Raw genomic sequence first — 57,671 nt, 5'->3', positions numbered from 1 at the left:
CCCTCCTGTCCCTTCGTCACGGCACCGATGATCTTCACGTGGACTTTGGCCACATCTTCGGCGCGCTTTTCGAGGCTGCGCACCATGGCGGCATCATCTACTGCTGGTTTCGTGTTCGGCATGGTGCAGACCGTCGTGAACCCGCCAGCAGCAGCAGCATTGGCACCGGACTCGAAGTCTTCTTTTGCCTCCTGGCCCGGCTCGCGGAAGTGCACATGCAGGTCGATAAGGCCCGGCGTTACGACTTTCCCAGCAGCATCGTAGACCTCTGCCCCATCGGCTGCGAGGTTTTCGCCGATTGCCTTTATCTTGCCATCCTCGACGAGCACATCGGCGATTTTATCGAATTTCTCGGCCGGATTGATGACGCGGCCGCCTTTGATCAAAAGTTTCATTCCTGTTTTCCTCCCGTCAATACCAAGGTAAAGAGTGCCATGCGGACTGCGACACCATTCTGGACCTGTTCCTGAATGGCGGAGTTATCGCCATAGGCAGTGAACGGAGAGATTTCCCAGCCCTTGTTCATGGGGCCTGGATGCAGGATGAGCACATCGTCTTTGGCAAGCTTCAGGCGCATGTCGTTGAGGCCAAAGATGCGGGCGTACTCCCGGGTCGTCGGGAACAGGCCGCCCTTCATGCGCTCGAGCTGGATGCGCAGCACCTCGATAACATCGGCGTTAGCGATGGCATCTTCGATGCGCTCGTGGACAACGACGCCGGGCTCCTGATAGAGGAAACGCGGGATCAGCGTCTTTGGGCCGGCGATATGGACTTCCATGCCCATCTTGCGCATGCCGTAGATATCCGAGCGGGCTACGCGGCTGTGCAGTACATCGCCGATGATGGCGACCTTGAGGCCCTCGAGATGGCCCTTGTGCTCCTGAATCGTGAAGAGGTTCAAAAGGCCCTGGGACGGATGGGCATGAGCTCCATCGCCAGCGTTCAAGATGACGGGGCTTACGACCCGGGAGGCGTACTCAGCGGCACCCTCGGCCTTATGGCGCATGACAATGGCATCGACGCCCATGGCCTCCACCGTGTAGAGGGTATCGCGCAGGCTCTCGCCCTTGACGATGGAGCTGGTGCCAGCCGTGATGTTTACCACATCGGCCCCCAGGTATTTACCAGCCAGCTCGAAAGAGGTGCGGGTACGGGTGCTGGGCTCATAAAACAGCGTGACAATGGATTTTCCGCGCAATGTCGGAACCTTCTTGATATCACGATGGATGATGTTCTTCATTTCCTTCGCGGTCTCAAGTACGAGACGAATTTCCTCTGGGCTGAAATCCTCCAGGCCCAGGACGTTCTTACCTCGCAAGGATACATTAGTTTTTCCCAAGTCAATCACTCCTTAACATGTTGACAGTCATAATTATACATTACTTATGTATAAAGTTTCAAGGAGAAATCCATTGCCTTTTGCTATTTATTCATCAAAAAAGGGCTTTCCTATGCGTATGCATAAGAAAGCCCAAGCTTTACGATAAACTTATAGCGTTGTAAGTTGCTTCCCTTATGCGCATCGCAGTACGCATTTTAAAAGGTAATGTATTTATATGTCCTTGAGCAGCTCTCGTCTGCTTTGCACTTATTATACCCTCACCGCGGACAAAATGCAAGAGAGTATTTTATCTTTTTCAAGGACATATGACATCTTTTTCTTTTCAGCACGAAAAAAGGGAACGCAACGTCTTACTGGCTGCATTCCCCATCGTTTTAAACGGCCGACGGAACAAATTCTTCCTCGGCATACCCATACCTCGCCGTAACACGGTATATCAGGCGGTCATCCTCGGCACTGCGAATCGTGATATGATCAAGATCCCTCAGCATCGCCTTAATATCCATGACAGCTGCCATACTGCTAATGTAATCAATAGCCCTGGCCATACTGATTCTATGCCGCTCTGGTTCCACGGCTCCTTCATGATAGACATCCATATTGACCTTGGCCTCTCGGTTCACCGGATAACGGCATAGTTCCGGTTCCCAAGCGTTTGTTATCTTCTTGATACGCTCGATTTGTTCCATTCCCCTGCTTCTCCCCATCACTTACATCCTTATTTGCATTGTTTAACATACATCATAATAGCAGGATGGGCGGTGAGCGTCAAGGCCTAAAGTCCTATTAATTGAAATTTAATCTCACATCAAATATTAAAGGGCGCGAAAAGTTTTTTCATGTAATTAAAGCCTTTGGTAATCGCCTTGATAAGTGGTTCCATTGTCTTAGGCTGACGAATGGCCAGCTGCATGACTTTGTGGCGCAGATTCCGATATTCGGCGTCGAACTCACGCAGCTGCTCCTCCATTTCCATTTCCACCGATACTTCGGGAATATTGGAGAGCTGGATTTCCGATGCGCGGCCGCTGATTTTTACCGCATCGCCGCGAAACGGAATGTAGACCTCTTCCCCACACTCCTTTTGGATGCGGCTTTTTAACGCTTCCTGTCCCTGGGCTTCGCCATGAACGATAAACACCTTGGCAGGTTTTGGGTCTTGGAACTTACTTATCCAATCCATCAGCTGATTGGCATCGGCATGGGCCGAAAAACCATCGAGCATTTGAATCTGTGCCTTTACGGCCACCTCTTCACCTAAGACACGGACGCGTTTGATACCATCAATCAAGCGGCGGCCTAAGCTGCCTTCCGCTTGATACCCCACAAAGAGAATCGTAGATTCCGGGCGCCAAAGGTTGTGTTTTAAGTGATGGAGAATGCGGCCCGCATCCGCCATTCCGGAGGCGGACAAAATGATTTGGGAACTTTCCGAGCTATTGAGGGCCCGGGATTCCTCTGGCGTTTCGCAAATGCGTACCTGGGGAAAATCAATCATTTTCCCACTTTGTCCAAACATCTGAATGGTTTCTTCATCAAAATCCTGGAAATTTCGCATAAAGATACGAGTAGCATTGATGGCCAGCGGACTGTCAATGACAATGGGAATATCCCCATCAAGTCTTCCCGCCTTCCAAAGGTTGTAGAGGTAATAGAGCAGTGTCTGGGTACGGCCCACGGCAAAGGAGGGGATGATTACATTACCCCCGCGATCCATGGTGTCATTGATGATTTCCAGCAGAGCCGTCTCTTTGTCGTAAATCTGGTGAAGCCTATCGCCATAGGTGGATTCAACGATGAGAAAATCGGCGCCCGTTACCACGGTTGGATCCTTGACAATGGGCTGGCTGGGCTGTCCTAGGTCACCGGAAAAGACCAGTTTGGTGGTCTTCGTATCTTCGGTAACGAGAATCTCTACAATTGCCGAGCCTAAGATATGTCCCGCATCATGGAAGGTAACCTCAACGTTATCCCCTAGCAGAAATTTCGTTTCGTAGGGCATGGGTACAAAATGTTCCAGTGCATCCGTTGCATCCTGCAGGGTATAAATTGGTTCGATTGGTTCCTCACCACGGCGCCGATTCTTGCGATTGGATAGTTCTGCATCCGCTTCCTGAATGTGGGCGGAATCAGGAAGCATGATTTGTGCCAAATCGCAAGTTGCCTTAGTGGCATACACCGTGCCCTGGAATCCATCCCGGACGAGTTTTGGAATCAGCCCACAATGATCTACATGGGCATGGGTTAGGATAACGCTGTCGATATTAGCCGGATTAAAGGGGAATTCGTCGTAATTATGTTCCCGAATCCGGCGGGAACCCTGAAACATTCCACAATCAATTAGATAATACCGTTCAAGAGTTTCTAACAAATAGCACGAGCCTGTAACCGTATGTGCTGCTCCTAAGAATTCCAACCGCATAAGAATCCACTCCTTTGCTATTTCTTTGTTGATAATATTCGCAAAATAGCCAGAGTTTTCCTGCCGAAGCTAAGAAAAAACTACTGTCCCGGCAAGCATTGCCAAGACAGTAGCCCTTGTTTCGATATTCCGTTTAAAGATTGCGGACAATCCCCCATAGAAGAAGAGTTATCACGCAGAACCAGGTCAATACCGTTGCTGGCACAAAGGACCAGGTTTGGGGATTATGCTGATGCAGCATCAGCAGCAGTATAAAAGGCGACAACAACATTACCACCGGATTGGCCGCATAGGCACCAGCGAAATCGCCATAGGACAATCGTACAAACATGGTGGTGATTCCGCAGCCAGGACAAAGCAATCCCGTTAGTGTCCGAAAGGGACAATGCAGGGTGAAGAGCTGATACCGGGCACTTAACAAATACAACAGCCCCAGTATTAGCCAACACCATAGTGTCAGCCCACTATGCTTTTTAAGCATTGGGATACATCTGCTGCGGCAGCTGACTGCCATTTTGCGCATCAAAATCGAGAACATCATTGATGCTGCTCTGAATTAAGGCATAAGAAACAATTCCCAGAGCAAAAATAGCCAATACAATGTACAGCAGTCCGCTGTTGTTATCGGCATGCATTCCGCGCATGGTCTTAGCTTCCGTCATGGTCTCACCCATTTTATAAAGCCAATAGAAGCTATAAATCCCGCAAGTCACCAAGGTATAGAGAATTACCATTCCTCCCGAAGCCGTAGTCTGCCGGCCTACCAGGCAATGAGACTCTTCGGTCATCTTGTACATCCAATAAATACCATAAATACCGCAAGTGATTAACGTGAATACAATAGCGAGTCCAATACTTCTTTTTTCCATAAGAATCTCCTCTTTTACTATAAATTTGATAAATTCCTACATAAGTATACGACGCTATAATTAAGAAATCCTTTAACTTTTTATAAAAGATTACTAAATTCTATATATTTGTCTGGGCACAATTGCTTTCTTATTCCGGCTGAAGTTCCGAAGAGTCTTTCCAATCGCCTTCTTCTTGGGCTTCCGGTGCTTTCTTGGGTTCGTTTAGTTGGAAGCGGCGAGCAATGCTGGCGGCCATACCTTTGTAATAGCCAGCGGCCTCAGCTTCACTTCGCACCGTGTCCCCCACAATGTTGGCAATCGCCAGCGAAACTAAGATGCCGATAATCGCTCCCAGGACGCCGCCAAAATAGTCGGCAACAGCGATGAGAATCAAGCTGGAGATGAGCAGCAGCATTCCATCTCCAGCGGCATTGGCAACGCCGAAACTGCCGGTATATTTTTTCCGTGCTTGGAAGGACAGCTGATTATAGTAATGCTGGAAACACCAGGGCAAGGCATAATTGTTTAGCTCATCAAGGGTTGCCGGATGAAGTTCCTGATGTACCCGACCATTTTCGCGAAGCTGTACGAGAAACGCATTGTGCAGATAATCGCAGCGAATGATAATCTCCCAGCCTTTCGCAATAGAAAAAGCGCAAACTGGAATCTCGCCATCGCTATCATATTTGGGGGCGCTATCTCCATTAGCCCGCTTTATAAAGATACCTTTATCGTCTTGATAGACTTTTGTTTCAATATCATAATACAATTCACAATCACTCCTAGGGGACTATTATATCATACCTTTTGTGGGGAATCTATGACGGATTCTATTTATTTCCATTTATTTATACCACACTTACTATTTTTTTTGTATAAAAAAAAGCGACTGCAGATTTTGCAATCGCTTAAGATTTTTTATTCCTCGCCAATCATGCGAACCTCTGGCTGTAACTCCACGCCGTGCTTTTCTTTTACCCGGCGCTGGACTTCGTGGATGAGGTTTACCACATCCGCAGCTGTAGCTCCACCGGTATTAACCACAAAGCCCGCATGCTTTGTGGATACCTGTGCACCGCCAACGGAAAATCCCTTTAGTCCCGTCTGGTCAATGAGCGTACCAGCAAAATAACCTTCCGGCCGTTTGAAAGTGCTGCCAGCACTGGGCATTTCCAAGGGCTGTTTGCTTTCCCGGCGATCCGTGTAATCGGCAATCTTGGCCCGGATTTCTTTTTCATCGCCAGGCTGCAACTGCAGCTCTACTTCGCAGATCGCTTCCCCATTGCTCTGGAATACGCTATGACGATAGCCAAGTTCCATTTCCTCATGGGAAAAGGTATGCAGGTTGCCCTGCTGGTCAACAGCCCGAACTACATCGGCAACATTTTTCGTTTCCCCATCGTAAGCACCAGCGTTCATGAAAATGGCACCGCCAATGCTGCCCGGAATGCCGCAGGCATACTCAAGTCCTGTTAGGCCGTTGGCAGCAGCACACTCGGACACATCTTTGAGAAGGGCACCGGCACCGGCAATGATTCGCGTTCCCTCGCAGCGAATCGAAGACATGGGTTCCGCAAATTTTATTACGACGCCGCGGATGCCCTTGTCGCGAACCAGCATATTCGAACCATTTCCCAGCATGGTCAAGGGCAGCTCGTATTCTTTTACCAGCGTCAAGACCTTTTGTACTTCTTCTAAGGAAGCTGGGAAAATCAGACAGTCAGCCGGGCCGCCGATTTCAAAGGTGGTATGTTTACTCATGGGCTCATCCAGCAACAATTGCTCCGGTTTCAAAAAAGCCTGACAAGCCTTGACAAAGTTTTCATTGATTTTCATGCTATCATCCTATCTGTTATTTCGACCACATGCGAAGTCCCGGACCGGCTTCGGCAAGATTTGCATAATCCATCTGCCGCATTGCTTCATAGGCGACAATGGCCACGGAATTGGAAAGGTTCAACGAACGCGCTTCGGCAATCATCGGAATCCGCACGGTGCTGTCCCAATTGGCATTGAGGATTTCCTCGGGAATACCGGCAGACTCCTTGCCAAAGACCAGCATATCCTCATTGGTATAAGTCACTTCCGTATGGGCACGTGGCGCCTTGGTGGACAGATAATAGAAATTGTGTCCGTGGTACATGGCAAGAACCTCGTCGAAATTCTCATGGTAATGCACCTTCACCAGATGCCAATAGTCAAGGCCTGCCCGCTTCAAGTATTTATCGTCGGTGGAAAAGCCCAGAGGCTTGACTAAGTGCAGCTCGATACCCGTGGCCGCACAAAGACGGGCAATGTTGCCTGTGTTGCCGGGAATCTCCGGCTCTATTAAAACTATATGCAAAATCTACACCTCAAATCGTATTTCAACGTTCCTTATTATAGCGAATTCCCCAAATAAATACAAGCCTTCCCCACGGGAGAAGGCTTGCACACCGTTGACAAGTCAAATTTGACTTGTCAATTATTTGAGTACCGCACCGGTGCTGGCCGATGTGGTAAGTTTTGCATAGCGGGACAAATAGCCGTGCTTGATTTTTGGCTCAGGCTGTTTCCAGGCCGCTTTCCGCTTAGCCAGTTCTTCATCGCTGACTTTGAGCTCTAGCTTGCGGCTAGGAATATCGATGAGGATGGTATCGCCATCTTCAATCAGAGCAATGGGGCCGCCCTCCATGGCTTCCGGTGACACATGGCCCACGCAGGCTCCCTGGCTGGCACCGCTGAAACGGCCATCGGTAATGAGGCCCACCTTAAGGCCGCGCCCCGTGATAACTGCGGTTGGATTTAACATCTCCTGCATGCCCGGGCCGCCCTTCGGGCCCTCGTAGCGAATGACCACCACATCGCCATCGACGATGTCCCCCGCCATGATGGCATCACAGGCAGCCGTTTCCGAATCGTAACATTTGGCCGTGCCCTCGTAGGTCAACATATCGTCTTTAACCGCCGACGCCTTGACCACGGCATAGTCCGGAGCCAGATTACCCTTGAGGATAGCAATGCCGCCCTCTTTACGATAGGGTTCTTCGACACTGTGGATGACGCTTCTATCTAAGACCTTCGCGTTTTTGATGCGTTCCCCCATGGGGCCAGTAACGGTCAGCGCATCGAGGTGAATGAGGTCTTTCTTAGAAAGTTCATTCATTACTGCCGAAATGCCGCCGGCTTCCTCCAGGTCAACCATGTGATGGGTTCCACCCGGGCTGAGTTTTGTAATATACGGCGTGCGGCGGGAGATTTCATCAAAGAGTGGCGCTGGAATCTCAATGCCGGCTTCATGGGCGATAGCGGTCAAATGAAGCACCGTATTGGAAGAACCGCCGATTCCCATATCCACCGTGATGGCGTTTTCAAAGGCCTTGCGGGTCAAAATATCACGGGGTTTGATGTCGTTTTTGACCAAATCCATGATAACGGCACCAGCCCGTTTGGCCAGCAGCCGGCGGGCTCCTGTATAAGCTGCCGGAATTGTGCCATTGCCCGGCAGAGCCATGCCGAGAACTTCCGATAAGGAGTTCATGGTGTTGGCGGTAAACAAACCAGCACAGGAACCGCAGCCTGGGCAGCATTTTTCCTCAAGCTCTGCCATTTCCTCAGCAGACATTTCGCCAGCCGCGTATTTCCCTGCCGCTTCAAAGGCCTGGCTGACGCTGACATCCCGGCCTTTGAACCTTCCCGGAAGCATCGGGCCACCCGATACCACCACGCAGGGAATGTTAAGCCGGGCGGCGGCCATGAGCATACCCGGTACGACTTTATCGCAGTTCGGAATCAGCACGAGGCCATCAAACCCTGAAGCCATAGCAACGGATTCTACGGAATCGGCAATAAGTTCACGGCTGGCCAGGGAATACTTCATACCCTGATGGCCCATGGCGATGCCGTCACAAACACCGATAGCCGGAAATTCCACAGGCGTTCCACCGGCGGCTGCCACCCCCAGTTTTGCCGCATCCGCAATCTCACGAAGATGAATATGACCAGGAATGATTTCATTGAAGGAATTGCAAATACCAATCAACGGCTTTTTCAAATCCTCTGGCCCATAGCCATTGGCATGGAATAAGGAACGATGAGCGCAGCGGGTAGCGCCCTGCTTAACGATGTCACTTCTCATTTTTCAACTCTCCTAATCCTGAGACATAAACTTCATCGCAAGGAAATGTCTATCTCATTTAGACATTTGATGATAAAATCTCATTACATAGTTACAATTCTACTTCATTCGTTGGTGAAAAACAAGTAATAACCGGAAAAATATTTACACTGTTACAGCGTTTTCTAAAATTCAATTCCCATCTGGGCTTTGATGCCCTGCTCATACGGGTGCTTGATTTGCTTCATTTCCGTGACCAAATCCGCCTTTTCGATGAGTTCCGGCTTGGCATCACGTCCCGTCAGAACCAGATGCAGATCTTTCGGGCGGCAGGCAAGCAGTGCCAAAACATCGTCTACCGTTATGAGTCCAAACTTTACCGCATAGTTGATTTCATCGAGAATGACCAAATCCCAGTCACCGCTGGTAATGGCCTCCCGGGCCATGGCCAGTGCCTTGGAAGCAGCCTCTTTATGCTCCTGCTCCTCGTGTTCTTCCGTATTGGTAAATCCCAAACCGCACTGCTTGATTTCGATGCGGCCATCCGCAGCCGCCAAGGTCTCAAGCGTCTTGAGCTCCCCATACTTCCAGCCACCCTTAATGAATTGCAGGATGCAGACCCGCAGGCCATCTCCCCAAGCCCTGACGGCCTGCCCTAAGGCTGCTGTCGTCTTTCCTTTACCATTTCCTGTGTGAACAATAACCAAACCGTACTTTTCCAATACCTCTCACCTCTAAAATATGTTATACTTAGTGTTATACAATATTTTAAATAAAATTCCTGCAATTTGGTGTTATATATGAAGAAATTTTTACTTTTTACCTTTGTAATCGCATGTTTTACGATATTTTTTGCCTATATCGCGGAAAAAACCGATATTCTTGGTCTGCAGGGGATAACGCTTCAGACTTCCTTTGACGAGCGGGATGGTCATATGGTTCTATCCTGGGATCCCCTTCCCTATCCCTGCTTCTACAAGGTCGAAACCTACTCCCATACCACAGGGCTGGTGGAAGGCGAACCAGAATACCATTTCTTTACGAGTGGTTTTACCCATAACGCCTCCTATGAAGTGCCCCGCAGCGGTATCCCCACCTGCTACCGCGTTACGGCTTACGGCCTTTTTGGTCCCTTGACGCCGCCATCGGATCCCATTGAAAATCCGATTTACAACAAAAATATTCTGTCACCGGTATCCATTTATCATTATACCGAAGATAATCCCGCCAGCTTGATGCCATTTTTGGTCTGGCATGCCGTTCCCAACGCTGTCTGCTATGAGGTGGAGCTTTTAGCAGGCAAACCGGCCCAGGAAGGCGGCACCGCTCTGGATAAGACCAACCATTTGGAAAGCACCAAAATGATTTTCACCAACGGTTGGCAGGCTGACCTGCGAAAATACGCCCACCGCAAATTCATTTACTGGCGGGTTCGGGCCCTGGATCTGCATCACAATCCCATCGGCGAATTTTCTAAAGCCGAGGAACTTCACATCAATCCAGACATGCCGCAGCCCAATCATCCACTGCTTAATACCTTTGACCAGATGCCGAATTTCCAGATGCCAGTCTATCCGGTCTACCAGTGGATACCACTGAACAATGCCACGCGCTACGAGGTGGAGCTTATGATACATCCACCAGCAGAAGAAAACGGCACGACAACGGAAGCCGACGCCGTCTGGCGCAAAACCGTCGATGTGGCTACAGCTTGCTACGATGAATATCCCCGCCCCTATGCCGGCGATTATTATTGGCGGGTCCGGGCGGTGGACCAGCAGGGACAGACCATTGGCAGCTGGTCGGATACGGCTCACTTCACCATGCCGGAGTTGCCTGAGCGCGTGCCGGTGGCTGTCCTTGGCGACAGCATCACCCATGGCGGCGGCGCCGTTTCCAATTCCCCGGCAGCCTTGGAGTACAGCTACACTACTTACTTTGATTTCCCCTGTTTAAATCTCGGACGAAGCGGAGATACCTCCAAGACATCCCTGGAGCGCTTTGACCAGGATGTGCTGCCCCTTCGGCCAATTAATCTATTGATTCTCACGGGAACCAACAGCTTGCGGGCCCCCAACACCTCCCCGGAAAGCGTTGTAAACGATTTGAAAATTATTCGGGATAAATGCCTGGCCAACGACATCCGCCCCATCTTTTTAACGCTGATGCCGGTTAATCCCCCCAATATTCTCTTTGCGTTCCAAGCTCCCACTGACCCGAAGTGGAAAACGAAACTTAGAATCATCAACAGCTGGATTCGCCAGCAGGATTACTATATCGATTTGGAACCATACTTCTACGACCCCACTCATAAATTCATGGACAACAAATTCTCAGTAGATGGCCTTCACCCCGATGTCTATGGCAAGATGCTCATGGGGGAAATCATCAATATGAACCAGGACAAACTGCTCCGCTAAAAAAGGGCTGGATTCGAAAACGGATCCAGCTCTTTTTGCTTATTAAATGCAATTGATTGGAATTTATTCACAAATATCATTGACACTACGCAAAAACTTGCGTATACTTAGTGCCATGTTTTGAAAATCGAAATAAAGGGATTTCGATTTTACAAACATATTGGGATAAAAAAGATGTTAAGGATTTTTGGATTGGGATTTGTGGTAAAATCCCCAAGGAGGATATTATGAAGAATCTTGAATGGTGTGAACTGGCAAACAAATTCTATGAATTCAAAAGCATTGCAGATCAGCTCGGCTTTTATGTTCCGGAGCTGCAGGGCATGGAGCACAGCCTGGAGCTTTGCCGTCCCTTTGGTCACGATGCTGCTGTTGAAAGCAAAGTTCGCAACTTGTCCGAAACGCAGCTTCTGAAAATCGACTTTTCGAAGCTGGCCGTGGCACATCCGCCGGTTTACGACGAAAACGACGAATTGGCTCAGGCCTAACATAAAAATAACGCACTTCTCTTTTGAGAGGTGCGTTATTTTTTTGCCTCAATCTAGATATTCGTGGAGCTTTTGGAAAAGACTTGGCAGGTCGATGGGCTTTAGGATGTAGTCATTCATCCCACTCTCCTTGGCCGCCTTCCGGTCTTCATCAAAGGCATTGGCCGTCATGGCGACAATGGGCACCTTCTTGGTCCATTCGGTTTTCATGGAACGAATCATTTTCGTAGCTTCCAGCCCATTCATAACCGGCATTTGCAAATCCATCAGAATCAAGCCATAGCCATAATCGCCGGCATTGGTCACCATGTCAACAGCCTCAGCGCCATTGGTGGCCAGTTCCAGCTCAATGCCAGTTCCCTCTAGCAAGGCAAAGACAATCTCAGCATTGATTTCGTTGTCTTCCACCAGCAGCACCCGCCCTTGAATCTTCTCCCGATTCAAGACTTCGCTGCTGTTATCGAGCTTGTTGCCCCCTAGGGTGGGCATTTCGATATAAGCCTCATTGATTTTGCTGCCCACCGGTACGATGATTTCATCTTCATCCCCCGCCGTACTGGGTGGCGCTTGGGAATCATCCACCAGCTTGAAGAGGAAATTCATGGTGATTTCCGTTCCTGTCCCCAGCTCGCTCCAAACGGAAATATCTCCCCCCATCATATCGACAATATTCTTGACGATGGCCATCCCCAGCCCCGTTCCTTCGGTCTTACTGACGGTGCTGGTACGCTCCCGGGTAAAGGGTTCAAAGAGGTGAGAAAGGAATTTTGGATCCATGCCGATTCCCGTATCGCGAACGGAAAAGGTAAAGCTGGCATAGCCTGCCGGTGCCTGAGCATGTTGGGAAATTTCCAGGGCAACCTTACCGCCGGACTTGGTGAATTTAACCGAGTTGGATAAACAATTCAGCAGCACCTGTTTGAGGCGCAAGTAATCGCACATAATCTTGGTGTTCTTTATGCCGTCCATGTCCACAGTGAACTCCAACTGATGGGCTTGTACGTCTAGTTGCAGGATGTTATGAATCTCCTTTACCACATCCTGTAAATCCGTCTCCGATTCCCCGAGATTCATGCGCCCACTTTCGATGCGGCTCATATCGAGTACATCGTTAATCAGCGACAGCAGATGATTGCTGGCCGTCGCAATCTTATCCAGATATTCCCGCACGCGGCCAACCTCTTCGATATGGGCCGCTGCTAAAGCCGTATAGCCCATAATGGCATTCATCGGCGTCCGGATATCGTGGGACATATTGGTCAAGAAATCCGTCTTGGCCTGATTGGCAGAATTGGCCTGCTGCAGAGCCAGTTCCAATTGTTCATGCTGCAGCGCCAACTCGTGATTCTGTTCATTGATGAGCTTGGTCATCTCCAGCTCTTTGGCCTGATTGTAATCAATTCCGATAAAGGACAGGATAATGCGGGTGGCTTTGCCGTCCTCCCCCCGGTCATGAACCTGGAACAGTGCCCGTCGCCAAATGCTTTTCTTCCCGGCTAGTTCGTAGATATACTCACGGCGCTGACTGCCGCCGATAAAATCTTTGACAAACAGCGGGTTGGCAAGATTCTTCCAGACTTCCTGATATTTTGGTTTAACCCGGGTAACAATCTTATCCATAACTAGCTGATACGGAACCGTGGTGCTATTTTTGTCTTCAAAGCCCTCGGGAGCCCGGAAAATGCGGATATTGCCCGCATTTAAATCGCAGAAATAGACCGCATCGTATTCCTTAATCAATTGCTTGTTTACAATCGTAGTGGCAATATCCTGGTCCCGGAGCCTTATTCCTAAGACCACGGCACCAGCTTCCCCTTTGACCGGGTCCACCCCTACAAATTTCATTTCCCCGAAGCGCACCTGCCCCTCTAAGAGTAAGGTAAAACGAAAGGTATAGGAGTGCTCCGCTTTCAGTTTTTTCCGAACAACGCTTAGGGAGGCCATGGCCCGGACGCGCAATTGCTCTAAGGGGTGAACTTTCGCCTCCACATACTCCTTCATGGCTGATTCATAATCGGCGTCCCCTTGGGCCTTCTTGGCCGTGCATTCCCCCAGAACATTGGCAGTGGACAGGCATTCCATGGTTCCATCCGCCAGATTGATACGATAAGTAGCTGCATATTCTTCCGCTAGGGCCAGCAGGGCATCTAAGTATTCACGCTTCATTGCTGGTGCAATTTCATTTCCCTTATTTGTATCGTTCATTTTTAAGCTCCTTATGACATCCGCACAATATCAGCCGGCATTGCGGCAGATAGCTTCAATCTTTGCGGCAATCTTCTCTAACGGTACTTGTTCTTCGACGGCGCCCAATTCGTAGGCAGCCCGTGGCATTCCGTATACCACCGAGGACTGTTGGTCCTGTCCAATGGTTCGGGCGCCACAACGAAGCATATCGAGCATTCCCTCAGCTCCATCACAGCCCATGCCGGTCAGGATAACCCCTAGGGCGATATCGCCCGCCGCCTGAGCCACGGAATGGAACAGCACGTCAGCCGAAGGACAAACGCCGTGAACCGGTCGGCCGGCACGGCATTCGATTTTAAACCGCCCCTCCGCTCGGTGTATCGTCATGTGTTTGTGTCCAGGAGCAATATAAACGGTATTGGGCTTTACGATGTCGCCATCTTCGGCCTCCTTGACCGTGAGCGTACATTCGCGGTCAAGCCGTTCGGCTAGCCTGGTAGAAAAAATTGGCGGAATATGCTGGGCAATCATAATGGCGGGCAGCGGTGGCTTCAGCAGCGGCAAAATATCCGACAATGCCTTGGTCCCGCCTGTGGAGGAACCAATGGCGATAATCTGGATGCTGGTTCCCTCCCGAGACGCCACCGGTTTGATAACCGGGGCTTGTACGCGAAAGGGCCTAGCGGCAGCCGGCTCGCCCAAGGGTGCCTTAATCGGCACAGGCTTTGTCTTGCTGGTTTCCTGCCAAATATCTCGCGTTATCAGTGTGCTTTGGCCGATGGTTTTATTCCCCTGTTTGCTCTCGTGGAATCCATCTATGACGGCTTTGGCCAAATCCGCATAGAATATCATCTTATCGGTTCCTGGCTTTGGTTTCACAAGATACTCGAACACCCCCATGGCCTGTGCCCGGCTCCGGGTGCGTTCCAACATTCCATAAGCGATGATAGGTGCCTGGGTAGTACGAGAAAGTACATCCAGGAAATGCTGACTTTCGATTTCCTGAATTCCCATAAAGAAATTTAATACGACGACATTTGGATTAAATATACGGATTTTCTGTACTGCCTCGTCTGCTTCGGTAGCACTTTCCAGCTGCACTCCATCGATACGCGATCTCAATCCACCAAATAGCGTGTCCCGATAAAATGATGATGATTCAATCACCAGAACACGTATCGTATCCATGTCTTTACTCCTTTATCTTATACCGTCATGCCTTTTCGGGTTACTCTGCCGTTATTCCCTGGTACCAGTCCCGAACTTTCTCGGCGGCCACCGTGGTGGCCCCGGAATGCCCGCTTAAAAGTGCCGTAGAATCCGGCAGGGAAAAAATCTCCCTTACGATGCTCTTTAGCAATGTTTCGGTATCTCCACCGGGCATATCCGTCCGGCCGTAGCTTCCGGCAAAGATGGAATCTCCCACAAAAGCCACGTGATCCCGCAGGTTATAATACATACAACCATCCGTCGTATGTCCGGGAACTGGAATCATATGCAAGCGAAAATCTGGATTTGCCTCCAATACGATATCGGTATTATCCGCAAGATACGTGACATCCTCAAGCGTTATTGGTTCATCGGTTTGAGCGGATAGATTCCAAACCGGATTTTCCGCATAGCTGCGTCCGTTTTTTTGCATAAGCACGGGAATCTTTAGAGCTTGCTGCAAGTCATTTACTGCGCCAATGTGGTCGAAATGACCATGGGTCAAAAGGATCTTCTCCAATTGAAAGCCGCGCTCTTTGACTATTTCCAGCAGCTTATCCGGCTCAGCGCCGGGGTCGATAAGGAAACCGTGCTTCGTATCTTCATCAATATAAAAATAGGCGTTGGTTGGAATATAACGCGCCACGGGAACTTGTAGTATCATATAGTCTCCTTTTACCTGTACAAACAGGTCAATCCTTTTGATATCGTTTCATAGAAAATTATTCGCGAGCATTCCATAAAAATCCTGCTTTATGCTATTTAGAAACCAAAAGAAACTATTCCCTGACATTATCAAGAATAACAGGAAATAGTTTCTTTGCTTTTTCATATAAAGGCCTTAATTCGTTACGGCTGAAAAATCAAATGCTTTTCAAAGGGGACCCGGACATTAACCCCTTGATAGTAAATAGGCGCAAAACGCATGGACCATAACGCCTCCTGGGCGGCTTCACGGAATCCAAGATTGGGCGGATTGTTTAAGATGGTAACACTTTCGACACTGCCGTCTAGCCCCACCATAATCTGCGCCACAACTTCCACTGCATTGCTGTAGCCGATACTTGTGGCTTCATCGGGATAAATCGCCTCAGCATCCCGCAGGAGCTGGTAGCTGATTCCGGCGGAACTTGCGGCAGTATAAGTGCCATCGCCATTGGGAGTAAAGCCTGCCCCCAGACCTTGGGAAGTTCCCGTACCATTCCCGCCGGTTCCGCCAGTCCCCTCCGAAGTTGTGCCACTTGCCCCACTGGCACCAGCGCCAGCATCAGCATCTGCCCCGGCACAGCCAGTAGCAGGGCCGGGACTATCCAGTGCCGCCACGGCTTTTTCTATCGCTTCGGCACTATCTGCTGCCGGCGGCTTAACGGCAGCTTCTGACTTGTCAGCTGGCGTATGTCCACGCAAGTTTTGCAGTTCTTCCACCGCCGCCACCGATACCGTCTTGATATCAGGCCCCAGGGCTGCTTGCTTTCCGCTGTTTCCGGCGCTTCCACCAGCCAGACCAGCCGCCGCTGCATCGCCTACAAAGCCAATCTCAATGGAGGGCTGCTCTTCCGGCTCCTCCTTTAGCCAATCCAGTCCTAGCAGCATGGCAAGCCCTATCAGCAAGATATGAAAGCCAGCTGCCAGCGTAAAATAATAATTCCAGCTTCGTTTTCTCATTCAATCATCTCATTATCCTTTGGCATCCGTAGCGATATAAACTTTTTGGATGCCCATATTTTTAATCATATCCATCACCTGGATTACCTTGCCATAATCCACCGAAGCATCCCCGCGCAAGATAATGGATACGTCTCCTTGCTGCTTTTTTTCCCATAGACGATTTTCCAAAGCCGATAGGGAAAGTTTTTCCTTCTCGTAGTAAACACTGCCATCTGCCGTCACCGTAACGGGAATATTTTCCACCATACTGGTTTGGGCCGAAGAAGCCTGAGGAAGGGTCAGCGGCATGCTTTTTTGCACCACCATGGTGAGCATGCTCATCATAAAGAAGACCAACAGGAAAAAGATAATGTCAATCATGGGGATAATCATCAACCGGGGCCGATCTTCCTGAGGCGTTAAATCAATTCGCATCATCTTTGCCCCCTGCCGCTACATACATAATGGACACATATTCCACATCGGCAATGATGGCATTGGCCCGATGGGAAAGATAGGAATACAAGCAAAGTGCCAGAATGGCAACCAGCAGACCCGTAGCGGTAGCAATCAACGCTTCCCCCACACCACCCGTAATGGCAAAGGGCTCTCCATCGGCAACATTTAGCACCGAAAAAGACTGAATCATGCCCGTAACCGTACCCAAAAGCCCCAACAGCGGTGCCATGGTCACAATGACACTGAGGTATTCCAAATACTGGCGCAGCTCAATGGCCTTGCGTTTTGCCGCCGCCATCACTACTTCTTCCCGATTGCCATATTGTTCCTCTGCTAAGGCTGTCAGCAGCACCTCACCAGGAGCCCCAGCCTTACGGCATAAGTTTTCAGCCTGCTCTTGCTTGCCCTTTTGCAGATACCCATTGAATTTAACGGAAAAATCCGCCAGCTTCAAGCGTTCCTTGCGGTAATAGGCAAAGCGTTCCAGCCCGATGGTAAGGGCAATGACAGAGGCAAGCAGTATGGGATACATGACCATTCCGCCCTTATGAAACAATGTAAAAATTTCCATGTTGAATCTCCTCACAATCCTACGGTAATTATTGACCAGTCAAATGGGTTATCGTTTAGAATTTATAATGAGCACCGACAAAATAAGTCCGCTCTGCTCCTGGAACCAACGTTGCCGTAGCCCCACCAGCAGAATCGTATTCATAGTAATCTTTTCCCAGCAAATTGGTTATGCCGCCATACCATTCCAAATCCTTGTTTTGCTTAAACTTAAAACCAATATCCAGCAGGCCATAGGAATGTACGATATTTTTGTCATCGTGGCGGTCACGCTCGCGGATGAAATTGTTGTATTTGCCAAATAAAGTGTATTTCGCATTGACACTCCATTTTTTATCAAATTTATAATCAGCCGCCAGCAAAAGTTTATGTTGCGGCACCGCCTTTAGGCCACTGTTGGTAAAATCGATTTCGTTTTCGCCATGAGCGGCCATCAAGGCACGGCCAGCTGCGGTATAGTCCCGCTTACCATGAAGATAGGTATACCCCTCTTTTACCTGTAATTTCCCCATCCGTTGGGAAAAGCTGGTTTCAATGCCCTGGCGTTTGGTGTTGTACATGTTGTAGGTCTTGTACTCCCAGCCATAAGCCCCTTTGAAATAAGGCCGTTCCAACTCGTTATTGGTTTCCGAAGCGAACAGGGTCAAGCTTGCCGTGGAAATCCCCCATTTATCCCGCAGGCCAAGCTCCCATAAATTGTAGGTCTCCTCTTGAGCGCTGGTAGCGGCATAAACCTTTTTCGTTGCGTCAGAATAAACCTCATCACATATCTGCAATCCATCGGGGCTGGTATAACCGCGTTCATAACGCAGGAACACTTTGCCCAGTTTGCTATAGTTGTATCCCACGGACAACTCGCCAGCCGTATTCCAGCGATTCGACGAATCTTTGCCGCCAATGGGGCGGGCTGCACTGCCGCCATCTTTATCAAATTCCCAAATGAGTTTTTCCCGGCGAAGGCCCTGGGTATAGGTGAAGCGTCCACGTTTCATCTTATTGAGCAAATACAGCGCCTCGGTAGTTTTGTCGTAATTGAAATCCATCAACTTGCTTTTAGCTGAGGTCTTATAACGAAGATGGGATTCCTGTTCGAATAAGTCAAGCCCCACCAGCAAGGAATCATGAGGGGCATAAGACCAATCCATTCGCATGCGGGACCCATAAGATTTCGTTTTCATCTTCCCATCAAAGAATTTCGTATTGGTATAAAAGCCATCGGTGAAGAAAAAATCGCCACTGTACTTTAACTTTTTCCCGATATCCTGGTTATAGGACAGGTTGTAGGTATTTAGTAAACGGTCGCCATTTAAATAATCGCTTTCTTTATTCGGACGATAATTATGGCCATAGGCATCAATTTTCTTGCGGCTCACGTTCTGCAAAAATTTGCTGTCTTCATCCAAATGGCTGTAACGGAAGGTAACACTGTGCTCCTTGTCCGCATCATAGCGAAAGCCACCATAGGCATAATTGCTCTTGCGATAGGTGTTGACAAAAAACAAGTCGCGATCCAGCCGGGAATAACCGGCTTGTACGGCCAATTTCTCCGCAGCCTTGGTGCCGTAATTGACACTTGACCGATAGCCATCGGAATTCCATTCCGTCGTCAGACTGCTCTGTGGTTTCTTTAGGGACCGCAGATTCGTGGTGATGTTGATAATTCCGCCCGCGGCGCCGCTGCCGTAAATAACCGAACCACCACCGGGAATAATTTCGATTTTTTCAATCTGTTCCACTGGCACATAATCGTAGTTGTTGGGCAGCGGATGATTGACCATGGTGGTAATCGGTGCACCGTCCACTAGGACTTGAATGTTACGGGTGGCCTGCTCACTTCCCTGTCCACGGATATCCACCTGCCCCCAGCCAGTTGCCCCCACATTGATGCTGGTCTGGTCCTTCAAGACATCGGAAATACTTTTATATCCCTTTTCTTCCATGTCCTTTTTGGTGATAACCAGAATTTGTTTGGTGTCACGAAGCTTTTCCACCTCGATATAATCCGGGCGCACATAACTATCCTGCAGACGAATGCGGTCAGCCACAACATCCTTAGCTGCTTCAGCCTGTGGCCCCCAGGCGATGGTCCAAACATTGCTGCTGGCTAAAATCCCCAAGGCAACCAAGCCGGCTAAATTTCCTTTTGCTTCCATTCACGAATCATCCTCCATAAATATGAATGTTTTTCATATTTGAATATTATTCATAATCGATAATTATTATCAATTACACGATGATTATAATATCAGCAGTGATTATCATTGTCAATACCATTGTGAAAAAAATACCTCAGATATTCATAAAAAACACCTGAGGTATTTCCATTCAACGAACTTTTAAATCCAAGCCGACTTTGTCGGTCTCCCATGGCGAAATGACCGTATAGGGAATGTTCCACTTTTCCAGCATGGCCACAACCTGTGCATCTTTTTCCTTCGCTTGTTCCAGATTGGTTTCCTTCCGGTCATCAATCGTAATAAACTCGTCGTTGCGACGCAGCAGATAATTATAATTCTCATAGCGATTAAATTCCTGCATGACCAAAGCATCAAAGGCATCACTTGACTCACGGTTATAAATGATGTTAAGGGGCAGCGGCGAATCACAGACGGCAAATTCCACGCCGTATTTTTCCAAGGTTCGCGTACGATGTGCCTGCTCGGCAAATAGATACAATTGGTCTTCCACGATATCGGTGGCATTTTGGTACCACAGCCATTTTGCATATTCGCCCACCAGTTCCGTTTTGTAGCCCTTGCGCTTCAATTTGGAAAAAACATCCGCAGCAATCGTGCTTTTCCCAATGCCTGCACCGCCATAGAAATTAATTACCTTCAAATCGTCATCTCCAAATTTTTGATAGTTACCCTCCTATTCTACCACAAATCCTTCCATCTGTCCGATTATCGATGGAGCCTTGGAACCAGAAGGGCCACAAAGATATCTACCCCTAATAGGGCGGCCAAGGCAAGAAAAGCCCCCGAAAAACCCAAGCTGTCATGCAAAAAGCCAAAGGAAGCAGAAATAATCGTGGCACCAACTCCCGTTGCCACCGTTATCGCAGCCGTAACTGTCGCGGTTCTCCCGCTGGCAAAATCCGCCACATAGGTCAACACGTTGGGATAAACGCCACCGCAGAAAAAGCCCAGCACAAAAACGATGACAAAAGCCAGCGATTCACTGCGAATAAGGGTTAAGATTGCCAGCATAATGGTTGCGCCCAAAGGGGCTAAGACAATCAAACGGCTTCGATATTTTGCCAAAAAGCCACACAGGAATCGCGAGGGAATCATGGCCAGCCAGAATAACGATAAGGCCAAATACCCCCGGGTGGAGTTCATGGTATCCAAGAGGAAGTTATTGAGGAAAAAGCAAACGCCGTTTTCCACGCCCACATAAATAAACATGATAAAGCACAACAAGGCAACCCCTTTGACATAAATGCCGGTTCCCCCGCCCACCGTTTCCGCAGCTGGTGCCGTCTCGCGTGGTTCAAAACCAGTCCGCCATAAGAGTACTGTAAGGAAGAAGAATACAATACCACTTACTAGGAAGAATCCCTGCCAGCCCCAGGATGTAGTCAAACAAAAGCCCACTAGTAACGGTGCCACCACGGCTCCTAAGGCAAACATCGCCGTAATAAATCCCATCCGACGGTTTCGGGTTATGGGATAGGCATCCTGCATTCCCGCAATCGCTACATATTGCACAATACTACAGGAAAATCCTAATACAAAAATCCCCACCGCAAAGGTCAACGAATCTGTCGCCAATAGAATAATAGCCGCCGATAGCACGCGAATGGCGGTAAATACCACCAGCATAATCTTCTTGCCGATGCGGTCGGCTAACGCTCCTAATAACAAAGGCGCAATCATCGTGGCAAACAACTGAACAGAAGCTAAAATCCCCTGTTGTCCGATAGATAAGTCGTACTCCTGCCCCACATACAACAGCGCGGCCTGATATCCTCCCGTCTCAAAGCCGTTCATGAATATCGAAGCCAGCAGCAAGGCGGATAAATCGTTTCGCCGCCAAAAGGATAACGAGTCCATACGCTCACCTCCTATTTAGTTTTTAGCAACCACTCTTTTCCCTATTTATTTGACAATATTTATGATTCTCCTTTTTTCCACCAAAAAAGACCGCCTCTCGGCGGTCTTTTGTTTCTTCTTTAGTTTTCGGCAACAATATGACCATCATCCGCGATAGTCACTACACCGCGATTCAATTGGCTGTCCACATAAGCTACAGCAAAATTATGACCAACCGGTTCTGCCTCGCAGACAATAGCATCCGGATGGGCGGCGATAACTGCCTCCTCGGCAATGGTTGCATCAATTGCCGGTGTCCCCTGCAGCGTGAGCAATGCGCCCCAAACTGCAAGACTCAGAGTGATTCCCAAAATTTTTTTCATACGAATCAGTCCTTTCTCTTAACCTATGAGTAGTATACAACATTACACTGCTTATGTTTATAGGTTTGGGAGAAGTATTCTGTATTCATACTACATTTGTGAAATCAATCCGAGGCATCAATCATTAGCATCTTCCTGACTGTTTTCCTTTAACAGTTCCTGAATCTTGACCTTAATGACATCAAAGGCAATGTTGTTAAGGCCGCTGTTAATGACGATATCCGCCACATTTTTCGTCGGTGCCACATAGAGATAATGCATGGGCTTAACCGTCTCAAGATACTGCTCGATGATGTTTTCCAAATCCCGGCCGCGCTCGTTGATATCGCGAAGCACCCGGCGAAGGATGCGCTCATCGGCATCGGCTTCGACGAAAATCTTGATATCGAATAAATCCCGCAGGCGTTCATCCTGAAGAATCAAAATACCCTCGACGATGATAACACGGCTCGGCTTAATAATGGTCGTAGCCGAGGAGCGGGTGTGATGGGCAAAATCATAAACCGGGCACTCCACGCTCTTACCTTCCTTGAGCTGCTGAAGCTGTTCAATCAAGAGATCCGTTTCGAGGGATTTGGGGTGGTCGTAATTGATGTGCTGGCGTTCCTGGAACGACAGGTCATCATGGGGACGATAGTAATTGTCGTGATAAATTACCGTAACATCGTCACCGAAATATTTCTTGAGCCGGTTCGTAAAGGTCGATTTACCGGAACCCGTACCACCAGCAATACCAATAATGGTAGTTTTCATAGTAATGGAGCATCTCCTTGCAGAAATTTGTCCTTACTATAGTATCATAAAAGCCCGCGTTTGTCTGCTCCCTGCAGGCAAAACATCGAAAATCTGGGAAAAAGGATTATGCTGGCCCGTAACGAATTAGTAAAACAGTATATAGCAGAAAGGAAGTGCAGCCATGCCAAAGGTTACCCGCGATGATATCCCCAACTGGTTCCAACGGAAAACCGGCTTTGATGTGGATGTGGAAGAACTCAAAAAAGCCGTGGAATTAGACCGGATTGCCTGTGCGGATGAACCCATGAAGCTCATGCGGGAATTATGGGGCATTACCCCTCGGGATTGTGAACGGTTATTAGGGGCACCGAGCCGCACCGTTGAACAGTGGTTCCACACGAAATCCACCCGCCCGGCCTCTTGGGTAGTACGCCTCATCGTCGAAAAATGTGCCCAGTTGCATGAAGAACGTTTGCGAAAATAACCGAAGATATTTCTTAAGATTCTGTCATAGCAAGACGATATATAGATAAGAAATATTTTTTGCCGAAAGGGATTTCAAAGGCTGATCAGAGGAGGATAAAGCCATGGCAAACAGCATCAACCACACCCATTACACTCCCCCGCTAAAAAACGCGGACCACACTGGAAAGAAGCACTGGAGCGGCGCTGGGAAACTTGACAACGCGCATAAGAATCTCGAGAAACTCAATCAGGCCAGCAAGGATTTTGACTTGTCAATTTCTGGTAGCGGCATAAATCTGTCCACGAAAGCCAGCGCCGACAAACAAGTCCAAGGGGCCGAAGCTTGGAACACCACCCCCGAAGAACAAAAACTTTCGGAGAAAGCAAAAAAATATTTGGCCAGCCTTCGTGAGCAATATGGGGACTATGATTTTCTCATCGCTGACGATGTCCAAAATCCACTGGATATCGCCGGCCCAAGCCATAAAAAGTACTTCGTCATGCTGTCCACACAAGAGATAGAACGAATGGCTAATGACGATGCGTATGCCAAAGAAGTTATGGCCAAGGTGGAAGAATCCACCAACACCCTGAATCAAATTGAACAGCAGGGCCTGCTGGGCGAAGGGGTTCGCTTCAAGCGCTTAGCGATTTCCTTTGACGACGACGGCAACACTAAACTCTTTGCTGAGCTGGAACGCATGACGGAAGAACAGCAGCAACGCTTGGAGGAAGCCATAAAGAAACGCGCGGAAACAAAACGCGAACAAGCCAAGGACCCGCCAACGAAGAGACCTGCCGTTCCCACCTATCAGGAACTCACCTTGGCGATAAAAGCCAGCATCCAGCAGTATTCCTTTACTACCGAAAAGGTAATGAATCTCCTTTATGCAGGACTTGATAATGGCAACAACCACAACATTAGCGGTCATGCCGTAAATACGCAATCTGGTACCTCGGTCAATGTCGAAATCGAAGCAAAACTAACCACTACTACAATGCTGCAGGAGACTCCTAGAGCAGCCAGATGGCCTCAGGAACACCAGAGACATCACAACCATCCCGTACATCCGGTTCACCGTAAAATTGCTGAATCGTCACATAGTGCCGCATCATCCAGCACGGTACGGATTGAGGCTGCTTCAGCCGAGGAATTGTTGGAAAAAGCCAAAAACATAAACTGGGATAACGAATAAAAAACGCCCTTGCGTTATCTTCCCGATAACGCAAGGGCACTTTTATTTGCAAGGAATCACTCATTTTCCCATCGATTTAGCCAGCTCAATCTCAAGCTGGGAATGCGGGCGGCTGCAAATGCGACGGACATCGCTGATGAATTTGCCAAAGGTCTTCTGCAGCTCGGCTTCATCGAACTCAATCTCACCATTTACATTTTCGGTGAAATGACTTGTGAAATCCTGCCAGCCCTCGCCAGCAATCATTCCAGCCTCGGCTGCCTTTTCGGCGAAAAGTTCTGCCCGGATGGCATTCCCCTCTGCGGCCAGCTTTTCATTGAAGCGAATGAATTCCGCGAAATGGTGAAGTCTTGACTCGGCTTCATCAGAAATATATCCTTCCTCCGTTGGATCATAAGCCGGTGATTTTTTCGGATGCAGGGTCAAATAAAGATGCATGAACCCATAGCCTGATTTCGTATCAAATTTCATGAGAATCCTCTCCATTTTCCATAGTTCCAGCCTGCAATACATCAAGCCGGCGCACCTTTACGCTATTCGGTGCTGTTATTCCGAGCTTTATTTTGCCAGCTGCAACTTTAACGACTGTCACGATGACTTTTTCGCCAATCATGATTTCCTGTTGTTCTTTCCTGGATAATACCAGCAAAATACAGTCCCCCTCTGTTTTATAGCACCATATTATCTTATCAAAAAAGGGGCGTCAATTCAAACCTTCTTTTTCTTCTTCATACTTTTCCATATCCGCGTCCGCCTGCTTTTTGACTTCGTCCCAGGAGCTGTTTACCTTTGCCCCCATAAGTTTTTTGCCGGAGACATCGGGGTGAAGTCCATCCATGGCAAATGATGTGGGCAGGACCCCATCAGGACGCGGAAAAGCAGCAGCCGTATCAATATGAACCTGCGTACGGATATAAGCATTCACTTCCTGAAAACGCTCCGTCCAATCATCAGCCGTTGGCTCATGGAATACATGAGCAATGTTATCAGGATTCACATCGGGAAGTGTCAAAAGAATCGGCCGGATATTGTTTTCCCGGCAACGCTGCTGAATTTCTTTTAACCCTTCGATAACAACCTTCGGATCCTCCCCACCTCGCAGACTGTTCGTACCAGTAAGAATCAGCAGATACTTGGGCTGGAAGGGCAGCACATCCCGGTTAAAACGCTTCACCGTCATCTGAATGGTATCGCCACTTTCCGACAAATTGATGGCGGGAAAATTCAAATACCGAAGCCAACTGAACTCAAAATCCTCTGGCCCATAAGAGTAATGGCCACCGCCATGGGAAATACTATCGCCCAGAACCCCAACTTCCCAACGGTCAGTGGGAGCCGTCCGGAATCGTTTTGGCAGAGACCAGCGGCTGGTCGGTACATCTTTTTCATCAGTAGCCCTTACGCGCCAGTAAAAATCGCGATTGCTGTAACGAGGATTGGCATCATAGAGTTCTGCTACATCGGTATGAAGCGTATCGATAAGTTTTGCATCCTTATCCGTCAACGGATTCCCCTCATAGATTTGAAGTTCATACCGAACCATTCCTGTCATGGGAATCCAATGGTAGACCGGATAGAGCAGCACGGAACCATTGCCATTATTGTAATCCGTCAGCGGCTCTGGCGCCCCCATCCCTTCCTTATCGCTGCTAGTCCAAAGAGCTGCCAGTTCACTAAAGGGCGTATAGGGCTTGCCGTCTAAATCCATGCCGCGAACACGCCAATAAAGAGGCTGCTTGCCTAACAAATCCCCGGCAAAAGACTGAAGCGGTGCATTATAATGATTCTGGAAAATCGCATAGCTGCGGAAAATCGCCTTATCGGATTCTGCCGTTGCCGACAAAAACATAGGCTTTTCGGCAAAAAACTCAATCTCATAATACACCGACTCGCTGTCCTTATCCCAGGCCAAAATCGGCGAATAGGAAAGGGGCTCCGTGGCCGTCGTCTCCGTAAGGCCTGCTGGTGCCGGCGCTAAGGCAAAGTAATCTTGCCGGGCCTTGATGTAAAGTCCCAGGCAGGTACAGAGCCCCACCAAGAGCACCACCATTCCCCAGTATTTAATATGTTTCCAATGGCTGCGCATAAACATGGCATACCTCACTTTCTTTTCCCAGAACACTATCTACTATTATATACGATAAGATTAAAATTACCACAGGGATTCCCAGATGACGTAAAACAAATTTTCGTATATAATGACAGAGAAGAAACAACCATAACATAAGAAAGATAGATGATTGGGATGAAACCAAAAGATAACTTCATGCTGGTAAAAAATCAGCGAATTGAAAACAATCGGCGTCTCTCCGCTAAAGCCAAACGCCGTCTCGAAAAATCCAAGGCCGACAATACCTTAAAAGCTTACTCCTCCGATTGGAGCGATTTTTCCGACTGGTGCCGGCATCATGGCGAAAGGGACCTTCCTACTGCGCCGGAAACCATCGTCAACTACATAAACGACCTGGCCGATGATGCCAAAGCCAACACCGTATCGCGCCGCATCACGGCCATCTCCGAAAACCACATTGCCGCCGGTTACGGTGGCAAAAACAACCCAGCCAAAGACGGCATCGTCCGGGCTGCCATGGCCGCCATCCGTCGCGAAAAAGGAACCTTCCAACGGGGCAAATCCCCCATACTCATGGAAACCCTCTATCTGTTGGCAGACTGCTTCGAAGACAGCGACCTGGTTTCCCTGCGGGATAAAGCCCTGATTTTCCTAGGCTTTGCCGGTGCCTTTCGCCGCTCAGAACTCGTGCGCATCCAGTTTGAAGAACTGACCTTCACGCCCCAGGGTCTTATGATTTTCGTCCCCCAGTCTAAAGGTGACCAGTTCGGCCGCGGCTCCACCATCGCCATTCCCTATGCCCCCGACGAAGAAATCTGCGCCGTGCGGGCACTAAAAGCCTGGCTTGATGCCTCACAAATTCATGCGGGCCCCATATTCCGCCCCTTCACCAAAGCTCATAGCCTGCGCGCAACGCAGCTATCCGATAAATCCGTGGCCCTGGTCGTCAAAAAATACGCCAAAATGGCCGGCCTCGACGAAAAGCAATTTGCCGGCCACAGCCTGCGCCGTGGCTTCGCCACCAGCGCCGCCCAACACGATGTCGACGCACTCTCCATCATGCGCCAAACTCGACACAAATCTGAAAAGATGGTTCATCGCTACATCGAACAAGGCAACATCTTCAAAGAGAACCCGCTCAACCGCATGTATGGGAAATAACAAACAAGCAACTTAAAATAAACTCACCAGCAAGAAGCCCTCGTTCTCATTTTTTCGAGAACGAGGGCTTCTTGCTGGTGCATGCCACGGGCCGCTCGTACCCATTGCATATATCTCGCAGGTTCCGTCCTACCTTCATTTCCCCTGCTTCGTATCCGAATGCGTCCCGCTTTCCATATCCCCCAGCGCATACTCACAACACTGCTGCACCAAGTTGTTAACCGATACATCCTGAGATTTTGCAACTTCCGTGAGCCGCTCCACCAAATCTACCGGCAAACGAAACGTCTTATTGATCATTTCGGAATTTTTCTTTACTACAAACATCCAATCACCTCACGATATGAATAAGCTCCAGCTGACATGTCATTTTTGACAAATCAAAAAATTGACAGGTCAATTCCCCTGAAAATAAGCCATCGTCCGCCGCAAACCATCTGTTAACGAAACTTGCGGCTCCCAGCCAAGACCTTCTTTTGCTTTCTGATTCGAAAGCATTGAACGATAAATATCTCCCTCACGCACCGAACCAAATTTCGGCACAATGTCACATCCCGAAACCTTACCCATGATTTTCACCAAATCAAGCAAACTTGTCTCGGTCTGTGTGCTAAGGTTATACACGGTATTTACGTTTTCTGTCGTCATCGCTTTGCAAATGCCGCTCGCTATATCGCCGGCATACACGAAATCACGCGTCTGAGTACCGTCTCCATAGATAGTAATGTCCTTACCCGCAGCAATTCGCTTCGCAAAGATGCTGATTACACCACCTTCGCCGGTATCTCCTTGACGTTCGCCATAAACATTAGCAAACCGGCAAATCACATAATCAAGACCATAGTGCCGATGATAGAGCTCCAAATATTTCTCAACACCGACTTTCGTCAATCCATAAAACGACTGCGGGGAAAGCTCCTGTGACTCTACCACTGGCAAATCATCTTCAAGCACATCGCCATAAGCAGCTGCCGTTGAAGCAAAAACGACTCGTGCTCCACACTGGCGTGCAGCCTCTAGTACATTAAGTGTCCCCATAATATTTTCAGATGCATCAAAAACCGGATCTTTTATGGATGAATCTACCATTGTTTGAGCTGCTAAGTGAACAATAACATTTGGCTTTTCATCGACTATTTGTTTTACTATTTTCTGATCACAAACATCTTTCTTGATGAGATTAACATCACAGATTTTCATACGTATAATATCGCCAGTAGAACCATCATCTACTACGGTTACCCTGTGCTTTTTTTCTTCTAATTTTTCAATTAGATGCGAACCAATAAACCCAGCACCTCCAGTAACTAGAACATTCATATCTACGCCTCCTAATCCATCCCTAAAACACAAAATATATTTTAAAATTTACTTAGCCTCATGGATTATAAAACATTCATAGGACTATTTTCATTTATATGTTGTCATTGAATATACCTTATCGCACATTTACTAGAGCTGTTTCTTTTTTAACATATCAATAATATAATCCGTGTGAATTCTCTTCCCTTCATCATTAAGATGATAGTTAGTGTCATAGAACATATTAATATCATAGAGGCAGTCAGTATAGCTTCCAAGAACTTCAACGCCTTGTGAATAATAGAATTCTTCAATAGAACGTATACCTGCCAAATCCGTTTCTGAGAATTCGCTTTTATTCCACAAATAATTTGGCCAAGAAGCATAAACCATTATGTTGTTATTGTGACAATATGTTATAAATTGTTTAAGTTTCTGCTGTGCATCATTTGATAACGGTGTATCATCAAAAACCATTTTATTAATTTTGCTACGCAGTGCGCTATTAGACAATCTATTCATCTTATAGTTGTTAGTCATATCACCATTTTTATTAAGATACTGACTAGAGTAAGCCCCTTCAACACGTGCGGGCGGCCGTATGCGCTGATAAGTAAATTTTAATAAATCTTTGGTATTAAGCTGGCTTATAAATTTTAATTTATCATAAAACGAAAGTGCTTGAATTTTTGATGGATCATACCCCAAATAATAAAAAGCCTCTTCCGGTTCAAAAACGTCATGATGCCAAGTATAGTAAGGGAATTCAAGTGGAAGAATAACAATATCGTTTGATTTTAAATGCTTTTTTGCTCTTTCCAACGTATAAAAACGCATTGTAGCATTAGCACTATAATTCACGGTTGGAATTCCTAATTCTTGTTCAATTCGCTCTGTATCTACACCAAACAACGTATTTGAACCAGAAATAAATACTATCTTTTTTCCTTGTATAGAACTTGCATATACATCTTTTTGGGCCAGCCACTCATGCATATAGCGTTCTTGTTCCATAGGAACTCCAAAATTCACCCAAAATAACAGCCCATGAAATAACAATCCTGCAAGAACAGACACAGTAAAAATGAGCAAATATTTACGATAAAACGTCACAATCTATCTCCTTAAAATTGAAAGTAGAGAAATTCAGATTCTACATGCCCGATAGATAGTATGGTAAAGGCAAAAACCAGCCCCAACACTCCAGCCAATACTTGCAGGCGACGAGGATGCGTTTGTAGATGACTAAGCATAATTGGCGGATTAGGGCAAACTGCTAGAATAAATCCTATCACTAACAGTTTCACACAAATATTTGACAAAGAACCAGCTAAAGCAAGCTTCCCAAAACAGATTCCTAAGTCTGATAAAATCGCAAAACAATCAATAGCAATCCATTCACTGGGAAGAACAACATTATGTATATCCGTCATAGCTGCCAGGATAGCTATAGCACTACTGAAATTATCTGCCCGGAAAAACACCCAACATGTTAAGACACACAAGAAAGTCAATGGCCAACTAACAAATGCAGGCAACGTAATCTTTAGCCGTCGCCACTGATGGTTAATCATTAACAGCAGCCCATGAATTCCCCCCCATAGGATAAATGTCCATCCAGCACCATGCCACAAACCAATGATCAACATACTGACAAAGAGATTACGCATTTTCTTAAGTTCGCCTTGTCGATTTCCTCCCATAGGTATGTACAGATAATCTTTTACCCATACTCCCAAAGTCATGTGCCAGCGACGCCAAAAGTCGATGATACTTTTCGATTGATAAGGAGAATTAAAATTAACAGGCAATTTTAAATTAAACATCAATCCTAATCCGATAGCCATTTCGCTGTAGCCAGAAAAGTCAAAATAAAGCTGGAAAGTATAGGCTAGTGCCCCCACCCAACTTTCTAGAAAAGTTAGGCTGTCTGCCCGAGAAAAAATGTTATTAGCAATGGAAGATAAATTATCTGCAATCAACACTTTTTTGACCAATCCCATAGCAAATAGTGTTAAACCTATTGCTACATTTTCGATATTTAAATGAAAAGTTTTCTCTGCTATGAATTGAGGCAGCATTTTTTTATGATTAATAATCGGCCCAGCAATTAGATGAGGGAATATAGTAACAAATTCACAATAGGTCAAAAAATCATGTTTGGCAGCTTCACCACGATATACATCTACTAAATACGCCGACTGCGTAAAAGTAAAAAAAGATATACCCAAAGGCAAAATAATATGTGGCAAATCAAAATCACTACCACTTATATTACTTACAGTAGTTAGGAAAAAATCAGTATACTTAAAGTAACCAAGCAATGCAACATTTACTACCAACCCAAAGATAAGCCATAACCTTTGATTATTCGTCAATCCAATCTGTCTGCCAACAAGGTAATTGAAGGTAATGGATGCAAAAAGCAATGGAACATAATGAACATCCCAATAACCGTAGAAAATAAAAGATACTAAAACCAATACTAATGTAGACGCACGATTGCATATATATTTCGCTGTCAAGAAAAAAGCAGCAAAGGTTACAGGCAGGTAAACCAAAATAAACGCATACGAATTAAAAAGCACAGAAAATCCTCCTTCGAAGAGCATCTTGAGTTATCCTAAACTCACTCTTTTTTTGCTTCAGACTTTATATCCTTCCATACTTTCTTTAAAATTAATCTGCATTTATTTTCTTGGGCACGAATACGACATAATAACTTTGCAGTTGCGCCTTTATCCGTTCCTTTTATTATGTCTTTAACATCATTTACCAAACAACATATCTCGTCACAAAACACATTTTCGTCATACGGAAGGTATAAAATCAATTGTGAACTATATAAGTCAATATCTTTAATAATCTTGTACCTATCTTCTCTTTTTTCCATAGTATAAGTTATATATGTTCTTTCCGATGCATGAAGCTTAGCCATAACCAAACGCGTCTTTTCAAGCCATTGATAACGATTTTCTGTAATTATTTTTTTAATCATTTCATTCTTTTTTATTTTTCGCTCTCTATAGGCATTAGCTGCTGTTACTACAGATGCAACAATCACCGCTATAACAGAAATATTTGTTATATTCTTTTCGATAATATAGCTATATCCAAGCAAGTATAAAACTAAACAAATAAACGGAATTATTATGAATAGACTCATCCCACCTATAAAACTACACAATATAAAATCTCTAGCTACATATTTCATAGGTTCAGAAATCATTTTCATTGATAATCTCTCCTACCATAATGAGTAAATAAATGAGCATACATATAACTTGACTTAACAAACCAACACCTAGTTTTGTTATCTATAAGACATGTAAATCTTATTTTTTAGATAAGCTAGTCCGCCGAACAACAATTGACGATTAGATTTTCTAACGATTATTAGCAATATATAACAAACAATAAATACTAATATAGCACTCACTATCGCGAATAAATCATAAACATCAACTAATATTGCACGAGTTTCCCACGCGAAAAAACCCGCACCCCCTGCCGGTATTGCAGCATTTACTATACCGACCATCATTTTTCGTAAGGAACATCCCAAGACCTGTCGAAGAATAACTCCTTTAACAAGGTCGAGCCAAAGCGAACTTGCACATAATCCCAATGCTACAGCATCAAAACTATATTTTGATCCATACCATAAACCAAACCACAACACTGGAAAATGCAATGCCTGCGATAATGCAGACAAACGAGGCATTCCCTTTGCACGCAAAGCTTCACTAGCAAAAGAGTTGATAAGAATAGAAACTGCAGAAGTAAGCGCTCGCAGTCCAAAGAAAAAGTCTCCTTCGTGCCATTGGTTTCCTAGCATAATTCCCACAAATACATCAGCAAATACAAAGAGAAATACTCCTAATGGCAATATTACCAAAGCGGTCTTTTGTTGCACGTTATAAAACATCTGTCGGAACGCTGACATATCATTCTGCAATCTGGACAATGCCACAAAGAATACTGGAACGATCGCTCCACTAATCAAAGATAAAGCCGCTCCGGTCAAAGTCAACATCCCACGGTATAGCCCCAAGTAATAACTGCTCAATAGCGTGCCCACCAAAAACATGCCACCATAGGTACTGAACCATATGGTAACAGATTCCAGTAATGTCCACAGCGAAAAGCTCAGCATCTTTTTAAGCATTGTTAAATCTATACTCTTAGACAACGGCATGCTAGTATAATGCCCTTGTATTATGCATGTTGCTCCTTGCTGTACCAACATTCCCCATACCAACGCCCAAAATCCAGCACCAAAATATGCCAATGGGATCGTAACCAGTAACGGAACCGATAACGTAATCATCTTCAATTTGAACAACAACTTAAATTGGAATCCGCGCTTAAAAATTGCTGCCTGCATTCCATTAAAGGAAGTAAGTACCAACCCGAAGCCTGCAACCCTTATGCCATCTGCCACTTCCTTTGTTCCCAGTAACGTTGCTATTTCAACCGAAAACACTGCAATCAATAACCATATAAAAGCAGCAGCCAAACATGAAGTCAACAAAGCCGTCCCAAAGCACTTACGTTTTTCTGCTTCATCGTAGAATTCATGCTGCATAAAATATTTCTGAAAACCCGCATCGGCAAACATTTCCGCAAAGGAAGTCACCACCATAATGGCAGCCATCACACCAAAAGCCTCCGGCGTAAGCAAACGTGCTAAGATCATGCCCGTTATCGGCGTAATAAACTTAGCCATCAACTCGGTCAGAAATGACCATTTGGTGGAGTTTTTCACTTTGCTATCAATATCGTCTTTAATTCAATCCACTCTCCCAACCTGTAATCCCATTTCTCGGGCGAAAATTCTTCGGTTCCATTTCCCGGAAAAAAAGTAATCTCGCCAAAGTAAATCCTGCCGTTTATCTCATAAAAGTCTACTCTGGCAAATTTCAACGGTGCCGCTAATTTTTCTGCCAGCTGCACCATTTTTTCATAATTGCGCGGCTTGGGCATGGCTGCTTGTTCTGCCGGATAATGACGGGCAAAGGGCATTTTCTGCCAATCCCTGTCATAAAAAGTAACGTGCAGGCCTGCCTCCGTATTGCGATTCGTACAGGTAAAACTGCATTCTACTTTGCCGTTAAAACACATCAGCTTATAATCCGTCAAATCACTTTGCGGCTCGGCTATCCGAATTATCAGAATATAGCCATCACCGATCAGCAACAGCCCCCCCCCCCTGAATATTCACACAATTTCCTAATTTCTCATCAATTTCTTCAGGAGTCCATTTGCCGAAACCAGCTTCAGGATAGAACGTCATTTCACCAAAATACAACTTATCGTCAATACTGTAAAAATCCGTTCGCAGAAAAGGATGTTTTTCAGCAAGCTTGCAAGCAAGGTCTAACATTTCAGCAAGCTTCTGCGGACGATTCACCTCATGACCTGAATTCATGGCGTACATCAACGCATACTCCAGCTTCTCCCAATCCGCACTATACAAGTCCCGCTTATGCTCCACGAATCTATCATAATCAACCTGAATTATCTTCGGCTCACCGTTGAAATTAAAGACCTTATAATCCTTCAGCTCCGTCCGGGATTCATCCACCATAAATTTTTCGGCTATAATCCGTGGCTTCACATTTTTATACGGCCATTCAAAGCCGCCTCGGTAGTAATAATTGTAGCGGAGCCCCCGCTCCAATTTTTCCCTGGCCGCTTTTTTATCCAGCTTATCCTTATCCTTGCAAATCACGATGCTGCCGCTGTCGTGAGTACATTTCAACACAAACTGCTGCGGCAAAGTGTCAAAATCAATTTCATCGAAATGCTCCCAAACACCCAAAGTTGGGATAATATATTCCTCACCGATAATCTCCGCCACATACTTTTTCGCTTCATACTTATCCACCATTTTCGTATACAACGGATTGCGGTCATGCAGTTTCAGCCATTGCAGCTTCTCATTGAACGTCCGCGGATTGTCCAGATTCAGCGGATACCCCACCAATTTCTCAAACTGCCGCTTCAGATACCACTCCTCCGGCACCACATGCATAGCAGCATAATGCACATCATCATACACCCGTCGCAACGGCTCCAACATGGCTGGCGGCAAAGTTTCTTTTAGCATTGTCCTGATACCCAAAAATATTCCCCCTTTACACGCCGTAATACTCACGATACCACCGCGCAAAATTACCTAACCCTTCAGCAATGGCAGTACACGGCCGGAAATCAAAATCCTTCTCCAGCGCGCTGACATCGGCATAAGTCTGGTACACATCTCCCGGCTGCATGGGCAAGTATTCTTTTTCCGCCGTCTTTCCTAATGCTTTTTCCAGCGTCTCAATAAAGTCCAGCAGCTTTACGGGGCTGTTGTTGCCGATATTGTAGACCTTGTAGCGGTCGCCATCTTTATTGGCCTTTGGCGGGTTGCAAAGCATATGCTCGATGCCCGTGACAATATCATCCACATAGGTGAAATCCCGCAGCATATCGCCATTGTTGTAAATCTTGATGGGCTTACCCTCGCGAATCAGATTCGCAAATTTAAAATAGGCCATGTCGGGACGACCGTAGGGACCATACACCGTAAAGAATCGCAAACCTGTTGCCGGGATATTATAAAGGTGACTATACGTATAGGCCATCAACTCATTGGATTTTTTCGTTGCCGCGTAGAGGCTGATGGGATGATCCACATTATCTGTGGTGCTAAAAGGCGTCTTCTCCTGATTGCCGTACACCGATGAACTGGATGCAAACAACAGATGCTCTACAGGATTATGACGGCAAGCCTCTAATATATTGAAGAAACCAATTACGTTGGAATCAATATAGCTGCGCGGATGGTCGATACTGTACCGCACGCCAGCCTGTGCACCGAGATTCACCACAATATCTGGTTTTGACTTGTCAAACAGAGCCTTGACCGCTGACTCGTCAGCCAAATCCCCCTTGATAAACTCATACTTCGGATACTGTCGCAAAATTTCCAGTCGACTCTCTTTCAGCGACACATCATAGTAATCATTGCAGTTATCAAAACCTACTACTTTCGCACCAAGCTCCAGCAGCCGCTTGGACAGATGGAAACCGATAAAGCCAGCTCCGCCAGTTACCAAAACTCTTTTGCTATTGTCAAATGCCTTAAATCTTGCCAATTTATTCATCCCCCATATTTGACAAGTCATATTGACTATCAGATCTGACTTGTCAATCCCGGCTAAAAATATCTCTCGTAAATACCTTATCCCGCACATCTTCCAGCACGTCATTCCAACGATTGGCCACAATCACATCACTACGCTCCTTGAATTCTGTCAAATTACTGACCACTTCAGAACGGAAGAAGTTATCCTCCTTGAGTGTCGGCTCATAGACAATGCAGGGAATCCCTTTGGCCTTGATGCGCTTCATGATGCCCTGGATTGCACTTGCTCGGAAGTTATCAGATGCCGTCTTCATCGTCAGACGATAAATCCCTACAACCTTTGGCTGCTTTGCGATAATCGCATCAGCAATAAAATCTTTACGAGTACGATTAGCTTCCACTACTGCCCCGATGAGATTTTGGGGCACATCCTTATAGTTAGCTAAGAGCTGCTTTGTATCTTTTGGCAAGCAGTAACCACCATACCCAAAAGATGGATTGTTGTAGAAATCACCAATACGCGGATCAAGACTAACACCACGTATAATCTCCGCTGTATTAAGACCACGAGCCTCCGCATAAGAATCGAGTTCATTAAAGTACGCCACTCGCAACGCCAAGCAGGTATTCGCAAAGAGCTTTATAGCTTCTGCTTCAGTAGAGCCCGTAAACAGTGTGGGAATCTCTTCTTTTACGGCCCCTTCTGCCAACAAACCTGCAAATACCTTTGCCCGTTCCGACCGTTCGCCAACAATAATCCGCGATGGATAGAGATTGTCATGCAGCGCCTTTCCTTCCCGCAAGAACTCCGGCGAAAAGATGATATTGTCCGTTTCATACTGCTTCTTCATCTGCTCCGTATAGCCCACTGGAACAGTAGACTTAATCACCATCACTGCCTGCGGATTAATATCCAACACTTCCTCAATTACTGACTCTACCGAAGAAGTATCGAAGAAATTTTTATCTGGGTCATAGTTGGTCGGCGTGGAGATAATCACGAACTCTGCCCCCTCAATCGCTTCCTGCGCGTTCAAAGTAGCTCGGAAGTTCAGCTCCTTATGCGCCAGAAAATCCGAAATATCCCCATCCACAATCGGAGACTGCCCCTGATTCAGTATATCCACCTTCTCTGGCACAACATCCAGCGCCACTACCTCATTATGCTGTGCCAATAAGATACCATTAGACAGGCCAACATAACCTGTACCTGCAATTGTGATTTTCAAAACACACTACTTCCCTTCAAATTTTCACGATATAATATAGATAAAGGAGGTCATCATCATGTATGCTATACAAGAAGATCCTAAGATTGAACTGATTCAAGGGCGTGAAATAGCTATGAATCCAGCTAGCATCAAGCACATATTGATACAACGCAACTAGAAATATTTGAATAATTTCCAGCCGCCGTTTATACGGCGGTACTTTTATTTAGATTGAACTTATCCATGATATACCGTACAGTATATCCCACAACATTCCGCCAATATATATAATCCAAAGTATGAAAAACTCTATACATAGCAAAAGCCTGTTGCCACGGATACAATGTATAACTTCTGTGTAAGATTGCCATGCACTCATCGTATGTAACGTCAACAGGAGAATTTTTACTAAAAATATCATAGGTATTATTCTGCTGTTCTTGAGCACGTATAGTACTTATACTCTTTTTATGGATACGATATTTCAGCAAAACATCTGGCAGATTAGCAATCTTGAATTGCTTTCGTATTCTTAGCCACAAATCATAATCTTGTGCCGAAGAATACCGTTCATCATAAAATAAATTATTATCGATGATTGTTTCTCGCCGCATCATAACTGTTGGATGTGCCAGCGGTGACGGAATCAGGTAATATCTTTCAAGCTTTTCATCCGTCAAAGCATGGTGTTTATAGAGATTACATCCACCACAATCAATCACCTGAAAACTGCCACCTAGCGCAGTAACTTCCGGATGTTCTTCCAAATATTTTACCTGCTTGGAAAAACGATCCATTAACGATATATCATCCGCATCCATACGAGCAATATATTTTCCGCTAGCCAATTTTATCCCCTTATTCAAAGAAGCAGGTAAGCGTAAATTCTCCTCATTTCTAACCAGCCGAATACGATTATCATTATACGATTTAATGATATCCACACTATTATCTGTCGAACAATCATCAATAATAATGAATTCGAAATCATCATAAGACTGATTCAATATACTATCTATGGCTTCCGACAAATATCTTTCACCATTATATACCGACATAACCACGCTTATAGTCGACACCATTCCTTCTCCTTTCAGTGCATATATTGGTAGCATTATAAGAACACAATAATGCTAAAATAACACCATAATACGTATTAAATGTAAGTCCTTTAAATTCCATGAAAGCAATCAATATCAATAGTATTGCAACATAAAATTTGTGCCAGCGATATATTTTGCTTTCTACACGTAAATAATAAATATATAACAATAGCAACAAAGATATGTATGACAACAAAGAGCCAATTATCCCATAAAAAAACATTTGTCGCATAGGGCCTGCATCTGTATACATATAATATGTCCCATCTGCATTAATGAACCTACCATCCCCTATCAATATAACACTGTCATTATCAGGTAAAAACCACATCTCTTCCACCAATTGATTTCCGCTACCGCCGAACGATATTTCTCCTTGTACTGCTCCATCTATAAATGCAGCAACAGGTTCTGAAACCCAATCTATCCAAACTGCTAGAATGGGTTCCTGGGTAGCATACCATACCGCACCAGCTATCAGCAGGCCACAGCCTCCTATTCCTATCATTAAAGTTTTCAACCTTTTAATTGACAATATACGTAAATTCATCACCAAGAACATTCCTAATGATATAATTAATCCCGACCTGCCATAAAGCATATTGCCAACTAACAACACAACTATTGCAACATTCCACCATCTTGAAATTTGTTTCATCTCTAGCAGGTATAAACACATCCATACTGATATGCTGCAAAACAACGTATTTGAAAACCCGCTATAACCTGCTAAGCCATAACGGGTAGAGTTCAAAATCATATCGCCTTTCTCCACCATTTTATCCGGCGTAATAATCATGGTGCTCCATATCTGTTTTAAATCAGGCAATAACAATAATACCACTGAAGCCGTCACATAGATGACATTACAAAACACATATATTTTCATGAAGTTTTCATATGTATTCTGTGGGTAAACCCGCATAATTAGCACAGTTAACGCCAAGAATCTGAATATGCCGCTTATCGCATTTCCTAAATACAATAAACCTGAAGGTTCTCCATTTTGAAGAACAACCATCAGCAACCCCCAAATCATTGCCCCTACAAACAAAAGCAATACGAACAATATTTTTATCATATCCTGGCGCATATATGCCAACATTCTTTTTGTATACCGCCAAAACACCAACAATATAATTATCGGTAACCCATGGTATATTAACTTTCCTATACTCTCTGTAAAAACAGCCAGCTGTATATTAAACAGGAAATACATATATATGAGAACGCAACTAACCTTCTCCCCCATACTCCTCCATCCTTTTCTACTAAATAATATTGTTAATTATTTTTAAAATATTATATCGATACCGTCCTCCATCAAAATAGCGAGCACGCTTCCTTCCCTTTTCATAAAGCCGTTGATATAAGACTTCATCTTCAACAGCCATACACATCCCCTTACATAAAGAAACGTCATCTTCATTTATATTAGTAGACATAGATTGTTCATACCCATAAATAGCTGCGGGCACCATAATTCCATAATCTGCTACCATAGGAGCTTCTACCGATATCGTTGCATTATCCAATAAAATTTCCTTAGGACCAACCAAACAATTCACGGAAACGGCTGGACAAAAGCACATCCCCTCAATCAACGAATTAGACAATCCTTCATGATATGATGATAAGACATATAAGTCACATTTTGCCAAATATGCGAACGGATTTGTTTGCATACCTGCAAACTCAACATACTCTTCAATTTCTATTTCTTTTGCCAGCAGTTCTAAATTCCTTCTTTCCGTCCCATCTCCAATCAATAACAATTTCCAATTATCATGTTCCTGCACAAATAACTTAAAAGCCTTAATCAAGCGTGGATAATTCTTTACTTTCTCCAATCTACCACAACTGACCATATAGCGATATGCGCCATCAGGTTCCCAGCATATTTGCTCTTTACTCTTCATATATATTTTATTAATCATATTAGGATTATATAAAGGAAAACATTTATCAGAAATTTGAGGGAACCATGTTTTTATAGCATCACATAACCCCTTAGAACAAGCCGTAACGCAATTTGCCCGTTGATATATCAATCTTGTCAAAATACCTTTATTAATAGCTTTAAAACCATGTTCCTGCATTATGCAAATCACATCTTTACTTAAAGCTATGTTTAAAACCCCCGCACTTTCCGAAATACTTATTATATATTTTATATCTTTTCTTTTCACATAACGCCTTAACCTCCACATTCGTTTAAGGCAATTCATTATTTTTATAATATAATTATTAGACGGAGGAACATTCAATGATATCACATTACATGTTGGAAAAAGTTTTTGATTTTCTAGCGAAAATGTACATATACTAACATCGTAATCCTGTCCAAGGATTTCAGCGATGTTAACAGCCACTCTTTCTTGCCCTCCCAGTCCAAGATTAGGTACGACTATCAGCAGCTTCTCCACTTTTTCCACCTCATACTTATTTCAATATTAATATTCATTACTTCAACTACTCTTGTATCACTGTATTTTGCCAGTTATTCATGAACCATATATTGTCATCACGGTATGTAGGAACACCGTAAAACACTGTATATTTTATAAATAATTCCCCATTATCACATAGTAATAAACAGTTTTTTCTATCCCACCAAATTCTTCCTTAAAACGAGTAATATTTCGCATTTTCTCCTCTCTAGACAATCCTCCCCAGTCATAAAGCGAAGTACCATCCCCCCCGAAAAAACACATGTCCTTAAAATGCAATAGACGATTTGCCCAGCCTATCATCTTCCTTTTTTCAGACTCTTCGCGGAATACACTGACAGAATGCAATAATCTTACAATGCCATCACCAATTACATAGCTGTGGTAAGCTGCTATTGTCCCATCTGGTAAATAGGCAACGCTAATTGCCAATTTACCAGCTTTTGCTATGCCGATTAGACGCGATGCGATGCTTTTAGCCTTTTGCCCTTTATCCTGATACATTGCAATATACGCTCTATCAAAATCAACAATAATATCATTATTCTTCAACTCAGCAGAATAATGTAAGCTAGTGGTTATTCCTTCTTTTATTGCACGTCGGATTTCGTTGCGCACCTTACTTTTGAATTTTGCCTGTATTTCCTCAGGCGACACCGATATATCGGAGACAAATGTCTGGCTATGCCACTTTTTTAATGCTATTCCCGTAGCATTGCTTAGTGGTTCATACAGGTTATAAGCAATGCTCAGCAGGCTTTTGCCCTCTGCCCCGCAACTCTCCTTAAACCATATATCCCTAACAGGTATACCCCATTTTGTCCGTATAAAGTCCACTCTTACGCCTCCATACACACAATTTCATAAAATTTTCTTATTTCTTCACTAACAACGTTTACGTCATAAGTGTTGTATCTCCCTTTCACTTCAACATCTGCTGCCAGCATTCTTGTTATCTCTTCTGCCCATTTTTTTGCCGATTGGGACAGAGATAAAAACTTCAAGTCGTCCGCTATCCTAACTTCATGAGGAATAACATCCGAGCATAAACATATTCTCTCATTTGCCTGTGCCTCTATAAGAGATACAGGCAATCCTTCATAAACTGACGGAAAGCAAAATACATCCATTGCCGATAAATAGTCTGCCGTATTTTCAACCGAACCAGTGAATATGGTATCAACAGCAACCTCAAGCTCCACGGCTTTTCTTGCAACGTTTTCACGCAACGGTCCATCACCTAACAGTAGCAGCTTACTATCCGGATTTAGCCGACGATATTCGCGGAATATTTCCAGTAGAAAACTGTGATTCTTGGCCGCAATCATGCGTCCCACATGACCGATCACCACTGTATGTTCCATTATGCCAAGTTTTTCCCGATATTCTTTACGTTTCTTTGCAGAGAATTGGAACTTCTCCGTATTGATAGCATTATGCCAAAGGTAATAATTACTGCGATTATGCGCACCTTTACCAAATCGATAGTCGGCAGCCGCTGCCGAGCAAGCACAAAGATAATCACTTATATAGCGCAATGGATATTCCAGCAGACGCTTCACTCCATACACGATTCGTCCCCCGCTTGTACTGGTACTATGGCTATGCGCAATCGTTACGCGGTCATATTTTTTCGCTAGCCCTAAATAAATACTGGCGGTAGATGTCATATGTCCGTGGATGATTTTCAACTCCGGATGACTGACAAGCAGCTTTCGCCATGCAACTAAATACGCAAAAATATTTACTCCGACAAATTTAGGTAAGTGATATATCTTACCACCTAATTCTTTAATTATTGGTTCATGTACACCAATGGTTTCACCATGAACAGCAAAATCAAAGATTATTCCTTTTTTTCGCATATAAGGCATTATAGTCATCAGCATATTTTCAATACCGCCAATATTCATTGCCCCGACTACATGTAGAACGTGTAATTCTTCTGCCAAGATTATCCTCTTTTCTGCCTACGTCTTTTCCGATAAAAATACATTTCATGAATTGCTTTATCCAGCTTTCCATAAGGCCGAGCTTTTATTACACTACTAAAATTCACAAATTCTTTGCCATGCTTGATCAAAAAATTTTCTAATTGAATAAAGTCCACTGGATTCATTTCATTGGGATGGTAACAAAAAGTTGTAACTTTAAACGGCAAAGCACGGCATTTACCAGATTGCTGTGGCACAAAAGTTATGTCATTTTTTACATATACATCATTTGCTACCGTATCGGAAATGATACGAATTGGTGTTACTTCTTTTAAGGCTTTGATTGTGTTGTCATCAAATGTATGGGATGGTGCAAAAAACGTATCGACCGTGATTCCTTCTGTCAATAGCTTTTCATATCCCTTCCTCAGCATTTTCATTTGTTTATTTAAAGAGACACCTGCAAACTCCGACCGCTGATTTATAGGATTCATCCCACCGCTAGTTGTATGGTATACATGCTGATATCCATGCAGCGCTAAATGGGCAAAACCTGAATTTTGCCACTCTCTCGCCTTCTGCCAAAAATCTTTATCTTCTTCATATACAATAAGATCTTTATCCTGCACATCGGGAATTATGCCAATAAGGGGATGGATATTAAACTTGCGTAGTATAGCTTCCATTCTGTTCCATCTAAAATGGTGCATGCGTGGAGCCGCATCATCCAAGCGTATTATATAGGACATTCCAAACCTTCTTTACTCAATACTCTGCTAGTCTGTTGATCTCTTTCATATAAGAATTAACTACCAGCTGCCGATCAAATTGATTTTCCATTTTCTTCCGGCCATTCAATCCCATCGTTACTTTGTCCGAATATGGTAATTCGATAAATTTCTTTATTACTTTAACCAGCGCAGTAACATTGCGAGGCTCGAAGATATAGCCAGTTTTGCCATCATCCACAGTTTCCTTACATCCTAACCAGTTGGTAGTCAGCACCGGTCTACCCGTGGCTGCTGCTTCCAGGCAGACATTTGACATTCCCTCCATGTAAAAGGACGGATGAATAAGCGCATGCGATTCTTTCATAAAGCTATGTACATCCGGCTGCGCACCGTGGTAAATGATATCGCCCTGCTCGGCCCATTTCGCTACCTTTTCTTCATAACCAAATTCACAATTGCCAATCACATGAAACTCCGCCTGCGGATATTGTTTGCGAATAATCCGAGCCGCATCTACATATTCATGGATGCCTTTATCCTTCATGATTCGGGCTACAAAGAGGAATTTAGGAGGCTCATTCTCTGCCGGATATGGTTCCAATGTATTAGCTACAAGATTCACCCCCGAGCCTGGAATTATCTCCGAACAAGGGAAGCCAATTCCTAAACGAATAAAGGTACTTCGATTCGTTTTGTTTTGAAAGAACACACAAGTAGCATGCTTCATTACTCGGCGATACAGAACTACTATAGTTTTCTGCAACATATTTTTATTATCAAAAACCACACCCAAGCCTGTGATATTAACCAAATATGGTATACGCAATAATCTTGCCGCCATCCCACCATAAATATTGGGCTTAATGGTATAGGTAAGCACACAGATAGGACGTTTTGCCTTCATCACACGAAAATATTTCATAAAAAGCGCCATTTCCTGAAAAGGATTCTTGCCATGGCGATTAACCGGGATTTCGATAACTTGACAACCAGCTTTTTGCTTATAGGGTAGCAATCTTTTCCCTGCGGGTGATACGATGATGACTTCATAATTCTCTGCCAGCAAGCCTTCAATAATCTCATTACGAAAATTTGCCAAATTCGTGGCAGCATTAACGATAATCATAACTTTACGATTGTGGCGTCGTCTCAATTTGTCATCCCCCGTCACACAGTTTCTTCTTTTTTATAGCAGATGAGTCCATAACCAAAGCTAATCAGGCAGCCAATGACAAAGCCAATCGCTGTGATTAGTTTCTTTCTAGGTGCCGCCGGCTTATCTTCATCGGGGAGATTAGCCGCATCGATGATTTGGATGTCCATGCTTTCCATGGCTTCCTGGATTTTGTCCTGTTCGCACTGCTGGACGAGGCTGGTGTAGATTTGCTGTTTGATTTTCGCGTCGCTTTCGAGTTTGATGTAGTCCATGACGGCTTCTGGCAGCTGCGAGATTTCTGTTTCTTTCTCGGCTTTTTTCGCCTTAATGGCCGCTTCGCTGGCGCTGGCAGCACTAGCCTGTGCCTGAGCTACCGCCTGGTTCTTTAACAGTTCCATCTGGGCGCTGTTGAGGCTGGCGGCGTTGGAGTTCACGACGGCACCGACTTCATCGGATAACGACTGACTCAGCTGAGTCAGCTGACGCTGCGCTGCGATAACGGACGGATGATTGTCGGTATATTTCTGCCGTAGACCGACGAGTTCGACTTCCTTCGCGACAATCTGCGCACGGATGCTCTGGACGGTGCTGTTATCGTTGATGTTGTAGCTGGCAGCTCCGGCTTTCTGTTCGCCGAGTTTCTGGGTAGCGACGTCGTACTGAGCCTGGGCCGATTTCTGCGCTACCTGCATTTCACCAATGGTTTTGTCATAGGCGTTTAACTGTTCGATAGCGAGCTTTGCCTGGTCACTGGGACTATAGAGCTTATGCTCTTTCTGGAAAGCAGCCAGTTTTGCTGCCGCATCGTCAGCTTCCTGTTTGGCATTTTCGATACGGTCGTTGAGGAAGGTTACCAAGAGGCTCTGTGTCTGCTGGCTGTTTTCCGTCTGCATCGTGAGGAAGTTATCTACAACGCCCTGCGAGATTAGCTGAGCTTCTTCCGGCGTACGGCCGGTGGCCGTTACCGTGATAAGATTCGTCTGCTTGGTGTTCTCGATTTTGAGATTCTGCTTGGCAAAGGCCTTCGCATCTGGCTTTTTATTATCCGGCCACTCGATTTCATCGATAATCGGTTCGAGGACCCGGCGGCTTTTCATCAACTCGATATAATTGAGCGGCGAAGCATTGGAGCTGCTGCCACCAATGTTTATCCCCATAGCGGCAGCCATGGCAGCCGCACCACCGATGTCCTTACCCGCGCTGCGCGTCTGGACGAGGGTTGTCGATTCGTACTGTTTCGGCAGGATAAAAGCGGTACCAATCGCCAGTGCCATACAGCCGGCGACGATACCCCCTACTACCTTTTTTCGCTCCAGCATGATCTGCATGAGTCGTCCCAGGTCAATGCTCTCTTCGTTTTCCATATCGTTACGCTGCTCCTTTTCCTACGGTTTAATTTCATGTAGTTTATACATCTACGAATAAGTGCTAGGTTTATCAAAAAGTGTACTTTTTGATAAAGGTGCATTTTTCTTATTTACTTTTAATCTTTCGCCTTTTAGGGCTTATAAAGAGCTAAAAACAAACAAAAATGGACATATGTCAGTGTGAATGCTATAATAATCCTTGTGATTATCGTGTCTCAAAAAGTACACTTTTTGAGACAAAAACGGCCCTACATCCTAGTGCTATTAGGATGTAGGGCCGTTTCTGGTCTCTACGGGCGATATTATTTGTCCCTTTCTACAAATTCCAGGCTGGAAATACTCTCCTCCACTTCGTCCTTGGCCTTTTTGCTGCCGGCGTGGTAGATATAGGTCATTACTAGCATATCGTGCCTTGGGGTGGTGATGACCTCCATTTCGTAATCTTTTCCTTGCTTCTCGCCGGTGAAGGAGTAATGCCGAACACCGACATTATGAATCGTTTCCCGTTTCTGATCTTTTAGGGTTACATTTTCCAGTTGATACTGCTGGAAAGTTTCCATAAGGCGCTTGGGGGGCTCTTCCGTTAGGAAATCATTTTTCTCCATTCCCTTTAGTTCCTTTGAATGCATATCAAAGAAGAAATCACCACACTGCGCCTGCTGCACCAGCCATCCCTTGGTATTTAACGGATAGATTTCGATTTTCTCCGGTAGTTTCACCCGTAATTCTCCATTCCATTCGTTGGCAATCTGCTGGGCATTCCAGGAATAAGACGCGGGCAGGATATTGAACAGCCCAGCCGCTATCAGCAAAATAACCGCTAAATAGATGACGCGGTTGCAAAGTTCGCTAAAAAAATTCATGGTTCTCTCCTATTGTATCTTCATCGAATCCAGGGATTTCTCAAAGGCATCAATCACGAAATCTTCATCTTTCGCCTCCTTACTCCATGCGATACAAATGCACCAGACATCCTTGCCGTTCTGCGCTCCCATAAAAGCCTCTTTCGACTGATTCGTTTCCCCCTGTATGACGTTAAATTTCATACCACCGGCACGGCGAATCCCCGTATCATTTACTTGCAAATTCCTGGCTTGCGATAAATATAGCTTGCCAAAAAACTGCTGGTCGAAGGTCAGCGTCTGACTTTCCTTCAACACTCCATGCATCATTTTTATATACCCCTCAGAATGCTCGCCTTTACTCTCATAACTAGTAAGTTCCACAAAAGGCGTCCACGAGGTAGATTCGTGATTTTCCACAACTTCCATGGGCAAATCCATCGCCAGCACTTTCCCATCCGATAGGTTGGCTTTAAAGGGATACCAAAGACAGTCAAATTCCTGCGTCGACATCTCGGGGGCTTCGTGCCAGCGGAAGCCTTCCTCTGGTGCATTCCGGTATGCGGCGATAACGCCAATACTGATAAGGACTAAAAACAATTTTATGAGTTTCCAAATGATGTTCAAAGGTATCTACTCCTCTTGTAGAGATTGTGAATCAGAAGCTGCCACCACCGCCTCCGCCACCGCTGCTACTGCCGCTTGAGCTGCTGGATCTTTTTACCCGAACGACAGTCACGCCCACCAAGATATCTTTTTGCTTGGTTATATTCACACTATCTTTATTCAAATAGTCATCGGCTTCCTTTGCCGCTTTTACGTTGCCCATGCACTCCAGTAAGGCACAGGTAAAGATAGCTGCCAGCAATAGCCCTAGTACCCCGGCTATACCGGCAGATAGCTTACTAAATGCCTTAGGATCATCCTCGATAGCTTTCTGCTCGTAATAGGCATCGATTTGCGTATTGACACTTTCCACAAAGGCAGTGAAACTTTCCCCATACTTCCCATCGGACAAGTCGCTGAGGAATGCTTCTTTTAGCTTCTCGATGCCCTTGCCATCGGTTATGATGGATTTCATTTTGCTGCTGGTGGCCACATACCATTTCCGGTTCTCCATATCCACCAGCAGCAGGATTTTTCCCTTTTCGCTGCTGCTATACTGTTCGTTAAGGATTTGATGGGCATAATCAGATATCTTTTTTCCCTGTGGCAGTTTTTTCACGGTGCAGACTGCAACTTTTATTTTCTGCTTACGCTCTACTCTTTTTATCTGTAACTTGAGTTCGTCTAGCTGCTGGGGCGTTAAAACTTTTGCCTGGTCCACCACCGGCTGGTCATAGCTTTTCATCGGGTCGTCCGTCTTGGCAGCCATTACCACCGATTGACTCAAGAAGAACAGCAGACAGAGCAGCTGGATAAATAATACGAATTGTTTTCTGGGCATATTACCATTTCTCCCTTTTTACCATACTTTCTCAAAATAGAATCGAAAGAATAACGGGGATGCAGAACCAAAGATAATCTTCCACGACGGGCAGGCAGGTCTTGATGATGTAATATAAAATAATCGTCGAAACCGCAAAGACCACGGTGAAAAAGGTGCATCCCTTTATGGTACTCACTGGTAGTGCCCCCGCCACCTTACCGGTCTGGCCGTTCATCATAAAGGTGTATACTTTGCCCTTATAACGGCTGGTTACAACCCATACCGGTGCCATGGCATAAGCTACACTGCCCCGTATTTTTTGTATTTCCGCCTCGGTACAATCTACGCTTTGATATCCCTGTACCGATTCTTTGAGCTGTTCGATGGTGCTTTCCCTTACCCGTTCATCGGCCCTGGGACCAGCGTCTTCCGCATCCACATCGTATTTATCCGCTAAAAATCCTGTCATGTAGGCATTGGAAAATGGTACCATATCCTCATAGTTGAATGGCTCTATGCTTTCCATATAGTCATTATCCATTTTCTCACTGCCATCCACCGGAATCCTGGCAAAGCTCATATTCCCTTGCCGCAAACATTCATAATGACTGGTCTCCGTTACCGTCTCATCCCCATCGGTAAAGACGCGTATTTTTTTCGCATGAAAGTTGGCAAAGGATGTCACCGAAGAATCAAAAAGCCAAAAAGGCACATAAAGGGCCTGAACGGATTCGATGCGATTCTGATTCATAAAGCCATTGGGGAGCAGCAACAATCCCTTATAGAACTCCTTAATGGCCTTCTTAGCTTCCTCTTTAGTCGTTTTAAAGGGAATGATATAGTCCGGCCTCAATGTCCCGCTGAAGCGCTGGGGTATCATGACCGCATGGCCACAATAGCAGCATTCCGTTGCCATGGTATTGTTATCGGCTAGTATCTGTGCCCCGCAGGACTCGCAGACAAAGACCTTCATGGTCGCCGCTTCCTGCCCGCTCCACCTATCGCCAGACACAACGTTTTTCCATTTGATGCCTTCCCCGTTTTCCCGCTGAGCTGCCATAGCCTCCTTGGCTTTAAACAGCTCTTCCATTGCCGCTGCATCTAGTTCTGTATCACAATGCTCACATTTTACCTTTTGTGCCCCTGGACTAAATTCCAACGGAGCACTGCAATTCGGACATTGGTAGGCTACCGTATTATCCGCCATAGTACCACTCTTCTCTTATTTCTCAATCAATATCATCTGTTATTTATTTTCATTTTCATGAAAACACAATGAAATTATATTCTCCCATCTTTAAAAAATTTTTATGTTTTGCTTAATCGGTGGTAAAATGCACCGTATAAACTATCGGGCATAAAAAAATCCGCAGATTCCCATTGAATCTGCGGATTTTTCCTATTATCTTAGAGACAAGCCTTATGGCTGAGGTTTACGCGGCCCTTATCGTCGATTTCGACAACTTTGACCTGGAGCTGGTCGCCAATCTGGACCACGTCTTCGACTTTCTCGACGCGGCGGCTCGAAAGCTGGGAGATGTGACAGAGACCTTCCTTGCCCGGCAGGACTTCGACGAAGGCGCCGAATTTCATCAAGCGGGTTACTTTGCCCGTGTAGACTTCGCCGACTTCAACTTCGCGGACGATGTCTTCAATCATCTGTTTTGCCTTCTTCATGCCCTCAGCATCAACGGAGGAAATGAAGATATTGCCATCTTCGTGGATGTCGATTTCGACACCCGTCTCATCGATGATTTTCTTGACGACCTTGCCGCCCGTACCGATGACGTCGCGGATCTTGTCGACTTTGATCTTGATGGTCTCCACGCGCGGTGCATAGGGCGAGAGGTCAGCAGCCGGCTCCGCGATGCACTCGAGCATCTTGCCGAGGATGAAGGCGCGGCCGCGTTTTGCCTGCTGCAGAGCCGACGACAGGATGTTGCGGTCGATGCCGGCAACCTTGATATCCATCTGGATAGCCGTGACACCTTCCGTCGTACCTGCCACCTTGAAGTCCATATCGCCAAGAGCATCTTCCATGCCCTGGATATCGGTGAGAATCGTATAGGCATCCCCTTCTTTGACGAGGCCCATGGCAACGCCAGAAACCGGACGTTTGATGGGAACGCCGGCGTTCATCAGGGAAAGGGTGGAACCACAGACGGAGCCCATGGAGCTAGAGCCATTGGACTCGAGAATTTCCGATACGAGGCGAATCGTGTACGGGAACTCCTCGATGGACGGAATGACCGGCACGAGGGCGCGCTCAGCGAGGGCGCCATGACCGATTTCGCGGCGTCCCGGGCTGCGTATCGGCTTAGCCTCACCGACGGAGTAGCCCGGGAAGTTATAGTGATGGATGTAGTGTTTCTTCGTCTCAGGTCCAAGGCCATCGATGATCTGCTCATCGCCAAGGGAGCCCAGGGTCGTGACCGTCAGCACCTGGGTCTGGCCACGGGTGAAGAGACCGGAGCCATGGGTGCGCGGCAAAAGTCCCACTTCGCAGCTTACCGGGCGGACTTCTTCCACCTCACGGCCATCCGGACGAATCTTTTCATGGGTAATCATATGGCGGACGATGGATTTTTCGAGATCATGCAGTGCCATGGCAATCTCTTTGTCCATCTCCGGATAGTCCACGAGGAAGTGCTCCATGACATCGGCGTTGATGTCTGCGATATGGGCATCGCGGTCGAGCTTGTCCGGGTTGCGGGTTGCTTCATCGAGACGGTCCTTGGCGTAGTCGCTGATAGCTTTTTCGAGTTCTTCCGGAACCGTGAACAGCTTGACTTCGCGTTTTTCTTTGCCGCAAGCCTGCTGGATCTCTTCCTGCCAAGCGACGATACGCTGGATTTCTTTATGACCATAGAGGATAGCATCGAGGATGACGTCCTCCGGCAGTTCGTTGGCACCAGCCTCAACCATCATGACGGCATCCTTGGAGCCAGCAACGGTCAGGTTCAGCGTCGATACCTTGCGCTGCTCTTCCGTGGGATTGATGACGAATTCATCGTTTACGCGGCCAACGCGAACGCCGGCAATCGGGCCCATGAAGGGGATATCGGAAACCGTCAGGGCTGCCGAAGCACCAATCATAGCGGCCAGTTCCGGGGCGTTGTCCTGCTCTACCGACAGCACCGTCGCCACGATCTGAACATCGTTGCGGAACCCTTTCGGGAACAGCGGGCGAATCGGACGGTCGATAAGACGTGCGCAGAGAATGGCGTCACTTGACGGACGACCCTCGCGTTTGATGAAGCCTCCCGGAATCTTGCCAGCGGCATACATTTTTTCTTCATAGTCAACCGTCAGCGGGAAGAAGTCTACGCCCTCGCGCGGTTCAGCGGACGCCGTAGCCGTAACCAGTACGACCGTATCGCCATAGCGAACCAGTGCCGCACCATTTGCCTGTTTCGCCATTTTTCCGTTCTCAATGACGAGCTTGCGGCCCCCCAGTTCCATTTCGAAACTCTGCATGAATCTATTCCTCCTAGTATGTTAGTACGATAATTATTTCCAACGTAATGTATCATGTTCGACGTATTTGGGAATAATCCTTTATGGTAAAGTAAAAAAAGCGGGATTAAACCCGCTTTTTTATCAGGAATCGCCTGTTATTAGCCAATCGTAGCGCGGATGCCGAGCTTAGCGATGATGGAACGATAACGCTCGATGTCCGTCTTGTAGAGGTAGCTGAGGAGACGGCGGCGATGACCAACCATTTTCAGCAGGCCACGACGGGAATGATGATCCTTTTTGTGCTCCTTCAGATGGTCCGTGAGGTACTGGATGCGAGCCGTGAGAACAGCGATCTGTACTTCCGGCGAACCCGTGTCACCCTCGTGAACGGCATACTTCTGCATGATTTCCTGTTTTGCTTCCTGAGTTAACATGTGAAAACTCCTCCTATAAATAAAATATTAGCCATCAGCTAAGGGTGCGTCGGAGAACTTCGCAAGCTGAGCTGAGGTCCTGTGGTGAAAATCACCTTTGCTAGTATAGCATAAATGCGCGGGCTTTGTAAATGCCTATGACAAAATATTGACTGCAGCTCTCACTTTTAGGAGATTTCGCGCCAATACTTCCGGGCGTTTTCTTTATCCCGGTGCATTTGGGCCACCAGGGCATCAATTCCCTGGAATTTCTTTTCCTCCCGGAGCTTGCCCAAGAACCGCACTTCGATGACTTTGTCGTAGATATTCTGGCTAAAGTCCTGAATGTTTACCTCCAGCCGGCGGTTGCAGCCCTCAAAGGTGGGATTGGTGCCGATGTTGGCAAGGCCAGCGTAGTGCTTGCCCTCATAAAGGACTTCGCAGGCATAGACTCCATTTGGAAGCATAACCCGCGCGTCGGGGATTGCCAGATTAGCCGTGGGAAAGCCCAGGGTCCTTCCCCGCTTATCCCCATGAATCACCCGGTCTACCACCGTAAAGGGATAGCCGAGGAAATCATTCGTCTCGGCCAGATTGCCCAAATCGATAAGGGCGCGGATGCGGGTACTGCTGACGGGGCGGCCATTCCGCAGGATTGCCTGACAGACTTCTGCCTGAAAACCGTAGTCTTTGCCTTCCCGCAGCAACTGGCGCTGAGTCCCCTTCCCCTTGGAGCCAAAGGTGTAATTAGGCCCCGTTACCACATAACGGGGAGCAAAATAGCTCTTTAACATCGAGAGAAATTCTTCGGGGCTTTTAGCCGCAAAATCCTTGGTAAAAGGAATCGAGACCAGCACGTCAACGCCAAGTTCTGCCAGGCGGCGCTCCCGGAGCAGGTTGTTGCCAATCTGTTTGGGCAGCGCCACCGGCGCAATAATTGACATGGGATGATTGCTGAAGGTAAAGACCACCGCGGTTCCCTCAATCTCTCTTGCCAGCTCCACCGCCCGGTGGATGATGCTCTGATGGCCGATATGAACGCCGTCAAACATGCCTAACGCCACCACAACATTTTGGTATTCCTTGCTCAAAGCGGTCAGCTTCGAGTATATTTTCATGCTATCACCTTTTTGTAAAGAAATTTCCATCGATATATTATACTACACTTATGGCGTTCTGTCAGTTTCGGTTTTGCTCCGTCACGTCGGCTAAGTAAACGTAATAGACGTATTCGGTTCCGTTAAACACTTTATAGCCCACATCGGCCACATGCCGGATAGCGCCATCCCTGCGGACGATGTCGTAGTCGATGTAGTCGAGATTGTCCCCGGATTCTTCCTGCTGTTCCTCAATGGCCTGCTGCACCGCAAAGAGATCTTCCACATGAACCATGGTTTTGAAGGAACCCCCCACAAACTGCATAAATTCGGCTACCGTGGAGCAGCCAAAAATAGCCGCCGTATCGGAATCTGCATAAATAATCTGTTCATCGAAGCCAGCCCGATAAACAAAGAAGCCACACAGGCAGCCAAGCTGCTGGTATTTTTCCCGGAAGGCTTCCAAGGCATCGTGATGGACATAGCGGCTCGAATCCAGCAAAACGTCTTCGATGGTATCGTACAATTTGTTTACGTCGAAGGGCTTTGCCACATGGGCATTCATTCCCGCCAAGACGGTGCGGTGTTTATCTTCGTCAAAGGCGTTAGCCGTCATGGCGATGATGGGAATGCCGGCCTGATAGGGCACTTCGAGCTTGCGAATCCGGCGAGTGGCCTCGTAACCATTTAGGCGTGGCATCTGGATATCCATGAGGATGAGGTCATACTGCCCCTCCTTGGCTTCGGCTACCATCTTTACCGCCACCTCACCATCGGCAGCGTGTTCCACTTCAAAGCCCTTATCCGTCAAAATGGCCATGGCGATTTCCGCATTGAGTTCGTTGTCCTCCACCAGCAGGATTCGCATGCCCTGGAACTTAGCATAGTCCCGATGGATGTTTTCCTGTTTGCTATGAACCAGCCGCTCGGTGATGCGGAAGGGGAAAGTCACCACAAAGGTGGTTCCCTTGCCCAGCTTGCTGGTAACCTCAATGGTTCCCCCTAGTAAATCCACCAATTCTTTGACAATCAACATGCCAAGGCCAGTCCCCATGATACCGCTTTGGGTGGTGGTCTTTTCCCGGGTGAAGGCCTCGTATAGATGGGGCAGGAATTCTTCGGGCATGCCGATTCCCGTATCGGCGATGGTGACCTGATAATAGGCATAGCCTTCTTTTTCCGAAGGAATCTCCCGGATGTCCATGGTAACCGTACCGCCTGAGGGCGTATATTTATAGGCGTTGCTCAAAAGGTTCAGCATGATTTCCCGGAACTTGGTGAAATCCACCAACAGATCCTCATGTTCGACCTCTAAGGTATGGGAAAAGGTGAGATTCTTTTCCCGCATCTGGGTCTCAAATACCGAGCAGATGGCCTGATAAATCTCCCGGGCATTGCCATAGGATTCATCCATGGTGGCTTTGCCGCTTTCGATGCGGGCCATTTCCAGCACGTTGTTGATAAGGGACAACAAAAATTCATTGGATGCCTGGATTTTTTTCAGATACTCCCGCACCTGCTCCTTGTCGTCAAGATTTTTCTCGATGAGGTTCGTAAAGCCGATAATGGCGTTCATGGGGGTGCGAATGTCATGGGACATATTGAAGAGAAACGCCGTCTTCGCCTTATTGGCCGCATTGGCAGCATCTTTGGCAATTTCCAGTTCGTCATTTAACACGCGGATTTCTTCAAGCTGTGCCTCCTGGGTCTCATAGGCTTCGGCCAGCTGTTTGCGCCGCTCCATTATCTCATCCTGTTTCTTCTTCTCCTTTTCCACAATTTCGCTGACATCCCGGCAGCCGTAGAAAAAGGCCACATTGCCGTTCTCGTCTAAGATACGGGAATAAGTTCCCTGATAATAACAGCGTTTCCCAGCTTCGTTCACCAACATATAATCCACTTGATACAACTTTCCCGACTGGGTCTTTTCCATCAGGGAATCGATGGAAACATCCCGTTTGATGCGGGCGCGGTCTTCGGGAATGATATAGGTGTCGCAAAAGTTTTCGATAAATTCCTCGTAGGAGCCGCCGTCAAAGGCCGCCAGCCCCTTGTTGGCATTTACGGCTTTGCCATCGTTGCGGACGACTCGCAGTTTATGATTCAAGGCATCGATGATGTAGGTAGTCAAAAATTCCTGGGCCAGTACCTTGTACATTTGCCGTTGCAGATCCAGCCGTTTTTGTTCCGTAACATCCGTTATTATGCCCACCGACTGCCAGGGATACCCATCGGCATCCTTTAACTTGCGCACGGCAATATGAAACCAGCGTGCTACATTGTCTTTGCGCCACATGCGAAATTCAATATGGAACACCGCTCCATGTTCCTGGCATTTGTCCACGTCGTCGATATGGGCATAAAGACGCCCTCGGTCTTCTGGCAGGACATAATCCAGCCAGTGGGACATGACTTGACTAAATTCGCCATCATCTGCGTAGCCAAGCATTGACTTGAAGGTGTCACTCCAGGACATTTTGACGATATGCCCCTTGTCGTCATAACAAATCTTCCATTTGCCAGTATTTTTCGCAGTATAAAGCACCTCAAAGGGATTTTCCTTCACCAGCATATTTAGGAGCGTGTCACTTTTTTTCTCGATTTTATCGTTGAATTTGTCCATGATTCTGCCCATCCCATGCGTAAAATCGGTACCAACAGCCTTTCTATCTGATAAAAAAATTAGACAAAACTAGCCAAACTCCTTTTTGCCACGCAAAAAAGCCCCAAATCCAGCTGAGGATTTGAGGCTTTCGGTCAATGTTTTAACACCTTGACGGGAATAACTTCCATTTTTGACCGGTCAAACCGGCCAATTCCTATGAATTTGTCGTTCGCATACACCTTTAAGGTCTCACTCTTAGGAATGTGCTGACGCACTCCCGACGACAGGCCATTGCCAAAGGCCTTTTCCCGCAAGGGATTCAAATCGTAGCGCTCCAAATGGCTCAGAAAATCTGACGGGTCAAGCAAGGCACTTGCCCCTTTTTCCTGAAACTCTTCCAGCGTCAGCGCATCTTCCAAACAAAAATCCCCCACGCGGCGGCGCACGAGAAAGGCCATAGTGGCAGGAATCCCCAAGGCGGCACCGATATCGGCGCACAGGCTGCGGATATAGGTGCCCTTGGAACAATCCGTATCGATGAGGATGTTATCCCGCCGCTGGGCTAAGAGTTCTAGCCGATGTATCGTGACTTTTCGGGATGGGATCTCGACGGATTTTCCCTCCCGGATGAGGTCACAAGCCCGACGGCCATTTATCTTGATGGCTGAGTGAGCCGGCGGCACTTGCGTAATAAGTCCCGTAAACTGTTTCAGCACTTCACCGATTTGGTCAGCGGCCGGCATGACAAAATCCTTCTGGGATTCGATGATTTCTCCCGTGTCATCGCCACTATCTGTGGCCAGGCCAAACTTTACCTCAGCCCGATAGGTTTTATCGGCCAATTCCAGGTATTCAATCAGCCGGGCAGACTGGCCCACGGCGATGGGCAAGACGCCTGCGGCTGCCGGGTCCAGTGTCCCCGCATGGCCGACGCGCTTGATGTGAAGCACCCGGCGCACAAAGCCAATGACATCATGGGAGCTCATGCCTGGCGGCTTTAAGATATTTAAAAAACCGCCGATTTCGAGATTTACCGGAACTTCCGGTTTTCTTGCCGTCATGCCTGCTGCTCCATGGCGGTGCGAATTGCCGCCAAAAGTTCTGCTTTTGCTTCTGGAAAGGGTTTTTGGATGGCACAACCGGCTGCCCGGACATGACCACCACCACCGAACTGCGTAGCAATCTTCGTGACATCTAAGCCCTTGGAACGCATGCTGACGCGGCAGAAGTCTTTTTCCTTCTCCTTGAGTACCACCGCCAGCTCCGTGCCCTCGATGGTACGAATCATGTCCACCAGCCCTTCGCTTGACTCGATGGTTTCAAGGGTTGCGTTGTCCAGGAATACACCTACCACGCGGCCCTCATGGAATAATTCCATATGCTGCAAGGCGTCTGCCAAGCCCTTGACGCTTTCATAGGGCCGGCGTTCTAGGCCTTCCGAGATGATATTGGGCTCAACGCCAGCGGCTAAGAGCTCTGCTCCGGCCCGCATGGTGGCAGGCGTCGTATTGGAATAGCGGAACCAGCCGGAATCCGTTGCCAGCCCCGTGTAAAGGCACATGGCACAATCCTTGGTGAAGGTTCCCTTCATCTCTTTGACTAGTTGATAGATTATTTCTGCGGTAGCCGCACAGGTTCCATCGAGATAGAGCATATCAGCTGCATCGTCATTGGTAATGTGATGGTCGATATTTAAAACCG

At 46.4% G+C, this 57,671-nt stretch carries 58 protein-coding genes (2 of these 58 cut by a window edge); 5 read left to right on the top strand and 53 right to left on the bottom strand.

Going from position 1 to position 57,671, the window contains the following annotated elements; all coding sequences use genetic code 11:
• From BLQ36_RS08740 to cobO, 11 genes are all read right to left on the bottom strand, one after another.
• A protein-coding gene (locus BLQ36_RS08740; RefSeq protein WP_074515236.1) for a dihydroorotase crosses the window boundary here: on the bottom strand, positions 1-395 show its 5' end (the start). The gene continues 892 nt to the left of window position 1, outside the view; 395 of the gene's 1,287 nt are visible here — the first part of the coding sequence; the start codon lies at positions 393-395; its stop codon lies off the left edge, out of view.
• Positions 392-1,339 (bottom strand): aspartate carbamoyltransferase catalytic subunit, encoded by a 948-nt coding sequence (locus tag BLQ36_RS08735; protein WP_074515235.1) that lies wholly within the window; start codon positions 1,337-1,339, stop codon positions 392-394. Before BLQ36_RS08735 ends, BLQ36_RS08740 begins: the two co-directional genes overlap by 4 nt.
• 377 nt (positions 1,340-1,716) lie before the next feature.
• Positions 1,717-2,031, bottom strand: coding sequence for a hypothetical protein (locus tag BLQ36_RS08730; RefSeq protein WP_074515234.1), 315 nt, complete (start codon positions 2,029-2,031; stop codon positions 1,717-1,719).
• Positions 2,032-2,150: 119 nt separating this feature from the next.
• On the bottom strand, positions 2,151-3,764 hold the full coding sequence (locus BLQ36_RS08725; RefSeq protein ID WP_074515233.1) for an MBL fold metallo-hydrolase RNA specificity domain-containing protein: 1,614 nt from the start codon (positions 3,762-3,764) through the stop codon (positions 2,151-2,153).
• A gap of 133 nt (positions 3,765-3,897) precedes the next feature.
• The gene (locus BLQ36_RS08720; RefSeq protein WP_074515232.1) at positions 3,898-4,245 is read right to left on the bottom strand and encodes a DUF2752 domain-containing protein; all 348 of its coding nucleotides are present in this window, start codon (positions 4,243-4,245) and stop codon (positions 3,898-3,900) included.
• Positions 4,238-4,633, bottom strand: a complete 396-nt coding sequence (locus tag BLQ36_RS08715) for a DUF4234 domain-containing protein (protein WP_074515231.1) — start codon at positions 4,631-4,633, stop codon at positions 4,238-4,240. Before BLQ36_RS08715 ends, BLQ36_RS08720 begins: the two co-directional genes overlap by 8 nt.
• Positions 4,634-4,763: 130 nt before the next feature.
• Complete coding sequence (locus BLQ36_RS08710; RefSeq protein WP_074515230.1) at positions 4,764-5,384, bottom strand: hypothetical protein; 621 nt, start codon at positions 5,382-5,384, stop codon at positions 4,764-4,766.
• Between the two features lie 149 nt (positions 5,385-5,533).
• A complete protein-coding gene (gene murB, locus BLQ36_RS08705; RefSeq protein ID WP_074515229.1) occupies positions 5,534-6,451 on the bottom strand; it encodes a UDP-N-acetylmuramate dehydrogenase in 918 nt (305 codons plus the stop codon).
• Between the two features lie 16 nt (positions 6,452-6,467).
• A complete protein-coding gene (gene trmL, locus BLQ36_RS08700) occupies positions 6,468-6,959 on the bottom strand; it encodes a tRNA (uridine(34)/cytosine(34)/5-carboxymethylaminomethyluridine(34)-2'-O)-methyltransferase TrmL (protein WP_074515228.1) in 492 nt (163 codons plus the stop codon).
• A 120-nt stretch (positions 6,960-7,079) separates the two neighbouring features.
• The gene (ilvD, locus tag BLQ36_RS08695) at positions 7,080-8,732 is read right to left on the bottom strand and encodes a dihydroxy-acid dehydratase (protein ID WP_074515227.1); all 1,653 of its coding nucleotides are present in this window, start codon (positions 8,730-8,732) and stop codon (positions 7,080-7,082) included.
• Positions 8,733-8,896: 164 nt separating this feature from the next.
• Positions 8,897-9,433, bottom strand: coding sequence for a cob(I)yrinic acid a,c-diamide adenosyltransferase (gene cobO, locus BLQ36_RS08690; protein ID WP_074515226.1), 537 nt, complete (start codon positions 9,431-9,433; stop codon positions 8,897-8,899).
• A gap of 78 nt (positions 9,434-9,511) precedes the next feature.
• Here cobO and BLQ36_RS08685 point away from each other — a divergent pair, with 78 nt between their 5' ends.
• Positions 9,512-11,131, top strand: coding sequence for an SGNH/GDSL hydrolase family protein (locus tag BLQ36_RS08685; RefSeq protein ID WP_074515225.1), 1,620 nt, complete (start codon positions 9,512-9,514; stop codon positions 11,129-11,131).
• Between the two features lie 227 nt (positions 11,132-11,358).
• Positions 11,359-11,619 (top strand): hypothetical protein, encoded by a 261-nt coding sequence (locus BLQ36_RS08680; RefSeq protein WP_074515224.1) that lies wholly within the window; start codon positions 11,359-11,361, stop codon positions 11,617-11,619.
• A gap of 48 nt (positions 11,620-11,667) precedes the next feature.
• Here the strand turns inward: BLQ36_RS08680 and BLQ36_RS08675 are convergent, their stop codons facing one another.
• The 11 genes from BLQ36_RS08675 to udk form a co-directional block, all read right to left on the bottom strand.
• Positions 11,668-13,824, bottom strand: coding sequence for a hybrid sensor histidine kinase/response regulator (locus tag BLQ36_RS08675; RefSeq protein ID WP_074515223.1), 2,157 nt, complete (start codon positions 13,822-13,824; stop codon positions 11,668-11,670).
• 30 nt (positions 13,825-13,854) lie between these two features.
• Positions 13,855-14,994 (bottom strand): chemotaxis protein CheB, encoded by a 1,140-nt coding sequence (locus tag BLQ36_RS08670; protein ID WP_318260957.1) that lies wholly within the window; start codon positions 14,992-14,994, stop codon positions 13,855-13,857.
• A 40-nt stretch (positions 14,995-15,034) separates the two neighbouring features.
• Positions 15,035-15,679: an MBL fold metallo-hydrolase gene (locus tag BLQ36_RS08665; protein WP_074515222.1), complete on the bottom strand. Its 645-nt coding sequence runs from the start codon at positions 15,677-15,679 to the stop codon at positions 15,035-15,037.
• A gap of 185 nt (positions 15,680-15,864) precedes the next feature.
• Positions 15,865-16,680 carry an energy transducer TonB gene (locus BLQ36_RS08660; RefSeq protein ID WP_074515221.1) on the bottom strand — a complete coding sequence of 272 codons (816 nt, stop codon included), beginning with the start codon at positions 16,678-16,680 and terminating at the stop codon, positions 15,865-15,867.
• Positions 16,681-16,692: 12 nt separating this feature from the next.
• Complete coding sequence (locus tag BLQ36_RS08655; RefSeq protein WP_074515220.1) at positions 16,693-17,097, bottom strand: ExbD/TolR family protein; 405 nt, start codon at positions 17,095-17,097, stop codon at positions 16,693-16,695.
• A complete protein-coding gene (locus BLQ36_RS08650; protein WP_074515219.1) occupies positions 17,087-17,692 on the bottom strand; it encodes a MotA/TolQ/ExbB proton channel family protein in 606 nt (201 codons plus the stop codon). The genes BLQ36_RS08655 and BLQ36_RS08650 overlap by 11 nt, the downstream gene beginning before the upstream one ends.
• Positions 17,693-17,747: 55 nt before the next feature.
• Entirely contained in the window at positions 17,748-19,844 is a 2,097-nt protein-coding gene (locus tag BLQ36_RS08645; RefSeq protein WP_081342288.1) for a TonB-dependent receptor, read from the bottom strand.
• 172 nt (positions 19,845-20,016) lie between these two features.
• Positions 20,017-20,529 (bottom strand): AAA family ATPase, encoded by a 513-nt coding sequence (locus tag BLQ36_RS08640; protein ID WP_074515218.1) that lies wholly within the window; start codon positions 20,527-20,529, stop codon positions 20,017-20,019.
• A 65-nt stretch (positions 20,530-20,594) separates the two neighbouring features.
• Entirely contained in the window at positions 20,595-21,746 is a 1,152-nt protein-coding gene (locus BLQ36_RS08635) for an MFS transporter (RefSeq protein WP_074515217.1), read from the bottom strand.
• Between the two features lie 119 nt (positions 21,747-21,865).
• Positions 21,866-22,108, bottom strand: coding sequence for a hypothetical protein (locus BLQ36_RS08630; protein WP_074515216.1), 243 nt, complete (start codon positions 22,106-22,108; stop codon positions 21,866-21,868).
• Between the two features lie 117 nt (positions 22,109-22,225).
• Positions 22,226-22,861, bottom strand: a complete 636-nt coding sequence (gene udk / locus BLQ36_RS08625; protein WP_074515215.1) for a uridine kinase — start codon at positions 22,859-22,861, stop codon at positions 22,226-22,228.
• 163 nt (positions 22,862-23,024) lie between these two features.
• Here udk and BLQ36_RS08620 point away from each other — a divergent pair, with 163 nt between their 5' ends.
• On the top strand, positions 23,025-23,327 hold the full coding sequence (locus BLQ36_RS08620) for a hypothetical protein (protein ID WP_074515214.1): 303 nt from the start codon (positions 23,025-23,027) through the stop codon (positions 23,325-23,327).
• Positions 23,328-23,430: 103 nt separating this feature from the next.
• The gene (locus BLQ36_RS08615; protein WP_074515213.1) at positions 23,431-24,504 is read left to right on the top strand and encodes a DUF6033 family protein; all 1,074 of its coding nucleotides are present in this window, start codon (positions 23,431-23,433) and stop codon (positions 24,502-24,504) included.
• Positions 24,505-24,564: 60 nt separating this feature from the next.
• Here BLQ36_RS08615 and BLQ36_RS08610 read toward each other — a convergent pair whose 3' ends face one another.
• Genes BLQ36_RS08610 through BLQ36_RS08600 form a run of 3 tightly spaced genes read right to left on the bottom strand, consistent with a single transcriptional unit; the run spans position 24,565 to position 26,596 of the window.
• Entirely contained in the window at positions 24,565-24,975 is a 411-nt protein-coding gene (locus BLQ36_RS08610) for a hypothetical protein (RefSeq protein WP_074515212.1), read from the bottom strand.
• On the bottom strand, positions 24,965-25,153 hold the full coding sequence (locus BLQ36_RS08605; RefSeq protein WP_074515211.1) for a carbon storage regulator: 189 nt from the start codon (positions 25,151-25,153) through the stop codon (positions 24,965-24,967). The genes BLQ36_RS08610 and BLQ36_RS08605 overlap by 11 nt, the downstream gene beginning before the upstream one ends.
• A 54-nt stretch (positions 25,154-25,207) precedes the next feature.
• The gene (locus BLQ36_RS08600) at positions 25,208-26,596 is read right to left on the bottom strand and encodes an SGNH/GDSL hydrolase family protein (RefSeq protein WP_074515210.1); all 1,389 of its coding nucleotides are present in this window, start codon (positions 26,594-26,596) and stop codon (positions 25,208-25,210) included.
• Between the two features lie 153 nt (positions 26,597-26,749).
• Here BLQ36_RS08600 and BLQ36_RS08595 point away from each other — a divergent pair, with 153 nt between their 5' ends.
• Positions 26,750-27,736, top strand: coding sequence for a site-specific integrase (locus BLQ36_RS08595; protein ID WP_074515247.1), 987 nt, complete (start codon positions 26,750-26,752; stop codon positions 27,734-27,736).
• A 135-nt stretch (positions 27,737-27,871) separates the two neighbouring features.
• On the opposite strand, the gene BLQ36_RS08590 is transcribed toward BLQ36_RS08595, so the two are convergent.
• The 28 genes from BLQ36_RS08590 to BLQ36_RS08455 all read right to left on the bottom strand — a co-directional run.
• Positions 27,872-28,063, bottom strand: a complete 192-nt coding sequence (locus BLQ36_RS08590) for a toxin-antitoxin system HicB family antitoxin (protein ID WP_033169492.1) — start codon at positions 28,061-28,063, stop codon at positions 27,872-27,874.
• A gap of 69 nt (positions 28,064-28,132) precedes the next feature.
• A complete protein-coding gene (locus BLQ36_RS08585; protein WP_074515209.1) occupies positions 28,133-29,056 on the bottom strand; it encodes an NAD-dependent epimerase/dehydratase family protein in 924 nt (307 codons plus the stop codon).
• Positions 29,057-29,188: 132 nt separating this feature from the next.
• Positions 29,189-30,151, bottom strand: a complete 963-nt coding sequence (locus tag BLQ36_RS08580) for a hypothetical protein (RefSeq protein ID WP_074515208.1) — start codon at positions 30,149-30,151, stop codon at positions 29,189-29,191.
• Between the two features lie 11 nt (positions 30,152-30,162).
• Positions 30,163-31,626, bottom strand: coding sequence for an MBOAT family O-acyltransferase (locus BLQ36_RS08575; protein WP_074515207.1), 1,464 nt, complete (start codon positions 31,624-31,626; stop codon positions 30,163-30,165).
• Between the two features lie 41 nt (positions 31,627-31,667).
• Positions 31,668-32,273, bottom strand: a complete 606-nt coding sequence (locus BLQ36_RS08570) for a hypothetical protein (RefSeq protein ID WP_074515206.1) — start codon at positions 32,271-32,273, stop codon at positions 31,668-31,670.
• 78 nt (positions 32,274-32,351) lie between these two features.
• Positions 32,352-33,806: an oligosaccharide flippase family protein gene (locus BLQ36_RS08565; RefSeq protein WP_074515205.1), complete on the bottom strand. Its 1,455-nt coding sequence runs from the start codon at positions 33,804-33,806 to the stop codon at positions 32,352-32,354.
• Positions 33,803-34,237, bottom strand: coding sequence for an ATP-grasp fold amidoligase family protein (locus BLQ36_RS08560; RefSeq protein WP_074515204.1), 435 nt, complete (start codon positions 34,235-34,237; stop codon positions 33,803-33,805). Before BLQ36_RS08560 ends, BLQ36_RS08565 begins: the two co-directional genes overlap by 4 nt.
• The gene (locus tag BLQ36_RS08555; protein WP_143558724.1) at positions 34,224-35,165 is read right to left on the bottom strand and encodes an ATP-grasp fold amidoligase family protein; all 942 of its coding nucleotides are present in this window, start codon (positions 35,163-35,165) and stop codon (positions 34,224-34,226) included. The genes BLQ36_RS08560 and BLQ36_RS08555 overlap by 14 nt, the downstream gene beginning before the upstream one ends.
• Positions 35,166-35,178: 13 nt before the next feature.
• Positions 35,179-36,192, bottom strand: a complete 1,014-nt coding sequence (locus BLQ36_RS08550; protein ID WP_074515203.1) for an NAD-dependent epimerase — start codon at positions 36,190-36,192, stop codon at positions 35,179-35,181.
• Positions 36,193-36,235: 43 nt separating this feature from the next.
• Positions 36,236-37,402, bottom strand: coding sequence for a nucleotide sugar dehydrogenase (locus BLQ36_RS08545; RefSeq protein WP_074515202.1), 1,167 nt, complete (start codon positions 37,400-37,402; stop codon positions 36,236-36,238).
• A 188-nt stretch (positions 37,403-37,590) separates the two neighbouring features.
• Positions 37,591-38,463 (bottom strand): glycosyltransferase, encoded by an 873-nt coding sequence (locus BLQ36_RS08540; RefSeq protein WP_180364852.1) that lies wholly within the window; start codon positions 38,461-38,463, stop codon positions 37,591-37,593.
• On the bottom strand, positions 38,429-39,739 hold the full coding sequence (locus BLQ36_RS08535) for a hypothetical protein (protein ID WP_074515200.1): 1,311 nt from the start codon (positions 39,737-39,739) through the stop codon (positions 38,429-38,431). Before BLQ36_RS08535 ends, BLQ36_RS08540 begins: the two co-directional genes overlap by 35 nt.
• A gap of 19 nt (positions 39,740-39,758) precedes the next feature.
• Positions 39,759-40,913 (bottom strand): glycosyltransferase, encoded by a 1,155-nt coding sequence (locus BLQ36_RS08530; protein WP_074515199.1) that lies wholly within the window; start codon positions 40,911-40,913, stop codon positions 39,759-39,761.
• 135 nt (positions 40,914-41,048) lie between these two features.
• Complete coding sequence (locus tag BLQ36_RS08525) at positions 41,049-41,774, bottom strand: hypothetical protein (RefSeq protein WP_074515198.1); 726 nt, start codon at positions 41,772-41,774, stop codon at positions 41,049-41,051.
• A gap of 2 nt (positions 41,775-41,776) precedes the next feature.
• On the bottom strand, positions 41,777-42,889 hold the full coding sequence (locus tag BLQ36_RS08520) for a glycosyltransferase (RefSeq protein ID WP_074515197.1): 1,113 nt from the start codon (positions 42,887-42,889) through the stop codon (positions 41,777-41,779).
• Between the two features lie 2 nt (positions 42,890-42,891).
• On the bottom strand, positions 42,892-43,620 hold the full coding sequence (locus BLQ36_RS08515) for a DUF2334 domain-containing protein (RefSeq protein ID WP_074515196.1): 729 nt from the start codon (positions 43,618-43,620) through the stop codon (positions 42,892-42,894).
• Between the two features lie 16 nt (positions 43,621-43,636).
• Positions 43,637-44,773: a glycosyltransferase family 4 protein gene (locus tag BLQ36_RS08510; protein WP_143558721.1), complete on the bottom strand. Its 1,137-nt coding sequence runs from the start codon at positions 44,771-44,773 to the stop codon at positions 43,637-43,639.
• The gene (locus tag BLQ36_RS08505; protein ID WP_074515194.1) at positions 44,770-46,122 is read right to left on the bottom strand and encodes a GumC family protein; all 1,353 of its coding nucleotides are present in this window, start codon (positions 46,120-46,122) and stop codon (positions 44,770-44,772) included. Before BLQ36_RS08505 ends, BLQ36_RS08510 begins: the two co-directional genes overlap by 4 nt.
• Positions 46,123-46,427: 305 nt before the next feature.
• A complete protein-coding gene (locus BLQ36_RS08500; protein ID WP_074515193.1) occupies positions 46,428-46,988 on the bottom strand; it encodes a hypothetical protein in 561 nt (186 codons plus the stop codon).
• A 9-nt stretch (positions 46,989-46,997) separates the two neighbouring features.
• Complete coding sequence (locus tag BLQ36_RS08495; protein ID WP_074515192.1) at positions 46,998-47,594, bottom strand: hypothetical protein; 597 nt, start codon at positions 47,592-47,594, stop codon at positions 46,998-47,000.
• A gap of 31 nt (positions 47,595-47,625) precedes the next feature.
• Complete coding sequence (locus tag BLQ36_RS08490; protein ID WP_074515191.1) at positions 47,626-48,414, bottom strand: TPM domain-containing protein; 789 nt, start codon at positions 48,412-48,414, stop codon at positions 47,626-47,628.
• Between the two features lie 31 nt (positions 48,415-48,445).
• A complete protein-coding gene (locus BLQ36_RS08485; RefSeq protein WP_074515190.1) occupies positions 48,446-49,603 on the bottom strand; it encodes a zinc finger domain-containing protein in 1,158 nt (385 codons plus the stop codon).
• 200 nt (positions 49,604-49,803) lie between these two features.
• Positions 49,804-51,873, bottom strand: a complete 2,070-nt coding sequence (locus tag BLQ36_RS08480; RefSeq protein ID WP_074515189.1) for a polyribonucleotide nucleotidyltransferase — start codon at positions 51,871-51,873, stop codon at positions 49,804-49,806.
• A gap of 140 nt (positions 51,874-52,013) precedes the next feature.
• Positions 52,014-52,289 carry a 30S ribosomal protein S15 gene (gene rpsO, locus BLQ36_RS08475; RefSeq protein ID WP_033169248.1) on the bottom strand — a complete coding sequence of 92 codons (276 nt, stop codon included), beginning with the start codon at positions 52,287-52,289 and terminating at the stop codon, positions 52,014-52,016.
• Positions 52,290-52,456: 167 nt separating this feature from the next.
• Entirely contained in the window at positions 52,457-53,386 is a 930-nt protein-coding gene (locus tag BLQ36_RS08470; RefSeq protein ID WP_074515188.1) for a bifunctional riboflavin kinase/FAD synthetase, read from the bottom strand.
• A 61-nt stretch (positions 53,387-53,447) separates the two neighbouring features.
• Positions 53,448-55,988: a hybrid sensor histidine kinase/response regulator gene (locus BLQ36_RS08465; protein ID WP_074515187.1), complete on the bottom strand. Its 2,541-nt coding sequence runs from the start codon at positions 55,986-55,988 to the stop codon at positions 53,448-53,450.
• Between the two features lie 134 nt (positions 55,989-56,122).
• Positions 56,123-56,992 carry a tRNA pseudouridine(55) synthase TruB gene (gene truB, locus BLQ36_RS08460; protein WP_074515245.1) on the bottom strand — a complete coding sequence of 290 codons (870 nt, stop codon included), beginning with the start codon at positions 56,990-56,992 and terminating at the stop codon, positions 56,123-56,125.
• Positions 56,993-57,027: 35 nt separating this feature from the next.
• On the bottom strand, positions 57,028-57,671 hold the 3' portion of the coding sequence (locus tag BLQ36_RS08455) for a DHH family phosphoesterase (protein WP_074515186.1). Its footprint extends 307 nt past the window's final position; 644 of the gene's 951 nt are visible here — the last part of the coding sequence; its start codon lies off the right edge, out of view — the gene reads right to left on this strand; it ends in the stop codon at positions 57,028-57,030.

This window comes from Selenomonas sp. WCT3 (genome assembly GCA_900100835.1).
GTDB classification, from domain to species: domain Bacteria; phylum Bacillota; class Negativicutes; order Selenomonadales; family Selenomonadaceae; genus Selenomonas_A; species Selenomonas_A ruminantium_E.
The sequence above is the reverse complement of the archived record's forward strand: the minus strand, read 5'-3'. Positions and strand labels throughout refer to the sequence as shown.

Bases quoted from the DNA above. Each gene is read 5' to 3' on its own strand.
- BLQ36_RS08635 (WP_074515217.1), bottom strand. From the start codon at position 21,746: ATGGACTCGTTATCCTTTTGGCGGCGAAACGATTTATCCGCCTTGCTG.
- murB (WP_074515229.1), bottom strand. From the start codon at position 6,451: ATGAAAATCAATGAAAACTTTGTCAAGGCTTGTCAGGCTTTTTTGAAA.
- BLQ36_RS08720 (WP_074515232.1), bottom strand. From the start codon at position 4,245: ATGCTTAAAAAGCATAGTGGGCTGACACTATGGTGTTGGCTAATACTG.
- BLQ36_RS08620 (WP_074515214.1), top strand. From the start codon at position 23,025: ATGCCAAAGGTTACCCGCGATGATATCCCCAACTGGTTCCAACGGAAA.
- BLQ36_RS08615 (WP_074515213.1), top strand. From the start codon at position 23,431: ATGGCAAACAGCATCAACCACACCCATTACACTCCCCCGCTAAAAAAC.
- BLQ36_RS08655 (WP_074515220.1), bottom strand. From the start codon at position 17,097: ATGCGAATTGATTTAACGCCTCAGGAAGATCGGCCCCGGTTGATGATT.
- BLQ36_RS08685 (WP_074515225.1), top strand. From the start codon at position 9,512: ATGAAGAAATTTTTACTTTTTACCTTTGTAATCGCATGTTTTACGATA.
- BLQ36_RS08680 (WP_074515224.1), top strand. From the start codon at position 11,359: ATGAAGAATCTTGAATGGTGTGAACTGGCAAACAAATTCTATGAATTC.
- BLQ36_RS08490 (WP_074515191.1), bottom strand. From the start codon at position 48,414: ATGCCCAGAAAACAATTCGTATTATTTATCCAGCTGCTCTGTCTGCTG.
- BLQ36_RS08650 (WP_074515219.1), bottom strand. From the start codon at position 17,692: ATGGAAATTTTTACATTGTTTCATAAGGGCGGAATGGTCATGTATCCC.
- ilvD (WP_074515227.1), bottom strand. From the start codon at position 8,732: ATGAGAAGTGACATCGTTAAGCAGGGCGCTACCCGCTGCGCTCATCGT.
- BLQ36_RS08670 (WP_318260957.1), bottom strand. From the start codon at position 14,994: ATGGATACGATACGTGTTCTGGTGATTGAATCATCATCATTTTATCGG.
- BLQ36_RS08485 (WP_074515190.1), bottom strand. From the start codon at position 49,603: ATGGCGGATAATACGGTAGCCTACCAATGTCCGAATTGCAGTGCTCCG.
- BLQ36_RS08600 (WP_074515210.1), bottom strand. From the start codon at position 26,596: ATGTTTATGCGCAGCCATTGGAAACATATTAAATACTGGGGAATGGTG.
- BLQ36_RS08715 (WP_074515231.1), bottom strand. From the start codon at position 4,633: ATGGAAAAAAGAAGTATTGGACTCGCTATTGTATTCACGTTAATCACT.
- BLQ36_RS08550 (WP_074515203.1), bottom strand. From the start codon at position 36,192: ATGAATAAATTGGCAAGATTTAAGGCATTTGACAATAGCAAAAGAGTT.
- BLQ36_RS08730 (WP_074515234.1), bottom strand. From the start codon at position 2,031: ATGGAACAAATCGAGCGTATCAAGAAGATAACAAACGCTTGGGAACCG.
- udk (WP_074515215.1), bottom strand. From the start codon at position 22,861: ATGAAAACTACCATTATTGGTATTGCTGGTGGTACGGGTTCCGGTAAA.
- BLQ36_RS08595 (WP_074515247.1), top strand. From the start codon at position 26,750: ATGAAACCAAAAGATAACTTCATGCTGGTAAAAAATCAGCGAATTGAA.
- BLQ36_RS08665 (WP_074515222.1), bottom strand. From the start codon at position 15,679: ATGATACTACAAGTTCCCGTGGCGCGTTATATTCCAACCAACGCCTAT.
- BLQ36_RS08505 (WP_074515194.1), bottom strand. From the start codon at position 46,122: ATGGAAAACGAAGAGAGCATTGACCTGGGACGACTCATGCAGATCATG.
- BLQ36_RS08570 (WP_074515206.1), bottom strand. From the start codon at position 32,273: ATGAAAATGATTTCTGAACCTATGAAATATGTAGCTAGAGATTTTATA.
- rpsO (WP_033169248.1), bottom strand. From the start codon at position 52,289: ATGTTAACTCAGGAAGCAAAACAGGAAATCATGCAGAAGTATGCCGTT.
- BLQ36_RS08515 (WP_074515196.1), bottom strand. From the start codon at position 43,620: ATGTCCTATATAATACGCTTGGATGATGCGGCTCCACGCATGCACCAT.
- BLQ36_RS08725 (WP_074515233.1), bottom strand. From the start codon at position 3,764: ATGCGGTTGGAATTCTTAGGAGCAGCACATACGGTTACAGGCTCGTGC.
- BLQ36_RS08500 (WP_074515193.1), bottom strand. From the start codon at position 46,988: ATGAATTTTTTTAGCGAACTTTGCAACCGCGTCATCTATTTAGCGGTT.
- BLQ36_RS08585 (WP_074515209.1), bottom strand. From the start codon at position 29,056: ATGAATGTTCTAGTTACTGGAGGTGCTGGGTTTATTGGTTCGCATCTA.
- BLQ36_RS08480 (WP_074515189.1), bottom strand. From the start codon at position 51,873: ATGCAGAGTTTCGAAATGGAACTGGGGGGCCGCAAGCTCGTCATTGAG.
- BLQ36_RS08610 (WP_074515212.1), bottom strand. From the start codon at position 24,975: ATGAAATTTGATACGAAATCAGGCTATGGGTTCATGCATCTTTATTTG.
- BLQ36_RS08660 (WP_074515221.1), bottom strand. From the start codon at position 16,680: ATGAGAAAACGAAGCTGGAATTATTATTTTACGCTGGCAGCTGGCTTT.
- BLQ36_RS08645 (WP_081342288.1), bottom strand. From the start codon at position 19,844: ATGGAAGCAAAAGGAAATTTAGCCGGCTTGGTTGCCTTGGGGATTTTA.
- BLQ36_RS08470 (WP_074515188.1), bottom strand. From the start codon at position 53,386: ATGAAAATATACTCGAAGCTGACCGCTTTGAGCAAGGAATACCAAAAT.
- BLQ36_RS08465 (WP_074515187.1), bottom strand. From the start codon at position 55,988: ATGGACAAATTCAACGATAAAATCGAGAAAAAAAGTGACACGCTCCTA.
- BLQ36_RS08630 (WP_074515216.1), bottom strand. From the start codon at position 22,108: ATGAAAAAAATTTTGGGAATCACTCTGAGTCTTGCAGTTTGGGGCGCA.
- BLQ36_RS08535 (WP_074515200.1), bottom strand. From the start codon at position 39,739: ATGGGGGAGAAGGTTAGTTGCGTTCTCATATATATGTATTTCCTGTTT.
- BLQ36_RS08675 (WP_074515223.1), bottom strand. From the start codon at position 13,824: ATGAACGATACAAATAAGGGAAATGAAATTGCACCAGCAATGAAGCGT.
- BLQ36_RS08590 (WP_033169492.1), bottom strand. From the start codon at position 28,063: ATGTTTGTAGTAAAGAAAAATTCCGAAATGATCAATAAGACGTTTCGT.